Genomic DNA, 55,111 nt, shown 5'->3' on the forward strand with positions numbered 1-55,111 from the left:
GGCCTGGCCAACCGCGGCTATGTGATGGACTCGGGCAAGATCACCTTGAGCGGGGACGCGAAGGACCTGCTCAACGATCCCAAGGTGCGAGCCGCTTACTTGGGTGAATGAACGGAAGCCTTCCAACCCAAGCGCTTGAGCGTTGCCATGGCCGCGTGCGGCGCGCGCTCCTTGGCGCCGTTGATGTAGAAAACGAACACCTCTCGCGCTTTCTTGGCAGGGGGCTTGGCCTCCTCGACAGAAGGCAAACCGGCGGGCTGTGAGCCTGCGGCCCAGGTCTGCACTGCGGCCGTCCAATCATCAAGCACCTCGTCGGTGTAGCCCAGGGGCTGATCCGCAGCCGCATTCATCAGCCGCGCGTAGACAAAGTCGCCGGTCAGATTGGCGAAGGACGGGTAGTTCGGCGAATCGGTGAACACGGTGGCGGCACTGTGCTTGCGGGCCAGTGCCAGGTACTCGGCGCACATGAAGCTCTCATGTCGCACGTCCAGCACATGGCGCAGCGACAGGCCGTCCAGCTCGGTGGGCAGCAGATTCAAAAACCCCTCGAAATCCTCGGCGTCGAACTTCTTGGTGGTCGCGAACTGCCAGACGATGGGGCCCAGCTTGGCGCCGAGCTCGGTCAGGCCGCTGGTCAGGAACTTGTCCACCGACTCGCCGGCCTCGGCGAGCACCCGGCGGTTGGTGGCAAAGCGGTTCGCCTTGACCGCGAACACGAAGTCGTCAGGCGTTTCATCGCGCCACTTGGCAAAGCTGCTGGGCTTTTGCGTGCCGTGATAAGTGCTGTTGATCTCGATCGCATTGAGCTGGCGGCTCGCATAGGCCAACTCCCGGGTCTTGGCCAGGCCCTTGGGATAGAAGTTGTCGCGCCACTCGTCGAAGTTCCAGCCACCGATGCCGACCCTGATCGCTGCCATCTTTGCCATGAGAAACCCTTGAGGCTTGCTGTGCGGAGCGCAAGCTTGCCATCAAGCGCGGCGCTTGTCTAAACTGGCCGGCTATCAAGATCCGTAAGCGGAGCGACGAGCGTTGACTATGGCTCAGATCCAGGGGTTCGCCCTTTTCGACACCGCCCTGGGTTGGGCCGGCATTGCCTGGGGCGAGGCCGGCATCGCGCGCGTGCAACTGCCCGATGCCAGCGCCGCCGACACGCGTGCCCGGATGCAGCGTCTGTGCGTTGGCGTGCCTGAGCGGGAGCCACCGCCGGAGGTGCAGGCGGTTGTTGACGGAGTGACCCGTCTGTTGGCCGAGGGTAGCGGTGACCTGAGCCAGGTGCGCCTGGACTGGAGCGAGGTGCCGGACTTTCATCGCCGCGTCTATGAGATCGCGCTGGCCATTCCACCGGGCTGCACGCTCAGTTACGGCGATATCGCCATGCGGCTGGGCGACGTGGCCCTGTCCCGGGCGGTGGGTCAGGCGCTGGGCCGCAACCCCTTTGCGCCGGTCGTGCCCTGCCACCGAGTGCTGGGCGCGGGCGGCAAGATGACCGGCTTCTCGGCCAGCGGCGGGGTGACAACCAAGCAGCGCATGCTGCTGATCGAGAACGCCCGCCTGGGCTGCGAGCCGGATCTGTTCGATCTTTGACGCAGCAGCAAAGCAAAACAGGCGGCCAGGCCGCCTGTTTCATTCACTTGATGCGCCAGGGAGGGCTTATTGGCCCGAACCCGAGTCAGCGGTTTGTGCGGTGGCCGTGATCACGTCCAGCGTGTTCACATTGCTGTTCAGGCGGGCGTATTCGCCATTGGCCTGGGCCTTCTTCAGCTCGGCCAGCACCTGGGCGCGGGTCACGGTGTAGGTCGAGGCCTGGCGCAGGTCGAAGCTGCCGTCTTCGCTGTTCAGGCGGGCGAATTCGCCGGAGGCGCGGGCCTTTGCCAGTTCGGCCAGCACCTGGGCGCGGGTCGTGTTCGAGGCAAGTGCGGCCTTGCTGTTCAGGAACAGGGCCGTGTCTTCGCTGTTGAATTGCGCCAGTTCGCCGCTGTTGCGGGCCTGCACCAGCTCATTCAGCACTTGTTGGCGGGTGATGCCGGAGTCGGCCATGGCCATGCCGGCGGTCAGCAGGGCGGCAGCAAAAACAGTCAGCTTCTTCATGATCAGATCCTTTAGGTTCAGCCCTCGGGGCTGGGTTGCGGACTTCGCTTCTGCGCTGTCCATGGCCTGAACTTTAGGATCTTTGACCTAGGGTAAACACTAGGCAAATTTCAACTCACCGTTGCGATTTGTGAAATGAAGATGACTTTGAAATGACAAAGGCCGGCCCCACATGGTGCTGGCTTTCGGTTGGCCGCAGCCCGCTGAGGCGTCAGCTCAGCCATTCAATCAGCCCTTCAGTCTGAACGCCGCGATCGCGCCGGCCAGGCGCTTGGCCTGGTCCTGCAGGCTGGAGGCCGCGGCCGCCGATTCTTCGACCAGGGCGGCATTCTGCTGGGTCATCTGGTCGAGCTGGGACACGGCGACATTGACCTGGCCAATGCCCTGGCTCTGTTCGGTTGCGGCCTGGCTGATCTCGCTGATGATGTCGCTGACCCGCTGCACGCTGCCGACGATTTCATCCATCGTGCCGCCGGCATCCTTCACCAGGGTCGCCCCCGACTCCACCTTCTCGACGCTTTCGCTGATCAGGCGCTTGATCTCCTTGGCCGCTTCGGCCGAGCGGCCGGCCAGCGAACGCACCTCGCTGGCGACGACGGCAAAGCCGCGCCCTTGCTCGCCGGCCCGTGCCGCCTCTACGGCCGCGTTCAGGGCCAGGATATTGGTCTGGAAGGCGATGCCGTCGATCACGCCGATGATGTCGGAGATGCGCTTGGAGCTGGTGTTGATGTCGTCCATGGTCTTGACGACCTGGGCGATCACGCGGCCGCCGCGCTGGGCCACTTCGGCGGCCGCCGACGCCAGCTTGTTGGCCTGACCGGCGGAGTCGGCGCTGTTGCGCACGGTGCTGGTCAGTTCCTCCATCGAGCTGGCCGTTTCCTGCAGGCTGCTGGCGGTCTGCTCGGTGCGGGCGCTGAGGTCGTGGTTGCCCACGGCGATCTGGGCGCTGGCGGTGGAGATGCTGTCAACGACACCACGCACCTCGTGCAGAGAGACCTGCAGCGCATCGCGCATGGTGTCGATGGCACGCAGCAGGCGGCCGGTTTCGTCATTGCCCTGATGCTGGCTGGCCGCGCCGGTCAGGTTCAGTTCGGCGATGGCCTGCGCAGCGATCTCGGCGTCGGCCAGCGGCTGGGTGATGCTGCGTGTCAGGCGCCAGGCCAGGAAGCTGCCCAGCAGCACCGACAGCACGCTGACGATGATGAGCAGATTGCTGGTCTGAGCGCGCATGTCCAGTATGCGTTGGGCGGCGTCGTCGAACTGCTTGCGCTGTAGCTCGACCATCTGCTGCACCGAGCCGGTGTAGTCACGGGCGGTCGGTTCGAAGCGCTCGCTGAACAACTTGCCTGCCGCCTCAGCGTCGCCGGCCTTTTTCAGCTTGCCGATTTCGTCGCGGGTGGCCAGATAGGTCTTGCGGAGCTCGCCGACCTTGTCGAACAGAGCGCGCTCGGCCGGCGTGTCGATATGGGTCTCTATCATCTTCTGCAGCTCGTTCGTTTCCTTGACGGCCGCGGCGGTGAAGGGCGCAAAGTACTCGATCAGGGCCGTGTCACTGCTCTTGGCAATGGCGGATGCCCGCTGCACGCCTGAGGTGGTGTGGCGCAACCAGTCGGTGGCGGCGCGCTCGACCTTCAGATTGTCCCCAACCATGGTGTCGAGCTCGCTGCCCAGCGAGCGCAGCTTGACGATGGCGTAGAGGCTGCTGATCAGGCTAAGGGCCAGAATGGCACCCAACACCAGGGTCAGGCGCTTGCCAATAGAGAAACCGGTCAGAAACATGTTGATTGCTCCAAAGAAAGAATCCTCAGCCGCGCCGGGGGCCGGGCAGGAGTTCTGTATGCTGTCAATATATAAGTGTGGACTGATCGCATCTGTTCTGCATCTGAAAGTAGCGGACATACGCCCGCTTTTTGCCGGCTTGTTGCCCGAAATAGCTGCGCCCCTTGGCTTGACGGCCCTGTTCCTGGGGCTGACGCCCCTTCCCGCAGATGCGCTCAACTCGGTTCGCGAACAGGAGATTGCCGAGTGTCGGGTCGGCGAGATTTCGACCTGGGGCGATGGCCGCGACCGGCCGGCCCTGGCCTCGCCCTTGGTCTTCGTCTATCAGCACCGCGGCGCGCCTGCCTGGTTCAGTGAGGCCGAGGTGCTGGCCCGGGTGAAACAGGCGGCAGTCGCCTGGTCGCAATGCGGTGTGCCCAGCCAGGTGCTGGGTGGCGATTCGGTGGCACCCGCTGGTGCGGTGCATGTGCAGTGGAGCGATCAGGGCAGCGTCGGCAACTTCGGCCTGGCCAATCTGGGTCAGCGCAGCCTGTCGCTGGGGCCGGCGGCGTTTGCGCTGCTGCACCAGCGCAACCCGGCCCATGACGCCCGCCAGACCCTGCAGATGGTGATCTCGCATGAGATGGGCCATCTCTACGGGTTGATGGCCCACTCACGCCGCTGCGTCGATGTGACCTCCTACTACCACGATGGCAAGGGGCAGCAGTGCCATGTGCGCGACGAGCGTGCGCGCAAGACCGTGCTCGAGTACCGGGCGACCCTGCCCACCGCCTGCGACATCCAGCGCTGCCGCCTGGCCAATGGCCTGCTCAAGTGAGCGGTGAGGCCAACGCCTGCGTCAGCTCGGCCATCGAGTTCAGCACCCGCCCTGCACCCGCGGCGCGCAGTGCCTCCGCGCCGGCGAGCGGCGCATAGCCGAACACCCGCGCCCCGGCAGCCACGCCGGCCCTCACGCCGGTGACCGAGTCCTCGACCACCGCGCAGCGTTCCGGCGCGACACCCAGGCCCTCGGCCGCAGCCAGATAGACATCGGGCCACGGCTTGTTGCGGGCCACCTCGTGGCCGCTGAAGATGCGGCCGGCGAAGAAGGGTGCCAGGCCGGTGCGGGCCAGTTGCAGTTCGATCTTCACACGGTCGGCGCCCGAGGCGCAGGCCATGCGCAGGCCTCCGGACTGCAGGGCGATCAGGGCCTCGTGGATGTGGGGCACGGCACGCACATGGCGGTCCAGCTGCACATCGCGCAGCGCCCGGAACTCGACCATCCAGGCCTCGTCAACGACATCGCCGGTGCGTTCGGCGATCAGCGGGGCCAGATCCTTCAAGGCCTTGCCGTGGAGAAGGCTCAGGCAGTCTTCCTGGGTCATCTCCCAGCCGCGAATGGACAGTAAGTCGCGCATCACCGCGGCCGAAATGGCCTCGCTGTCCACCAGCACGCCATCGCAGTCGAACAGCACGGCGTCAAACTTCTGCATCGGGCCTCCACGGCACGCCTTTGAGGCGCTAAGATTCAGGAAACTTACTGAAACTGGTTTCAGTTCAAGCCCTCAACTGTAGCGGATACCTGTCCTCACGCCCCATGCCCAGACGCTCTGCCGAAACCCCCGATGCGACGCCAGGCGCCGCGGCCAGCCGCAGCACCATCGCCGACGTGGCGCGCGTGGCGGGGGTGTCCAAGGCCACCGTGTCGCGCTTCCTGAACCGCCGGGACGAACTGCTGACGCGTGACATCGCCGCGCGTGTCGAGGCGGCGATTGCCGAGCTGGGCTACAGCCCCAGCCCGATGGCGCAGGCGCTGAAGCGGGGCCGCACGCGGCTGATCGGCCTGGTCGTCGCCGACGTGACGAACCCCTTCTCGGTGGCCGTGCTGCGCGGCGCCGAGCAGGCCTGCCAGGAGGCCGGCTATCTGGTCATGCTGTTCAATCTGGGCAACCAGGCGGCGCGCGAGCTGGAGGCCATCGAGGCCTTGTCGTCCTACCAGGTCGAGGGTTTCATCCTGAACACGCTGGGCAGCGATCCGGCGGCGCTGGCCGCAGCCACGCGGTTGGGCAAGCCGGTGGTGCTGGTGGACCGGCGCCATGCCGGCATGCAGTCCGACTTCGTCTCGCTGGACAATGCCGGCGCGGTGCTGCTGGCGGCCGGCCATCTGGCCGAGCAGGGTCATGGCGAACTGCTGTTCATCTCGGAGCCGACCGCCGGGGTCAGTTCTCGCCAGGAGCGGGCCCAGGCCTTCCAGGCCTTTCTGGCCACCCATGACGGGCATAGCGGGCATAGCGGGCAGCTGCAGGGCAGCCTGTTCGAGTGCGATGAGCAGCATCCGCAGGCGCTCGATGCAGCCCTGCTGGCGGCGCGCCAGCGTGCCGGCAGCAGGCGCCTGGGCGTGCTGGCCAGCAATGCGGTTGTGACGCTGAGAGTGGCCGCCGCGCTGGCCCGGCTGGGCTGGCATTTTGGCGAGGAGCTGGGTTTCGTCGGCTTCGACGAGACCGAATGGGCGCCCCATGTGGGCCCGGGCCTGAGTGCCATCGCCCAGCCCACCGGCGACCTCGGCCGTATCGCCGCGCGCTGCCTGCTGGAGCGTCTGCAGGGCCATCAATTGCCGCCTCGCCAGACGCTGTTGCCTGGCCGGCTGATCGTCCGCGGCTCATCCCGCAAGGTCTGAAAATTTCCTTGAAAACTACGTGTAATCCCTGATTTCGAACTGAAACCGGTTTCATAAACTGTGATCATGGTGGTGCAAAGCCTGCATGCCACCTCAAAGCGGAACGCTGCCTCGCAGCTATCCCGCGCAGAACAGAGACAAGCGTGAACTACGACTTTCAGTTCGGTGCCGTCTTCGCCGCCTGGCCCCTGCTGCTTCAGGGCACCTGGACGACGATAGAGCTGTCCTTCCTGGCCATGGTGCTGGGCTTGGGGGTGGCGATCGCCTGCGCCTGGGGCAAGACGGCCGGGCCGGCGCCGCTGCGCTTCGTCATCAATGCCTACATCGAGCTGATACGCAACACACCCTTTCTGGTGCAACTGTTCTTCTTCTTTTTCGCGCTGCCGGCGCTGGGCCTGCGCTGGAGCGCGCACACGGCGGCGCTGACCGCGATGGTGGTGAATCTGGGCGCCTATGCGACCGAGATCATCCGCGCCGGCATCGAATCGATCCCCAAGGGGCAGATCGAGGCCGGCCTGGCGCTGAGCCTGAAGCGCCACGAGATCTTCCGCTTCGTGATCCTGAAGCCGGCGCTGAAGGCCATCTACCCGGCGCTGACCAGCCAGTTCATCCTGCTGATGCTGAGCTCCAGCGTGGTCTCGGTGATCTCGGCCGATGACCTGACCTCGGTGGCGGCCAATCTGCAGTCGCAGACCTTCCGCAGCTTCGAGATCTACATCGTCGTGGCGGTCATCTACCTGGCCTTGGCGATGGGCTTCTCGGCGCTGTTTCGCCAGATCTACCGCCGCGCGCTCAACTACCCGGATCGCCGCTGATCATGCGTACCTTCGGATTTGCCGAGTTCTGGTTCATCGTCGAGGCCGCACGCTGGACCATCGCGCTGTCGCTGATCGCCTTTGCCGGCGGCGCCATCGGCGGCCTGCTGGTGGCGCTGGGTCGTACCGCGCAAAGCCTGTGGGCGCAGCGCGCGGCGGGGGCCTTCATCCAGATCTTCCAGGGCACACCGCTGCTGCTGCAGCTGTTCCTGATCTTCTTCGGCGCGCCGGTCATCGGCCTGGACATCAACCCCTGGGTGGCGGCCGGTGCGGCCCTGGTACTCAACAGCAGCGCTTTCCTGGGCGAGATCTGGCGCGGCTGCATACAGGCGATACCGCGCGGCCAGTGGGAGGCGGCCGAGGCGCTGAGCCTCAGCTATGTGGCGCGCATGCGCGACGTGATCCTGCCCCAGGCCTTCAAGATCGCCCTGCCGCCCACCGTCGGCTATATGGTGCAGATCATCAAGGGCACCTCGCTGGCCGCCATCATCGGCTTCACCGAGGTCACCCGCGCCGGCCAGATCATCAACAACGCCACCTTTCAGCCGCTGCTGGTCTTCAGCGTCGTGGCGGCCATCTACTTTGTGCTGTGCTGGCCGCTGTCGCTGCTGGCCGCGCGCATGGAGCGACGCCAGGCCCGAGCGCTGGCGCGCTGAGATTCACCTTTCCTTTTCGCCCTATGCAAACCGGAGACAAACCCATGAGCACATCCCAACCCCGCCGCCTGCTGATCGCCACCCTGGCCGCCCTGAGCCTGGGTGCCGTCGCCTTGCAGGCCACCGCGCAATCGGTGGCCGACATCAAGAAAAAGGGCGAACTGACCGTGGGCATGCTGGTGGACTTTCCACCCTACGGCACGCTCAATAGCGCCAATCAGCCTGACGGTTATGACGCCGACGTGGCCAAGCTGCTGGCCAAGGAACTGGGCGTCAAGGTCAACATCGTGCCGGTCACCGGCCCGAACCGCATCCCCTTCCTGCTGACCAACAAGGTCGATCTGCTGGTGGCCTCGCTGGCCGTCACGCCCGAGCGTGCCAAGCAGGTGCAGTTCTCCAAGCCCTATGCCGCGGCCACCATCGTCGTCTACGGCAGCACCAAGGCGGCGATCAAGTCGGCCGCCGACTTGAAGGCCTTCCGCATCGGCGTGGCCCGTGCCAGCACGCAGGACATCTCGCTGACCGCCGCCGCCCCGGCCGGCACCGAGATCCGCCGCTTCGACGATGACGCCTCGGCGATGCAGGCGCTGATGTCGGGCCAGGTCGATGCGATCGGCTGCTCCACCACGGTGGCGGCCCAGATCGCCCAGCGCGCCGGCAACGCCTTCGAGAACAAGTTCGTGCTGCGTCAGCAGCAGATGGCCGTGGCCATGCGCCCGGGCCAGGAGGAACTGCTGAAGACGGTGGATGCCTTCATCGACAAGAACCGTGGCGGCGAACTGAACACGCTCTACAAGAAGTGGCTGGGCACCGACTTCCCGGTGATGACGGCCAACTGAGCAAGAAGCAACCATGAGCACCGAGCCCATCATCCGCATCGAGAACGTCAACAAGTGGTACGGCCAGTTCCAGGTGTTGACCGACATCAATCTGGACGTCGCCCCGGGTGAGCGCATCGTCGTCTGCGGGCCCTCGGGCTCGGGCAAGTCCACCTTGATACGCTGCATCAACCGGCTGGAGGTGGTGCAGCAGGGCCGCATCACCGTCGATGGCATTGCGCTGACCGACGGCGGCAAGGCCGGAGCCAAGCAGGTGGACGCCGTGCGCCAAGAAGTGGGCATGGTGTTCCAGCAGTTCAATCTGTTCCCGCACATGACGGTGCTGCAGAACTGCACCTTGGCGCCTATGCGCTCGCGCGGCCTCTCGCAGGCGGAAGCCGACGAGATCGCGATGAAGTACCTGAAGCGCGTGCGCATTCCCGAGCAGGCGCTGAAGTACCCCAGCCAGCTCAGCGGCGGCCAGCAGCAGCGCGTGGCGATTGCCCGCGCGCTGTGCATGACGCCCAAGATCATGCTGTTCGACGAGCCCACCTCGGCGCTGGACCCCGAGATGGTCAAGGAGGTGCTGGATACCATGATCACCCTGGCCGAGGACGGCATGACGATGCTGTGCGTGACCCACGAGATGGGCTTTGCCCGCAGCGTCGCCGATCGCGTGATCTTCATGGCCGACGGCCGCATCATCGAACAGGCGCCGCCGCAGGATTTCTTCGCGGCACCCAAGCATGAGAAGACGCGCCAGTTCCTGGGCCAGATCCTCAGCTCGGCTCACGCATGATGAGCGTGGGGCAAGCGCCGCTGCTGATCTCGCTGTCGTCATTCGGCGCCAGCGAGGTCCTGATGCGCGGCCAGTTGCACTACACGCGGCTGGCGCAGGCGGCCGGTGCCGACGGCGTCGAGGTGCGCGGCGAGTTGCTGGTCGATGCGGCGGCCGAACTGCCGGCGCTGGCCGAGACGGGCCTGGTGGCCGTCTATTCCAGCCCCGACGGCCTGTGGGCCGCCGACGGCGGGCTGGATGTCGAGGCTCTGGAGCTTGGCCTGCGTCGCGCCACGGCGCTGCGCGCGCCGCGGCTGAAGATGGCCATCGGCGGCTTCGGGCGCGGCGCGCTGGGCGGCCTGGCCGCGCTGCGCGAGCGTTTGGCTCAAAGCCCAGTCGAGCTGGTGATCGAGAATGACCAGACGCCGGCTGCCGGCACGCTGACGGCGTTGCAACGCTTCTTCACGGCCGCCGATGCCGCAGGCCTTAGCCTGGGCATGACCTTCGATATGGGCAACTGGCACTGGATGGGCGAGTGCGCCCGGCAGGCCGCCGAGACTCTTGCCCCGCGCGTGCGCTATGTGCATTGCAAGGGCGTGCAGCGTCAGCGCGAGCGCTGGATTGCCGTGCCCATCGCCGACTCGGTCGCACCCTGGCGTGCCGTGCTGCGCGCCATGCCCGCCGGTCTGCCCTGGGCGATCGAGTACCCGCTGCAGGGCGATGACCTGGTGGCGACCACCCACAACGAACTGGCCCTGCTGAGGGCCGCGAGAGAACTGGCATGAGTCTGGATGTCGTGACCTTCGGCGAGGCGATGATGATGCTGGTGGCCGATCGGCCCGGGCCGCTGGAGCTGGCCGAGGCCTTTCACAAGCGCACCGCTGGCGCCGAGACCAATGTGGCCATAGGCCTGGCACGCCTGGGCCTGAGGGTGGGCTGGGCCAGCCGCCTGGGTGCCGATTCGATGGCGCGCTATCTGCTGAACGCGATGCAGGGCGAGGGCATCGATTGCTCGCATGTGGTCTGCGACCCGGCCCAGCGTACCGGCTTCCTGATCAAGGGCCGTGTCACCGACGGCAGCGACCCCCCCATCGAATACCACCGCAAGGGCTCGGCCGCCAGCCAGCTGGGGCCGGACGACATCGACGCGGCCTGGCTCACCGCTGCCCGCCATCTGCATGCCACCGGCGTGTTCCCGGCGCTGAATGCCAATACCTATGCCGCGGCCGAACGCACCTTGCAGCTGATGCGCGCCGCCGGCCGGACGATCTCGTTCGACCCGAATCTGCGGCCAACGCTGTGGCCCAGCACCGAACGGATGCGCGAGGGCATCAACGCGCTGGCAGCCCAGGCCGACTGGGTGCTGCCCGGCATCGAGGAAGGCAAGCTGCTGACCGGCCATGACACGCCCGAGGCGGTGGCCCGTTTCTACCGCGGCCTGGGGGCCAAGCTGGTGGTCGTCAAACTCGGCCCCGACGGCGCCTACTACGACAGCGATCTGGCCGGCACCGGTCATGTGGCCGGCTTCCCGGTGGCGCAGGTGATTGACACCGTGGGCGCTGGAGATGGCTTTGCCGTCGGCGTGATCAGCGCGCTACTGGCCGGCCGCAGCGTGGCCGAAGCTGTCAAACGGGGGGCCTGGATAGGCGCACGCGCCGTCCAGGTGCTGGGCGATACCGAGGGCCTGCCGACGCGGGCCGAGCTGGAAGCTGCAGGGTTATGAGCAGGGTCCTTGTGTATCGCGAGTTGCCGCCAGATCAGCTGGCACGTTTGCAGGCCGTTCACGAGGTCACCGTCGCCGACCCGCGCCAGCCCGATCAGCGCGCCGCCTTCGATGCGGCCCTGCCGCTGGTCGAGGGCCTGATCGGCTCCAGCTTCAAGATCGATATTGCCGGCGCATCGCGGCTGAAGGTGATCTCCAGCATTTCGGTTGGCGTCGACAACTACGACCTGGCCGACCTGAAGGCGCGCGGTATCACACTGTGCCACACACCCGGCGTGCTGACCGAGACCACGGCCGACACCATCTTCGCGCTGATCATGGCCAGCAGCCGCCGCCTGGTGGACCTGGCCCTGCATGTGCGCGAGGGCCGCTGGACGCGCAACCTCGGCGACGAGCTGTTCGGCTGGGACGTGCATGGCAAGACGCTGGGCATCCTGGGCTTCGGCCGCATCGGCCAGGCCGTGGCACGCCGCGCCGCCCTGGGCTTCGGCATGCCGGTGCGCTACTACAGCCGCCGGCTCGTCGAGGTGCCGGGCCTGCAGGGCCTGGCCACGCACGGCAGCCTGGACGAGGTGCTGGCCGGCTCGGACATCATTGCCGTGACCCTGCCGCTGTCGGACGAGACGCGAGGCCTGATCGGCGCACGTGAGTTCGCGCTGATGAAGCCGGGCGCCGTCTTCGTCAACGGCGCCCGCGGCGCCATCGTGCAGGAGGACGCCCTGCTGCAGGCACTGGACGGCGGCCATCTGCGCGCCGCCGGCCTCGATGTGTTCGCCACCGAGCCCTTGCCGCAGGACTCGCCGCTGCGCACGCACCCCTTGGTCACGCCACTGCCCCACATCGGCTCGGCCACGCATGAGACGCGCCACCGGATGGCAGTGCTGGCCACCGACAATCTGCTGGCGGCATTGGCCGGCGGGGTGCCGCCGGCCGTCTATCCGCTTTAGTCGAGCTCAGTCGAGCTTCGCGCCCGAGGCCTTGACCACTTTCTCGTACTTGCCCAGCTCGGCCTTGACGAAGGCGGCGAACTGCTCCGGCGTGTCGCCGGCCGGCTCGGCCATCAGCACCGCCATGCGCGTGCGCACCTCCGGGCTGGCCAGCGCGTCGGTGAAGGCCTTGTTGAGCTTGCGCGTCACATCGGCGGGCAGCTTGGCCGGGCCGAACAGGCCGAACCAGGTGTTGACGTCGAAGCTGGCGAGGCCCAGCGCCTTGCCGCCCTCGGCGATGGTGGGCAGGTCGGGCAGGGCTGTTGCGCGGGCGGCCGTGGTCACGGCCAGGGCCTTGAGCTTGCCGGCCTTGATATTGGCCGAGGCACTGGCCAGATTGTCGAAGTTCAGGTCCACCTGACCGGAAACCAGGGCCAACTGGGCCGGATTGCCGCCTGCATAGGGAATGTGGACCATGAACACACCGGCCTGGGCCTTGAACATCTCGCCGGCCAGATGGCCCGCGCTGCCATTGCCGCCCGAGCCGTAGTTCAGCTTGCCCGGGTTCTTCTTGGCGTAGGCGATCAGGTCGGCGACGGTGTTGATGCTCAGCTTGCTCGCTGTCTCGGCATGCATCACCAGCACATTGGGCACCTTGGCGACCAGGGTGATGGGTGTGAAGTCGCGGATCGGGTCGTAGGGAATCTTGCTGTAGAGCCAGGGGTTGATCGCATGGGTGGCGACCGCGCCCATGACGATGGTGTGGCCATCGGGAGCGGCCTTGGCCACTGCATCGGCGCCGAGATTGCCGCCGGCGCCGGCCTTGTTCTCGACGATCACCGTGCCCAGGCTGTCTTTGACGCGCTCGGCCAGCGAGCGGGCAATGATGTCCAGTGGGCCGCCAGGGGCATAGGGCACGATCAGGCGGAGGGGCCTGGCTTGGGATTGGGCCTGGGCGACACCGCAGAGCGTCAGGGAAGTCAGCGAGGCCATCGCAAGGGCGACGGCGCGGCGGGAGAGCGAGAAGGTTGGCTTGTTCATGCCCTCAAGCGTAGCAGCCCATGGGGGACCATGGGCTGCGGGCATCAAGCACTTCGCGCTGTACGCGCAGGTCTGGGATCAGACGGCAGGGCGGACCAGCTTGGAACGCGCCCAGGCATCGGCCACACGGGCCGGCGTGCCGCCGGTACTCAGCGCCACGCGCTCCAGCAGTTCGGCCACCCGTTCGGCGATCTTCGTCACCTCGACCATCACGGCCGTCTCTTCGCCCTCGTTGCGGTACTCGCGGGCCACGCTGATGATGCCGCCGGCGTTGACCAGGTAGTCGGGCAGGTACATCACGCCGCGGGCATGCAGCGCGTCGCCGTCCTGCACCGTGGCGAGCTGGTTGTTGGCGGCACCGGCGATCAGGCGGGCACGCACCTGGGGCACGGTCTGGGCGTTGAGCACGGCGCCCAGTGCGCAGGGGGCCAGCACATCGACATCGGCCGACAGGATCTCGTGGATGCCCACGGCCACTGCGCCGAACTTCTCTTGCGCGCGGGCCACCTTGGCGGCATCGACATCGGCGACGACCAGCTTGGCGCCGGCCATGTGCAGGAACTCGGCCAGATGCCAGCCCACCGCACCGAGGCCCTGCAGGGCCACGCGCACGCCGGCCAGCGACTCGCGCTTCAGATGCAGCTTGACGCCCGCCTCGATGCTGACGAACACGCCCCAGGCGGTCTTGGGCGAGGGGTCGCCACCAAAGGCCCCGTCGCGCGGGATGCCGCTGACGAAGGGGGTGTTTTGCTGCACCACGCGCATGTCGGCGGTGGTCGTGCCCACGTCTTCGGCGGTGATGTAGGCGCCGTTCAGCGATTGCACGGCGCGGCCGAAGGCGGTGAACAGCGCGGCGCGGTCAAAGTCACCGGCGGGCTTCAGTATCACGGCCTTGCCGCCGCCGAAGGGCAGGTCGGCCAGGGCGTTCTTCAGGCTCATGCCCTGGGCCAGGCGCAGCGCGTCGGTCAGCGCGGCCTGGTCGTCGCCGTAGGTCCAGAAACGGCAGCCGCCGAAGGCCGGGCCACGGGCGGTGCTGTGCACGGCCAAAATGGTCTTCAGGCCGGTGGCCTCGTCGCTGGCCAGCAGCACGCGCTCGTGGGCGGGCTGGTCGGGCAGGCCGAAAAGGGAAGAAGAGGAGAGTTCAGCGGGGGCGTCCTGGAGGGCCCGGGCCAGATCGGTGATGGCGTTCATGGTGCTCGCACTTGTGATGGGAGTAGTTGGGGCACTGCGGGTGCAGATGCCGGCGGTGCGGGGCTTTTGGCCCCGGCGCGCAAGTGTAAGTGCGGGTGCTGCGGCTCAGGCCTGCCGCTGCGGCATGAGCCCATGCCGTTCGCGTATTGCTGCACGGCATCCGTAGCCCGGATGAAATCCGGGACCCCGGATTGCATCCAGGCTACGGCCCCTGAAATCCCTCGGCGCGCAGGGTCACGACCAGCGTGTCGCGATAGCCATGCTCAGCGGCCGGCTGTATCGGCGTGGTCTCGTGGATCACGCGTTCGTCGTCCAGCAGCAGCAGGGTCCAGGGCCGGCTCATCGTGAAGCGTTGACCGTTGGGCCCCTGGGCTTCGAACACGCGCGACTCGCCACCCTTGATGCCTTGGCGGGCGACCATGAAGACCGCCACCAGGTCCACACCATCGCGATGCGCGCCCTCGGGCGTGGGCCGGCCGATGCCGTCGGTGGTGTCGATGCGGAACTGGTGCGCCTCGATGAACCAGGGCCGTGCGCCCTTCAGCTTCGAGGCCATGCCGGCCAGGCCCAGCATCAGCTGCGTCCAGGCTGGCTGCGCCACGGCGGCGGCATCCATCGGTTCGAACCAGCGCTCGATGCCACCATGCAGCGCGTTGTAGTCCAGCGGCTGCCAGTGCGCGCGGTGGGGCATCAAGGTCAGGCTGGCGGCGTCAGCGACAAAGCAGCTGTGGCGGCGAAAGCGGTAGCGGCCGCCGTCACGCAGATAGCCATCGGGCGGCAGGTCGTTCCAGAACGGCGCCAGAGCATCCAGCTCGGCCGCCGTGCAACCGAACACCTGCTGCACCGTCTCGGGTGCGATCACCGTGTGGCCCAGCCCGCGCAGCTGGACGTCGAACTGGTCGGCGGCGACAAAGGGCGGCTCGAACATCATGTTGAGGCCCCCTACTCGTCGCCGTGCTTGTCTGCTTCCGAGGTGAACGAGTCAGCGTAGAACTCGTCCTCGGGCAGACCGGCCTTGGCAATGAAGTCGCGCTGCGCCGACTCGACCATGATGGGTGCGCCGCAGGCATAGACCTGGTGGCCGGACAGATCGGGGAAATCGGCCAGCACGGCCTGGTGGACAAAGCCGGTGCGGCCGGTCCACCCATCTTCCGGCTTGGGCTCGGACAGCACCGGCTCGTAGCGCAGATTCGGCATGGCGGCCGCGGCCTGCAGCGCCCAGTCGTGCATGTACAGATCGGCCTTGCTGCGGCAGCCCCAGTACAGCACCGCCGGGCGCGTCATGCCCAGATGCTGCATGCGTTCGACCAGGGCCTTGATCGGCGCAAAGCCGGTGCCGCTGGCCAGCAGAATCATCGGCTTGTCGCTGTCCTCGCGCAGGAAGAAGCTGCCATAAGGGCCCTCCATGCGCATGATGTCCTTCTCCTTGAGCGCGCCGAACACATGGTCGGTGAACTTGCCGCCGGGCATGTGGCGGATGTGCAGCTCGATCGCCGCCGGGTTGCCCAGCAGGTGCGGCGCATTGGCCATGCTGTAGCTGCGGCGGCTGCCGTCGCGCAGGATGAACTCGACATACTGGCCCGCGTGGTACTGGAAGTTCTGTGTCGCCGGCAGCTGCATCTTGATCACGGCCACATCGGGGGCCGGGCGCTCGATGGTCATCACTCGGCTGGGCAGCTTGAGGATGGCGAACTCACCGGCCCCGGGCACCGAGCGGGCCTCGACCACGCAGTCGGTCTGCGGCGTGGCGCAGCAGGGCAGGATCATGCCGGCGGCCTCCTCGGCCTCGGACAGTGCCTTGTGCTGATGGGCGCCATGGATCACACGGCCTTCCAGCAGCTTGCTCTTGCAGGTACCACAGGCGCCGTCCTTGCAGCCATAGGGCATGCCGATGCTGGCGCGGATGGCGGCGCTGAGCATGGTCTCGTCGCGCTCGACGGCGAAGCTTCGATTGGCGGGCTGGACGGTGACGTTGAGATTCATGGTGGACGGGTTGGGTGCGCGAGATAAGACAAGGCCCTGTGCTCGCGCAAGCACGGGGCCGTAAACTGAGGCGCTATTTTGCCTGAGGTGCTTGCTTGTCGATGTCACGCATATCCCCACCGCCCGGTCGTCTGCGGCGACCGACCCTGTTGATCATCGGCTGCGGCGATGTGGGCCTGCGCGTGCTGAAACTGCTGAGCGGCCGCTGGCGCGTGCTGGCGCTGACCTCGAATGCCTCGCGCGTGAACGAGCTGCGCAGTGCCGGCGCGGTGCCCTTGCTGGGCAATCTTGACGAGCCACTCAGCCTGGGCCGCCTGGCCGGTCTGGCCGATCATGTGCTGCACCTGGCCCCGCCGCAGGGCGAGGGCGATCAGGACCTGCGCACGCTGGCCCTGCTGCGTGCGCTGGCGCGCAAGGGCCGCGTGCGGCGCCTGGTCTATGCCAGCACGACCGGGGTCTATGGCAATTGCGATGGTGCGCAGTTCGACGAGACGCGCACGGTGGCGCCGGCCACGGCACGCGCCAGACGTCGCGTCGATGCCGAGGCAAGGCTGCGTTGGTACGGCGCAAAGTTCGATGTCAAGGTCAGCCTGCTGCGCATTCCGGGCATCTATGCCGGTGATCGTGTCGGTGGCCATCCGCGTGAGCGGCTGCAGCGCGGTGCGCCGGTGCTGCGCCGCGAGGACGATGTCTACACCAACCACATCCATGCCGATGACCTGGCGCGGGCCTGCGTCGCGGCGCTGAGCCGGGGCCTGCCGCAGCGGGTCGTCCATGTCTGCGACGACAGCCAGCTGCTGATGGGCGACTATTTCGATCTGGCCGCCGATCTGTGCGGCCTGCCTCGGCCGCCGCGCATCAGCCGGGCCGAGGCACAGCAGCTGATGTCACCGATGCAGCTGAGCTTCATGGGCGAGTCACGGCGATTGATGAACGGGCGATTGAAGCGCGAGCTGCGACTGAAGCTGCGCTATCCGCTTGCCGAGCAGGGCCTGCTGGCCTGAAGAGGATTCAGCGCCGGCGCGTGCGCCCGCCGCTGCGCCAGTAGCGTATCAGCAGATAGGCGCCCAGCATGCCGCCCAAATGGGCGAAGTGGGCAATACCGGTGCTGCCGAAGATGCCCATCAGCAGCTCCAGCCCACCGAAGATGGCCACAAAGTATTTGGCCTTCATCGGAATCGGCGGGAACAGCGGCATGATGATGCGGTCCGGGAACAGCATGCCGAAGGACAGCAGCAGGCCGAACAGCGCGCCCGAGGCACCCACGGTCGGTGCGCCCGAACCAATCAGAAAGGTGAACACCAGCTGGACAAGGGCCGCCGACAGGATGCTGGCACCCAGCATCTGCAGATAGCGCTTCTGGCCCCACAGCCGCTCCAGCTCCGAGCCGAACATCCACAGGCCCAGCATATTGAAGAACAGGTGCCAGGTGTCGCCATGCAGGAAGGCATAGGTGAACAGCTGCCAGGGGAAGAAGTTGCCGGTCATCAGCGGCCACAGCTCGAACCAGCCGGCGAGACCGAAGGGCAGCAGCTTGAACAGGCAGAACAGGCCGACGCAGATCAGCATCAAGGCCTTGGTCACAGGGGGCAAATGGGGCATGGATCTCGACTCGGTTGGGGCCGCTTCGGGCCACCGAGCAGCGAACGCTGAGTGTATGCGGTGAATTGATGGCGACGAGAACTCGTCGGCCGGGTCACGCAGCAGCAGGCTTGCATCGCGCTGTCTGGTGCCCGGGGCCGGACTCGAACCGGCACACCTTGCGGCGGGGGATTTTGAGTCCCCTGCGTCTACCGATTTCGCCACCCGGGCCAGGGCGCGAAGCAGTGCGCTACGTGAGCCGCGGATTATGCCATGCAAAAAGCCCTGCGCCGGCCGCGCCTTGCCATGGGCCGGCGGCAAGGCGCCAGCGAGGCTGCGACAATGCGGCGCAGGAGACCCGCATGACCGCTACAAAGTACCTCACGCTCGAGGATGTGATCGGCAACACGCCGCTGGTGCAACTGATGCGCACGCCCGGTGCCGACAATGCCCGCCGCGGCAATGTGATCCTGGCCAAGCTGGAGGGCAACAACCCGGCCGGCTCGGTCAAGGACAGGCCGGCCATCAGCATGATCCGCCGCGCCGAGGAGCGGGGCGACATCAAGCCGGGTGACACCCTGATCGAGGCGACCTCGGGCAACACCGGCATCGCCCTGGCCATGGCTGCCGCGATCCGTGGCTACCGCATGGTGCTGATCATGCCGGAGGACCTGTCGATCGAGCGGGCCCAGACGATGAAGGCCTTCGGTGCCGAGCTGATACTGACGCCGCGTTCGGGTGGCATGGAATACGCCCGCGACCTGGCCGAGAAGATGCAGAACGACGGCAAGGGCAGGGTGCTGGACCAGTTCGCCAATGCCGACAACCCGCGCATCCACTACGAGACCACCGGCCCGGAGATCTGGCGCGACACCGGCGGTCGCATCACCCACTTCGTCAGCGCCATGGGCACCACCGGCACCATCACCGGTACCTCGCAGTTCCTGAAGGAGCAGAACCCCGGCGTGCGCATCATCGGCGCGCAGCCGATGGAAGGCTCGCGCATTCCCGGCATACGCAAATGGCCCGAGGCCTATCTGCCCAAGATCTACAAGCCCTCTGCCGTCGATGAAATGGTCTATGTCAGCCAGACCGATGCCGAGGACATGGCGCGCCGCCTCGCCCGCGAGGAGGGGCTGTTCGGCGGCATCTCGGCCGCAGGCGCCTGCTGGGTGGCATTGCAGATTGCCCGCCATGTCGAGAACGCGACCATTGTGTTCGTCGTCTGCGACCGGGGTGACCGGTACCTTTCGACGGGCGTGTTTCCGGCATGAGTGGCTTCAAATTCTGCCCGCAGTGCGCCACCGAGCTGGCGCTGGTCACGCTGATTGAGGACGGCGGGCCGACCGAGCGGCTGCGCTGTACCGCCTGCGACTTCACCCACTGGAACAACCCGACGCCGGTGCTGGCCGCCATCGTCCAGTGCATGGATAGAGAGGGCCAGGTCTTGCTGGCGCGCAACGCCGCCTGGCCGGGCCGCAACTTCGCGCTGATCACCGGCTTCATGGAGGCCGGCGAGACGCCCGAGCAGGGCATTGCCCGAGAGGTCAAGGAAGAGACTTCGCTGGATGCAGGCGCGATCACGCTGATCGGCGTCTATGACTTCCAGCGCATGAACCAGGTCATCATTGCCTACCACGTCGAGGCCACTGGCGAGATTGCGCTGTCGCCCGAACTGGCCGAGTACAAGCTGTTCACGCCGGACAAGGTCTTGTGCTGGCCCAGCAGCACCGGGCTGGCGCTGGCCAAGTGGGTGACGTCGCTGGGGCATGAGCCGCAGTGGCGCGAATTGGCCAAGCTTTAGAATCGCCGCAAGCTACTTGAGACCCCATGGACGCCAACAAAGAACTCGACACCCGCGGACTGAACTGCCCGCTGCCCATACTGAAGGCCAAGAAGGCCCTGGCCGAGATGGAGTCGGGCCAGTTGCTGAGGGTCGTAGCCACCGATCCCGGCTCTATGCGCGACTTCCAGGCCTTTGCCCGCCAGACCGGCAATGAGCTGGTCGAGCAGAAGGCCCAGGCCGACGAATTCATCCATGTGCTGCGCCGTCGCTGAAGCACGCTGAACCATGAAAAAGGCCGTGCACTGCACGGCCTTTTCGCTGGGCTTTGAATTCCTAGATTTCCACGCCCCGCAGATACTCACGAAAACCCGCACCCAGCTCCGGATGGGCCAGGGCCAGTTCGACATTGGCCTCCAGAAAGCCTTCCTTGCTGCCGCAGTCGTAGCGCTTGCCCTCGTAGCTGTAGGCAAACACCTTCTCGCGGCGCAGCAGGCCGGCAATGCCGTCGGTCAGCTGGATCTCACCGCCGACGCCTCGCGGCTGGTTGGCGATCTCATGGAAAACCCCGGGCGTCAGGATGTAGCGGCCGGCCACACCCAGCCGTGAGGGAGCCACGGCGGGATCGGGCTTCTCGACAATCCGGCTGACGTCCATCAATCTTTCGTTGATGGGCGTGCCGGCGACGATGCCGTAGCGGCGCGTGTGCTCGGCCGGCACTTCCTGCACCGCCAGTATCGACACCCGCCATTCCGCGAATTGCTCGACCATCTGCTGTAGCACCGGCGGGTTGCCGACCATCAGGTCATCGGCCAGCAGCACGGCAAAGGGCTCCTTGCCGACCAGGCGCTCGGCGCAGAGCACCGCATGTCCGAGGCCCAGCGCGCGGGGCTGGCGCACATAGACGCACTCCATGTCATCGGGCTTGACGCCGCGCACCACTTCGAGCAGCGCCTCCTTACCCGCCTGTTCGAGGGCTAGCTCCAGCTCGAAGGTCGTGTCAAAGTGGTCTTCAATCGGTCGCTTGTGGCGGCCGGTGACGAAAATCATTTCGCGGATGCCGGCCGCATAGGCCTCCTCGACCGCGTACTGGATCAAGGGTTTGTCCACCACCGGCAGCATTTCCTTGGGCTGGGCCTTGGTGGCCGGGAGGAAACGGGTGCCAAGTCCGGCAACAGGAAAAATGGCTTTGGTCACAATCATGTCGGTGAGCGCTCCTGAGGGTATGGGCGCATTGTTGCATGGCGCCGTGACTGTTCAAATGATTGAAAAGTACCCGCCATGAGCGTGCTGATCGTAGAACCGATGGAAGTGGAGGTCATGCAATGGCTTGCAGACCGCCATGCGGTTCAGTACGCCCCGGAATTGGTACGTCAGCCGCTGGCCTTGCGCGAGGAGCTTCACCATGCCCGGGCGCTGATACTGCCGGCCTCGGTGGCGGTCGATGCGGCCCTGCTGCGTGCGGCGCCGCGTCTGCGCGTGCTGGGCCGCATGAGCGCCGGCATCGAGAACATAGACACCAAGGCCTGCGAAATGGCCCATGTGCAGGTGGTGCGCAGCACCTCGGCCTCCGCTGCGGCCGAGGCCGAGTTCGTGGTTGGCGCGCTGCTGGCGATGCTGCGCCGCGTGCCGGTGGTCGGCTCGGACGGTCTGATGGTCGGTCGCGAGCTGGGTTGCGCGACCATAGGTCTGGTCGGCATGACGCCGGCGGCCCGCCTGCTGGCCCAGCTGCTGCCGGTGTTCGGCACCCAGGTGGTGGGCTATGACCCGGCCCTGCACATCAGCGATCCGCTGTGGGCCCGCTGGGGCATTGCACCCCTGCCGCTGCGCGCCTTGATGGAGCAGGCCGATGGCGTCAGCGTGCAGCTGGCCTACTTTCTGCGCTACCGAGGGCTGATGGGGGACCGGGTGCTGAGCTTTTGCAAGCCCAGCCAGGTGCTGGTCAGCATCTCCCACTCGGCGCTGTTCGATGACATTGCCCTGGCCCAGGCGCTGAACAGCGGCCGCATGGCCGCCGTGTGGCTGGACAGCCTGGAGCCCGGCCTGCTGGACCCGGGCCGGCCGCTGTACGGCGTGAGTTCGCTGCAGATCACGCCCCGGGTGGCCAGCACCACCCGCGAGGCGCGCACCCGCGCCGCCTGGGCGGTGGCGCGGCGCATCGACGACCTGCTCAACACGCCGGCCGAGCCCAGCGAGGACTTCAGGGCGACGTTTCCAGACGAGCTGCCTGATCCTTCAGTCTAGCCACCGTCGCGCTGAACTCGGCCATGCGGGCCCGCTCCTGCTCGACGACGGCCGCCGGCGCGCGGGCCACAAAGCTCTCGTTGGCGAGCTTGGCCGTGGTCTTGACGATCTCGCCCTCGAGGCGGCTGATCTCCTTGCCCAGGCGGGCCAGCTCCGCCGCGATGTCGATCTGCACATGCAGGGCCAGTCGTGCCTCACCCTCGACGATCACCGGGGAATGGCCGGTGGCGGCCGCAAATGAGGCGTCATCGGCGAACTGCTGCACCTCGCTGAGCTTGGCCAGGGCCTTCAGCAGCGGGGCGGCCTGCTCGATGAAGGTGGCGTCTCCCGCGGTCAGCAGCGGCACGCGCTCGGCTGGTGACAGGCTCATCTCGCTGCGCAGGCTGCGGCAGCTGCCGACCATGGCCTTCAGGCGAGCCACCCAGGCATCGGCAGCCGGATCGATCTTCTCCAGCTGGGCCTTGGGGTAGGGCGCGGTGACAATGCAGGCATCCGAGCCGGCGGCCTTGCGGCCGGCGACCACGGCCACTGTCTGCCACAGCTCTTCGGTGATGAAGGGGGTGACCGGGTGCAGCAGACGCAGCGTGGTTTCCAGCACGCGTATCAGCGTGCGGCGGGTGGCGCGTTGCTGCGCCTCCGTGCCGTTCTGGATCTGCACCTTGGCGATTTCGAGATACCAGTCGCAGTATTCGTCCCAGACGAACTGATAGATGGCGCTGGCCACATTGTCGAGCCGGTACTCATCGAAGCCCTGGGCCACGGCCGCCTCGACGCGTTGCAGCTCACCGCTGATCCAGCGGTCGGCAGGGCTGAAGCTGAGGTAGCCATGGAACTCGGCACCCGGGGCGCACTGCTCCTTGGTGTGCTCCTCCAGCCCGCAGTCCTTGCCCTCGCAGTTCATCAGCACGAAGCGGGTGGCGTTCCACAGCTTGTTGCAGAAATTGCGATAGCCCTCGCAGCGCTTGCTGTCGAAGTTGACGCTGCGGCCCAGTGTGGCCATGGCCGCAAAGGTGAAGCGCAGCGCGTCGGCACCGTAGCCGGGAATGCCCTCGGGGAACTCCTTCTCGGTGGCCTTGCGCACCTTGGGTGCGTTCTCGGGCTTGCGCAGGCCCTGGCTGCGCTTGTCCAAAAGAGGGGCCAGCTCGATGCCGTCGATCAGGTCCACCGGGTCCAGCACATTGCCTTCGCTCTTGCTCATCTTCTTGCCCTGCGCATCGAGCACCAGGCCGTGGATGTAGACATGCTTGAACGGCACCTTGCCGGTGAAATGCTTGGTCATCATGATCATCCGGGCAACCCAGAAGAAGATGATGTCGTAGCCGGTCACCAGCACGGAGGAGGGCAGGAACAGGTCCTGCTCGACCGTCTTCTCGGGCCAGCCCAGCGTCGAGAAGGGCACCATGGCGGACGAGAACCAGGTGTCCAGCACGTCCTCGTCGCGGGTCAGTGTCTTGCCCGGGGCCTTGGCCTGTGCTTCTGCCTCGGTCCTGGCGACATAGACCTTGCCATCTTCGTCGTACCAGGCCGGGATCTGATGGCCCCACCAGAGCTGGCGCGAGATGCACCAGTCCTGGATGTTCTTCATCCACTGGTTGTAGGTGTTGACCCAGTTCTCGGGCACGAACTTGACCTCGCCCGAGGCGACGACCTCGATCGCCTCTTCGGCAATCGACTTGCCATTGGCACCGGCCTTGGACACGGCGACAAACCACTGGTCGGTCAGCATCGGCTCTATCACCTGGCCGGTGCGGGCGCAGCGCGGCACCATCAGCTTGTGCTTCTTGACCTCGACCAGCAGGCCTTCCTCTTCCAGCTGCGCAACGATCTTCTTGCGCGCGACGAAGCGGTCCAGGCCGCGATAGGCCTCGGGTGCCTCGTCATTGACCTTGGCTTCCAGGGTGAAGATGGTCAGCATCGGCAGGCTGTGGCGCAGACCGACCTGATAGTCGTTCTGGTCGTGCGCCGGCGTGACCTTGACCACGCCGGTGCCGAAGGCCTTGTCCACATAGTCGTCGGCGATCACCGGCACCAGGCGGCCGGTGATGGGCAGGCGAACCTGCTTGCCGATCAGGTGGGTGTAGCGCTCGTCTTCCGGGTGGACCATCACCGCCGTGTCGCCCAGCATGGTCTCGGGGCGGGTGGTGGCCACGACCAGCGATTCCGTGCCCTCGGCCATCGGATAGCGGATATGCCAGAGCGACCCGTCTTCCTCCTCGCTCTCGACCTCGAGGTCGGACACAGCGGACTTCAGGATGGGGTCCCAGCTCACCAGGCGCTTGCCGCGGTAGATCAGGCCTTCGTCGAAGAGCTTGACGAAGGTGTCGGTGACCACGGACGAGAGCTTGTCGTCCATGGTGAAGTACTCATGCTCCCAGCTCACCGAATCGCCCATGCGGCGCATCTGGCCGGTGATGGTGTTGCCGCTCTGCTGCTTCCATTCCCAGACGCGGGCAACAAAATTCTTGCGGCCCAGCTCGTGGCGGTTCTGCCCCTGCTCCTGCAGCTGGCGCTCGACGACGATCTGGGTGGCAATACCCGCATGGTCGGTGCCCGGCACCCACAGCGTGTTGTCGCCCAGCATCCGGTGATAGCGCGTCAGCGAGTCCATGATGGTCTGGTTGAACGCATGGCCCATGTGCAAGGTGCCCGTCACATTGGGCGGCGGCAGCTGGATGCAGAACGAGGGCTTGGCCGCGTCCAGCGTCGGCTTGTACAGACCACGCTGCTCCCATAGCGGGCCCCAATGGGCTTCCAGGGCGGCGGGCTCAAAGGATTTGGCGAGTTCGGTCATAAGAAGCAGTGGCAGAGGGGGCTGGACAGCACCCTTGGAGCAAACGGGGACTCGATTGTAGGTGGTGCCTGCCGATGGATGACGCAGCCAAGGATCCGCGGCGCAGCACCCTGCCAGCCGGTGCCGATACAAAACGAAACCCGGCGATACCGCGGCGAGATGCTTCGCGGGCGGCTCGCTTCCATCATCGAGTCCTCCACAAACCAATGAGGATTTTCATGATGTTCTTCCACCGTTTCGGCCGTCACCACCACGATCACGGCCGCCACCACCATGCCCACCATGGATTCTCCAAGGGCTGGGGCGGCGACTTTGTGGTGGACCGGCTGATGGCCAAGGCCAGCCGTCGTCTGGATCTGAATCCGGCCCAGCAGTTGGCACTGCGCCAGCTGCTGGAGTTGCTGCAGCAGCAGCGCGAGGCGCTGAAGGGCGGTTCGGCGCGCCAGGAGCTGGCCGATCTGCTGAGCGGGGCCAGCTTCGACCGCGCAGCCGCGCAAAGCTTGTGGGATGACCGCCTGCAGACGCTGCGCGATGGCGGCCCGGCGCTGATCGCGGCCGTCGCCGACTTCTTCGACGCACTCGATGCCGACCAGCAGCAGCTGCTGCGCTTCATGATCAGGCCGCGGCGTTTCGGCATGTGCTGATGGTCAGGGCAGAATCAGAACCACCATGCCACGACTGCTGATGATTGACGACGACGAAGCGCTGGCCGGGCCGCTGACCCAGTACCTGGCCCGCTTCGATTTCGAGCTGCATGCCGCGCCCCGGCCCAGCCTGGGCCTGCAGCGCCTGGCCGCCGAACCGTTCGACGCCTTGATACTGGACGGCATGCTGCCCGAGATCGATGGCTTCGAGCTGTGCAAGCAGATACGCGCCGGCGCTGAAGGCACGCGCCACCTGCCCATCCTGATGCTCACAGCGCGTGGCGACCTGACCGACCGCGTGGTCGGCCTCGAGCTGGGGGCCGACGACTATCTGGCCAAACCGTTCGAGCCCCGCGAGCTGGCCGCGCGGCTGCAAAGCCTGCTGCGGCGCGCCCGCATGGCGCCCGGCCTGGCGGCGCCGGAGATGCGCTTCGACGGCCTGCGCATCGACACCGCGCGGCGCGAGGTCTGGGGCTGCGGCGGCAGCCTGCTGGAGCTGACCAGCACGGAGTACGAGCTGCTGGTGATTTTGGCCCGCGAACCGCGCCGGGTGTTCCACCGCGACGAGATCCTGAACCGTCTGCGCGGCCACGAGGCCTATCTGTACACCCGGGCGGTGGACATCCTGGTCAGCCGGCTGCGCAAGAAGCTGGCACCGCTGGATGCCCTGAAGACCCTGCGCAATGCCGGCTACTGCTTTGCACTGGCGGCGCAGCCGTGAAGAACAGTAGGCCCTGTGAGGGACCCGATGTTGTCAAGCATGGCAAACACGAGGCCTTGAACCACTGGCGTGCCCACCACCGCAGCCGCTGGCGCATGCGCCAACGGATGCACCAGCGCTGGCATGAGCAGCACCGCCACTGGCGCCATCGCTTCAAGCATCTGGGAGCCCGCCTGGTGGCGGTTTTCCTCGTGCTGGCGCTGGCCAGCAGCGTGATCCTGTTCTCCGCCACCCACCAGCCCTATGGCTGGCTGTGGGGTGCTCCACTGCTGCTGATCGTCACCGGCTTGGCCTTCGGCACGATACGGCACATGATCCGGCCGCTGCGTGCGCTGGCCGTCGGCGCCGAGGCCTTTGCGCGCGGGGATCTGTCGCATCGCATCCGGCTGCGGCCGCACAGCGAGCTGGGCGAACTGGCCGAGCTGTTCAACCGCATGGCGGCCGACATCCAGGCCATGCTGGACGGCAAGCGCGCGCTGCTGCTGGCCATCAGCCACGAGCTGCGCAGCCCGCTGACGCGGGCGCGGCTGAATGCCGAACTGGTGGAGGAGGGGGCACCGCGACAGGCGCTGCTGCAGGACCTGGCCCTGATGCGCGATCTGATCACCGGCATCCTGGAAAGCGAACGCCTGGGCGCCGGCCACAGCGCGCTGGCGCTGCAAAGCTGCAGCCTGAACGCGCTGATCGCCGAGCTGGTGCAAAACCAGTTCAACGACGGAGATATCGAGCTGAACCTGGCGTCCGAACTGCCGGTAATGCAGCTGGATCGCCTGCGCATGCAGCTGCTGCTGCGCAACTTGATAGACAACGCGCTGCGCCACAACGATGCGGCTAGAGGGAAGGTGCGCATCAGCACGGCGATGGCGGAGCAGGGCGTTCGCCTCGCCGTTCGCGACTTCGGCCCGGGCGTGCCGGCCGAGGTGCTGCCCAAGCTGGGCGAGCCCTTCTACCGGCCCGACGAGGCCCGCACCCGCAGCAGCGGCGGCGTCGGCCTGGGGCTGAGCCTGTGCAAGCTGATTGCCAGCGCGCACGGGGCGACGCTGGTGTTGCGCAACGCCGACCCCGGCCTGGAGGCGGCAGTGACGCTACCAGCGACCATCACATGATCAGGTGCTCGCCCGCGTTTTGGCTGCGCCGAAACGCGGGCAACGCGAACAGGCGCTACATGAACAAATGTTCGCCCGCGTTTTCACCGCCAAGCACCACATAGTTGACCTTGCGCAGGTCCACCAGCCTGGTGCCACCGGAGTAGGAGATCGAGCTCTGCACGTCTTCCTGCATCTCGCGCAGGGTGTCGGCCAGCTTCCCCTTCACCGGTTCGAGAATACGCTTGCCCTCGACGTGCTTGTACTCGCCCTTGTTGAAGTCGCTGGCCGAGCCGTAGTACTCCTTGTACAGCTTGCCATCGACCTCGACCGTCTGACCCGGTGACTCCTCATGGCCGGCGAACAGCGAGCCGACCATCACCATCGCCGCGCCGAAGCGCACGCTCTTGGCAATGTCACCATGGTGGCGTATGCCCCCGTCGGCAATGATGGGCTTGGTGGCCACGCGGGCGCACCACTTCAGCGCCGAGAGCTGCCAGCCGCCAGTGCCGAAGCCGGTCTTCAGCCGCGTGATGCAGACCTTGCCCGGGCCGATACCGACCTTGGTCGCGTCGGCGCCCCAGGTCTCCAGATCGATCACACCCTCGGGCGTGCCGACATTGCCGGCGATGACAAAGGCCTTGGGCAATTTCTGCTTGATGTGGGCAATCATCTGCTGCACGCTGTCGGCATGGCCGTGGGCGATGTCGATGGTGATGTAGTCGGCGCCCACGCCCTCGGCAGCCAAGCGGTCGATGATGGCGTAGTCGGCCTGTTTGACGCCCGAGCTGACCGAGACGATCAGCCCCTTGTCGCGCATGCTCTTGGCATAGGCGACGGTGTCCAGGTCGAAGCGGTGCATCACATAGAAGTAGCCGTTGGCGGCGAGGAACTCGGTGATGCTCTCATCCACCACCGTTTTCATGTTGGCCGGCACCACCGGCAGCTTGAAGCGGTGGCCGCCGAACTCGACCGAGGCGTCGCACTCGGCACGGCTTTCCACGCGGCATTTGCGCGGCAGCAGGAGGATGTTGTCGTAGTCGAAGATTTCCATGATTCACGTCGCAAGAATAGGAATGCGTTGATGCAGTGCATGTCCGAGGCTGCGAGCGCTTGACTTGGAGATCCGGTCTGTCCGTGAGGCCGTCAGCGGGGACGGTACGGACCACCGGACGCCAAAATTTGGGCCCGGTGATTGATTCTACGCGGATCGGTTCAGGCCACCCAAAAGAGGGTGATCCCACCAAGGAGGGATGCCGCCGCATCACGTCTGTGGCGGGCTACTCTGCGTGCACTCCAACCCGACGGGGGCACCATGACACCGAACACGCCTGACCAGCCTCGCCGACTTTTCTGCCACCGATTGCTGGCCGCGCTTGGACTGGCGGCCGGAGTCTGGGCACCGTCTGTTGCGGAGCAGCCGGCCGTGCTGCTGGCCAAGGACTGGAGCACCGGCCGCGATCCGAGCCGCTACCTGATCAGCGAGAAACTCGACGGCGTGCGCGCGCTGTGGGATGGCAAGACGCTGCGCTTTCGCAGTGGCCGCGTCGTCGCGGCGCCGGCCTGGTTTCTGGCCCGGCTGCCGGCCGAACCGCTGGACGGCGAGCTGTGGCTGGCGCGCGGCCAGTTCGAGAGGTTGTCGGGCATGGTGCGCAAATCACAGGCCGTGGAAGCCGACTGGCGCGAGATCCAGTACCGCGTGTTCGAGCTGCCCGGCGCTGGCGGCACCTTTGCCCAGCGGGCGCAGCAACTGCAGGCCCTCGCCACGCGCCTGGCCTGGCCGCAGCTGCAGGCGGTGGCGCAGGTCCGGGTGGCCTCGGCCGCGGCCTTGCAGGAGCGGCTGCAGGCCGTGCTGAAGGCTGGCGGCGAGGGCCTGATGCTGCACCACGAGGATGCACCGGTGCAGGGCGGTCGCAGCGACGCGCTGCTGAAATTGAAGGCGCGGGATGACGCCGAGGCCAGGGTCATCGCGCACGAGCCGGGCAAGGGCAAGTACGCCGGTCAGCTGGGCGGCCTGAAGGTGCAGACGCCCGAGGGCCGGCAGTTCGTCATCGGCACCGGTTTCAGCGATGCCGAGCGCCTGAACCCGCCGCCGGTGGGCAGCGCGGTGACGTACACCTATCAGGGCCTGACGCGGACTGGATTGCCGCGCTTTGCGAGCTTTCTACGGGTTCGGAACGAGCCCTAGGCGGGCACGGCCACTTCGCTGCGCAGGTGCCGGGTGACCACGCTGAGCAGGTCCTCCATCTCGAAGGGCTTGACCAGATAGTCGTTCATGCCGGACTTGAGGCACAGGTCGCGGTCGCCGTTCACGGCGCTGGCAGTCAGCGCGACGATGGGCACCGGCGAGCGGCCTTCGCTGCTCTCGACGTTGCGCCAGCGGCGGGTGGCCTCGAAGCCATCCATCTCGGGCATCTGGCAGTCCATCAACACCAGACCATAGTCCTGCACCGACAGTCGCTCCAAAGCCAGCGCGCCGTTCTCAGCCTGATCCACATCGAGGCCGAAGCGCTCGAGCATGCTGCTGGCCACCAGCGCGTTGACGGTGCTGTCGTCCACGAGCAAGACCCGACCCTGCAACTGGGGCAGGGGCATGGGTTGGGTATTGGGTGCCATAGGCGCACTGCTGACCTTCAGCGGCAAGGTGAACTCGAAACAGGAGCCCATGCCCGGCGAGGAACTGCAGCGCAGGTCGCCGCCCATGGTTCGGGCCAGCTCGCGCGAGATTGTCAGGCCCAGGCCGGTGCCGTCGGTGCGCTGCGTCTTGTGGTTCTCGGCCTGCTCGAAGGGGTTGAAGATGCGCTCCAGCTGATCGGGCGCAATGCCCTCGCCGGAGTCGCGCACCTGGAAGCGCAAGAGGGTGCCCAGATTGGCGTCCTGCACGGTGTTGATCTCGACATCGACGCTGCCACGCTCGGTGAACTTGATCGCATTGCCGACCAGGTTGTGCAGCACCTGCTTGATGCGCGAAGCATCGCCCAGGATGCAGCGGGGCAGTATCGGCGCCATGCGCAGGTCGAAGGCCAGGCCCTTGTCGCGGGCGGTCGCGGCCAGCAGCAGGCAGACGTCCTCGGCCGCCTCGGCCAGTATCACCGGCTTGGACTGCACCTCCAGCTTGCCCGACTCGATGCGCGACAGGTCCAGGATGTCGTTGACCAAGGTCATCAGATGGCGTCCGGAGCGGCGCACGATGTCCACCTGCTCGGTCTGGCGCTCGTCCAGCGCCGAGCGTTCGAGCAGCTGTGTCATGCCCAGGATGCCGTTCAGCGGTGTGCGGATCTCGTGGCTCATCACCGCAAGGAAACGGCTCTTGGTCAGATTCGACTGCTCGGCCAGCTCCAGCGCCTGTTGGCGCTGCTCGGCGATCCGCGCGTTCTCGAAGCGCAGGCGCAGCAGCTCGATGGTGCGGGCCTCGATGCGGCGCGACTCGAACAGCAGCATGCCCATGAAGCCCAGCACGCCGGCGGCGCAGAACAGCGCCTCGGCATTGCCAAGGCTGACGTAGTAGCCGATCAGCGGCACGAACAGCAGCACCGAGAAAATCAGATTGGCGGTGAAGATGCTGCCCAGCGTGAACAGCGCGATCGCGCCGACGCCGACCATGGAGGCCAGCAGCAGGCCATCGACATAGGGCAGCTCCGGGGTGTGGAACAGCCAGCCCATCGCGCCCCAGGACAGTGCCTCCAGCGCCAGCAGCACGAAATAGCGTTTGCGCCAGTGACCGATCTGACTGGCGTCGGGCTTGGCGCGGCGGAACTGCCAGACGTCCATCAGGCGCAGCGCGGACACCAGGCAGCGATAGCCCAGCCAGCCGAGCAGCAAGCCATGGGGCAGATGCGGCCACAGCAGCACCAGCGGAAAAAACGTGAACAGCACCGCAGCCAGCAGCGTGGGCAGCGTCAATTCATACAGCGATGCAACCCGCTCCGACTCCACCAGTGCGGTGACATCGGCGTGGCTTGGCACGGCGGCACTCCCCCTCTTGGGATTCTTGATCATGTATCGGTACGGCCCGGATCTGCGCCACCGCTCTATTTGTATGCGGCTTGTTGCGCTCGGCCGGGCAAAAAAGCATTCCCTTGAACGACGCTTTGGTTTCTACACCGAGACCATGACAAATTGTCTAGGGCGAACCCCTGGGCGTGGCATCAAAGCCGCACAGTTGCGGCCCCTGTGGGCGCACCTTAATCAAATGCTAATAGAGCACTTCCGGGCCGGGCAGGAAGCGCCATTGCCCCGGTGCCAGGTCTGAAGGCAAGACCAAGGCCCCGAAGGCGCTGCGATGCAGGCCCTCGACGCGGTTGCCGACGGCCGCGACCATGCGTTTGACCTGATGGTACTTTCCCTCGGTCAGGGTCAGCCGCAGGCCGTGGGTGTCGAAACGCTCGGCACCCTCGGCGCGAACCTGCTCGGGTCTGTGGTGCGGTTTCGCATCGGGTTCGCGCAACTCCACACCGGCCAGCAACGCCGCCACCTGCTCGTCGGTGACCGGGTGCTTGCACAGCGCCTCATAGACCTTGGGCACATGGTGCTTGGGGCTGGTCAGCTTGTGGATCAGCTTGCCGTCGTCGGTGAACAGCAGGAGGCCGGTGGTGTCTTCGTCGAGCCGGCCGATCGGCTGCATGTCGCGCTCGCGCAGCGGCGGCGGCAGCAGGGCCATCACGCTGGGGTGGTGCTTGGGTTTTTGCGAGCACTCGTAGCCGGTGGGCTTGTTCAGCAACACCAGGGCCTTCTCGAAATAGGGCCAGTCCTTGCCGCTGACGCGGAAGATCAGGCCCTTGGGCTCGACCTCATAGTGCGGGTCGTCGATGGCCACACCGTCGATGGCCACCTCGCCATGCTGGATCAGCCCGGCGCAGATGCGGCGGGTGCCGAAGCCTTGGGTGAACAGGATCTGGGCGAGGTTCATGAGGTGGCTTTCAAGTGCGGCGGCCGCCCGCAGGCGGCCGTCGAGGAGTCGTTGGCGCAGTTTATCTGGTCACAAGAAAGAGAAGGGCCGTCCCGAGCTTTCTTGCTCCCCCCTGGGGGACGGGCGCCGCAAGGCGGCGGCCTAGGGGCTCACAGATCGCAGGCCGCGGGCACCGCGGGCAGGCCGGCCTGGTTCAAGCCTACCGCCGCGCGTACCGCCCGCAGCACCGCCTGGGCCGTGACCTCGGCGGCCAGCACGCCCAGCAGATTCAGATTGCCCGGCAGGCCGGAGGCGCCTGTGGCCAGCGCGAACATCACATCGCCGTCGGTCAGGGTGTGGACCGGGTTGATGCTGCGAGCCAGGCCGTCATGCGACATCTGGGCCATCTTGGTGGCGGCCACCTTGTCGAGCACGGCATCGGTGGCGACGATGCCTATCGTGGTGGCCATGCCCGTGAGATGCCGGGCGGGCAGGGCGCCGCGCAGCATCGCCTGGGCGATGCCGATGCGGCTGCGGCCGTCCTCGCTGCGGGCGCCGGCCACGACCTGGCCGGTAGCCGGATCGATCACGTCGCCGATCGCGTTCACCGCCACCATGGCCGCCACCGTCACCCCGCCAACCTTGACCGAGGCGCAGCCGATGCCGCCCTTCATCGCCCGCTCAATGCCGAAGATCTTGCCAACCGTTGCTCCCGCACCAGCGCCGACGCAGCCCTCGGCCGGTGGTTCGCCGCTGGCCGCCTCGCAGGCAGCGTAGCCGGCCGCGGCATCGGGGCGTATGGATGGGTCGCCCAGCCACAGGTCGAACAGCACCGCGGCCGGCACGATGGGCACCCGCGCCGGGCCGACCTTGAAGCCGTGGCCGCGCTCATCCAGCCAGCGCATCACGCCGCTGGCGGCGTCCAGGCCGAAGGCGCTGCCACCGGACAGCAGCAGCGCATGGACCTGCTGCACGCTGTTGACCGGGTTCAGCAGATCGGTCTCTCGGGTGCCGGGGGCGGCGCCGCGCACATCGACGCCGGCCACCGCGCCCTGCTCGCACAGCAGCACGGTGCAGCCGGTCGGGCGGCGTGCATCAGTGAAATGGCCGACCCTGAGGCCGGCCACGTCCGTGATGCTGTCCTGTGTGAAACTCACTGACCCATCGGCTTGAGCGTGCCGCAATCGCTGCCCAGGAAGCGGCCCTCGCCGTTCATGTGCATGGTTTCCATCTTGCCGTTGCGCTGGGTGGTGACGCGGGTCTTGGTGGTGTAGGCATCGCCACCCATCACCTTGACCTCGCTCTCGCCCTCGGAGACCGGATTGGTGCAGCTGAAGCGCATATTCGTCGTGCTGCCGCTGCGCGTCACGTCATGCTTGCAATTGCCCTTGTCGCTGACCGGCGGCGCATTCTTGGCTGCCTGCTCGGGGCTGACGCAGACCTTGATGCTGATGCCGCCATCGGCCAGACTCATGCTCATGCCGCGCTGGGCCATCATCTGCTCCATCATCTTGCGCTGCTCGGGCGGCAGATTGGCCATCTGCTTCTGCGCCTCTTCCATCTGCGCCTGCTGCTTGCCTTCGAGCTGCGGTTTCTGCTTGATCTCCCACAGGCCGGGTTTCATGTTCTGGGCGCTGGCGGGCAGGGCGGCGCAGACCAGCAGGGCGGTGAGCAGGTGCAGCTTCATGGATCAACTCCAGTGGGGTGATGGGGGAGCCAATAAAAAAGCCCGCCGACCTGGTGCCAAGTCAGCGGGCCTTGGGCCAGTTTAGCGCCGGGGAACTTAGGCGAACACCCCGGCCGTATTCTGCATCCGCGCCGACACCTCACCCAGGTGGTGCAGGCTGTCGCCGAACTGCAACTCCATCGCGGTGAGGCGCTTGAAGTAGTGGCTGCTGATGTATTCGTCGGTGACGCCGATGCCTCCATGCAGTTGCGTGCATTGCTGGCCGACGTAGCGGGTGGACTGCCCCAGCTGGTACTTGGCCTGGCTCAGCGCGCGGCGGCGCTGGGCCGGTGCCTCGCCCAGCTTCAGCGTGGCGTAGTAGCTCATCGAGCGGGCCAGCTCCAGCTGCATCTTCACGTCGGCCATGCGATGGCGCAGCGCCTGGAAGCTGCTGATGACAACGCCGAACTGCTTGCGCGTGTTCAGGTACTCGGCGGTGATGGCGACCAGCCTGTCCATCGCCCCGACGGCCTCGGCGCACATGGCGGCAATGCCCACATCCACGGCCAGCTCCAGCAACGCGTGGCCGTCCAGGCTGATCAGCTGGGCCGGGCTGTTGGCGAACTTCACCTCGGCGGCCCGCGAGCCGTCCTGCGTCAGATAGCCCTGCGTCGTCACGCCCGCGGCGCTGCGTTCGACCAAGAACAAGGCAATGCCGTTCGCGTCATCGGCCGCGCCGGAGACTCGTGCCGGCGCGATGAACGCATCGGCCCGGTCGCCGCAGGGCACGACGCTCTTGGCGCCGCTGATCATCCAGCCGGTAGCACCCGAGACGGCGGTGGTGGTGACGTGGTTCAGCCGATAGCGCGCGGCCCGTTCCTGATGCGCCAGCACGACCAAGGCCTCGCCGCCGGCGATCTTCGGCAGCCAGGCGGCCTGCAAGGCCTCGGGCGCTGCCTGCAAGGCGCTGCAGGCCATCAGCGCGACCTGGGCATAGGGCTCCAGTACCAGGCCGCGGCCAAGTTCTTCCATCACCACCATCGCGTCGACCGCGCCAAAGCCCATGCCGCCATGGGCCTCGGGCACGGCCAGGCCCATCAGCCCAAGGCCGGCCAGCGCCTGCCAGTCCTCGGACGACTGGCCGCCTGCGCGCACCACCTCGCGTCGATGCTCGAAGCCATAGTCCTTGTCAACCCAGCGGCGCACTGCGTCGCGCAGCGATTCCTGGTCGTCGGTGAAATCAAAGTCCATGTTCTTGTCTCCTGCTTAACCGAGTACGACCTGCGAAACGATGTTGCGCTGCACCTCGTTGGAGCCGCCGTAAATCGTCGTCTTGCGCAGATTGAAATAGGTGCTGGCCAGCGGCGGGCAGTGGGCTGCACCGACATAGTCACCCTGCCAACCCGCCTCCATCGCCTCCTGGATGAAGGGCAGGCTGTAGGGGCCGGCGGCCAGCATCATCAGCTCGCTGTAGCGCTGCTGGATCTCGCTGCCGCGTATCTTCAAGAGGCCCGCCACGTCCAGGCTCTGCTTGCCGCTCTTTTCGGCCGATAGCACGCGCAGCACCATCATCTCGAGTGCCACGATGTCCACCTCCAGCTTGGCGATCTCGTCGCGGAAGCGGGTGTCGTCGTACACGTTTTCCGCCTTGGCGATGCGCTTGACGCGCTCCAGCTCACGCTTGGCACGGTTCACGTCGGCGATATTCGTGCGCTCATGGGCCAACAGGTACTTGGCATAGGTCCAGCCCTTGTTCTCCTCACCGACGAGGTTCTCGGCCGGCACCTCGACGTTGTCGAAGAAGACCTCGTTCACCTCGTGTTCGCCGTCGAGCATGATGATGGGCCGCACGGTCACACCGGGCGACTTCATGTCGATCAAGAGGAAGCTGATGCCGGTCTGCGGCTTGCCGCTGGAGTCGGTGCGCACCAGGCAGAAGATCCAGTCGCCGTACTGGCCCAGGGTCGTCCAGGTCTTCTGGCCGTTGACGAGGTATTTGTCGCCCACACGCTCTGCACGGCACTTGACCGAGGCCAGGTCCGAGCCCGAGCCCGGTTCGCTATAGCCCTGGCTCCACCAGACCTCGCCACTCATGATGCCGGGCAGATGGCGGGCCTGCTGCTCGGGCGAGCCGAAGGCCATGATCACCGGCGCCACCATCACCGGGCCGAAGGGCACGACGCGGGGCGCGCCGGCCAGCGCGCACTCCTCTTCGAACAGATGGCGCTGGATCGCATTCCAGCCCGGGCCGCCGAACTGCTTGGGCCAGGCCCAGCCATGCCAGCCCTTCTTGCCCAGGATCTTGGCCCAACGCTGCAGATCGTCCTTGGACAGGCGCAGCGCGTTGTGCACCTTGTGGCTGATGTCCTTGGGCAGGTTCTCGGCCACCCATTGCCGGATCTCGGCACGGAAGGCGAGTTCGTCGGGGGTGAAATTCAGGTCCACGGTTGTCTCCTGGCGGGCATGCGTTGCGGCTTGGCCGGTGTTTTAGCACGATCGTTCGCTTCCCGGCTGTCTCGGCTGGGACAAGCGATGGTCGTTCAGGGTTTTCACTGCAGGCGCTGGCCTGCGTACAGTCGGCCTGGAGCAGCTCTTAGAGGAACGCGGATGGACAAGCAAGCTAAACCCGGCCCGGTGCTGGCAATTCATGGTGGCGCGGGCACCCTGCTGCGCAGCAGCATGTCGGCCGAAAAGGAGGCCGAGTACCTGCAGGCGCTGCGGCGCATCCTCGGCGCCGGCCAGGCGCAGCTGGGACTGGGCGCCGCCGCGCTGGACGTGGTTGTCGAAGCGGTGCGCCAGCTCGAGGAGTGCGAGCTGTTCAACGCCGGCAAGGGTGCCGTCTACACCGCCGCCGCCACCCATGAGCTGGACGCGAGCGTGATGGAGGGCCGCACGCTCAAGGCGGGCGCTGTGGCCGGCCTGCGCCGCACCCGCAATCCGGTGCTTGCGGCGCGCGCGGTGATGGAGCACAGCGGACACCTGATGTTCATAGGCGAGGCGGCCGACGCGTTTGCGGCCCGTCAGGGCCTGGAGCAGGTCGCGCCCGAGTGGTTCGGCACGCCGGCGCGCCTGGAGCAGCTGCAGCGCGCCCAGGCCGCCCAGGCAGGCGTACTGCTGGACCATGATGGACAGAGCGGCACCCAGAGCGGACCGATTGCCGAAGGCAGCAAGTTCGGCACCGTCGGCGCCGTGGCGCTGGACGCCGCAGGCCATCTGGCCGCCGCCACCTCGACCGGCGGCATGACCAACAAGCCGGCCGGCCGCGTCGGTGACTCGCCGGTGCTAGGCGCCGGCTGCTACGCCAATGACGCCACCGTGGCCGTGTCCTGCACGGGCACCGGCGAGGCCTTCATGCGGTCACTGGCGGCCTACGATGTGTCCGCGCAGATGGAGTATCTGGGCGTCGATGCGGGCACCGCTGCTGGCCGCGTCGTGCACGAGAGACTGCCCCGGCTGAACGGCCGCGGCGGCTTGATCGCAGTGGCCGCCAATGGCGAGGTCAGCATGCCTTTCAACACCGAGGGCATGTATCGCGGCTATGCCCGCGTCGGCGAGGCGGTGGTGGTGGCGATATACGGCGACGCCACATGAACAACCGTAGCCCGGATGGAATCCGGGGTCCCGGATTCCATCCGGGCTACAACAGACTCAATACCTCAACTCCAGCAACAGCACATCGTTCTCCCGCTTCATCTGGAAGCGGGTCAGGAAGCTGTTGCCCAAGAGCACATGGGTCATCTGGCCGGGGATGACGATGGCCTCGATATTGCGCACCTCGACATCGCCGACGCGCACCGAGGCGAGCTGCACCAGATGGGCGGGCACGGCGCCGTTGGCGGTTTGCGTCATCACGCGGCGGCCGTCGCGGTAGCGCAGGTTCATTCTGTCGGCCTCGCCCTGGCCGATGGCGACGCTGGTCGCGCCGGTGTCGACCAGGAACTGGGTGGTCTGGCCGTTGATGCTGCCGGTGCTGGTGAAGTGGCCACCGGCCCCGGCGCTGAGCATGATCTGCCTGCCTGCACCGGGGGCGGCCGTGGCATCGCCAATGCTGCCGGGCGAGGCGCCGTAGATCAGCAGCTGGCGCTTGCCGCCGAATTCGACCTGGGCCTGGTCATCCGCCATGCTGACCAGGCGTACACCCTTGACGGTCTGGCCCACGGCCAGGGTGCGCGGCTCGCCATCGATCACCAGCAGGGCCTTGTCGGCGCCGAGGCTGCCATTGAAGCTGACGCGCGGACCCGCCGGCTGAGCCTGGCAGGCCAGGCCGGCCATCAGAAGGGCGGCGGTGAGCAGCGTGGCGCGCAGTTTCATGAAGGAGTTCAGTCGCGGAAGTTGTTGTAGCTCAGGGGCACGTCGGCGATCTCTTTCTTGAGCATCGCGATCGCGCCCTGCAGATCGTCGCGGTTCTTGCCGGTGATGCGCACCGCATCGCCCTGGATCGAGGCCTGCACCTTGAGCTTGCTGTTCTTGACAGCGGTGACGATCTTCTTGGCCAGATCGGACTCGATGCCTTCCTTGACCTTGAAGATCTTCTTGACCTTGTCGCCGCCCAGCTTCTCGACCTTGCCGCTGCGGTCCAGATAGGTCAGCTCGACCTTGCGCTTGGTCAGCTTGTCGATCAGCACGGCGTCGATCTGGTCGAGCTGGAAGTCGCTGTCGCCGTAAAGAATGATCTCTTTTTCCTTCTCCTTGAACTCGATGCGCGCGCCAGTGCCCTTGAAGTCAAAACGGGTGCTGACCTCCTTGGCGGTGTTGTCAACGCCGTTGCGGATTTCAACCATATTGGGTTCGAGGACGGTGTCAAAGCTGGGCATGGTCTGGGAGATTCCTGGAGTAGGTCTTATTGAGGGAAAATTGTGCGCTTACAGGCGAGAGAAGTGAATCCCCCGAATGAGCGCGCAGGTGATGAGTATCGAGCAGGATGTGAACCTGAAGCCTTTCAATAGCTTCGGTTTGAGCACTTTTGCCAAACGTCTGGTGCGTATTCGCAGCGAGGCCGATGTGCGGCGCGTGCTCGACCACCCCGATCTGGGGCTGAGTCCCAAGTTCATTCTCGGCGGCGGCAGCAATATCGTGCTGACCCGTGACATTGACGATGTGGTCTTGAAGCTTGAGGTGCTGGGCATGCGCCTGGTCGAGGCGCGGCATGACGCCTGGATCGTCGAGGCCGGTGCCGGCGAGGCCTGGCATGCATTGGTGGCCTGGACGCTGGAGCAGGGCTATCCGGGCCTGGAGAATCTGGCCCTGATACCGGGCACGGTGGGCGCTTCGCCGGTGCAGAACATCGGTGCCTATGGCGTCGAGCTCAAGGATCGCTTCGACAGCCTGGACGCGGTCGATCTGGTGACCGGCCGCACGGTGACCCTGACTGCCTCGCAATGCCGCTTCGGCTACCGCGACAGCGTGTTCAAGCAGGGCGGTTTTGCCGGCCTGGCCGGCAAGAGCATCATCACCCGGGTGCGCTTTCGGTTGCCGCGGCCCTGGCAGCCGGCGCTGGAGTATCTGGAGCTGCAGCGCAAGATGGTCGAGACCGGCATCACCGCGCCCGATGCGCGACAGATCTTCGACTGGGTCTGCGCCGTGCGCCGCGCCAAGCTGCCCGACCCGGCGGTGATCGGCAACGCCGGCAGCTTCTTCAAGAACCCGGTGGTGACCGAGGAGCAGTGCCGCGACATCATCGGCCGCGACCCCGGCATCGTCCACTACCCCATGCCCGACGGCACGATCAAGCTTGCCGCCGGCTGGCTGATCGACGCCTGCGGCTGGAAGGGCAAGAGCATAGGCGGCGCCGGTGTCTATGAGAAGCAGGCCCTGGTGCTGGTCAACCGGGGCAATGCCAGCGGCGCCGAGGTGGTGACCTTGGCGCGGGCGATTCAGGAGAGCGTCTACGGGCGTTTCGGCATCCGCTTGGAGCCTGAACCTGTCGTGGTGTGAGGTAGCCCGGATGGCAATCCGGGGGCCCCGGATTGACATCCGGGCTACGAAATCAAACCCATCTCCTGGCACACCTGCCGGGCTTGGCCGAGCGCCACCCGCAGCTCCCGTATCGCATGCTCGGCCGCGGCCGGCGAGGCATCGGCGGGTAGCTGCTCCAGCACCATGGCCGGCCGAGACACCACCAGCAGCCCAAGGCTCAGTGCCGCGCCCTTGACGCTGTGGGCGGTTTGGCGCAAATCACTGCGTGACTGCTCGCGCAAGGCCCGCTCCAGGTTCGGCAGGCTTTGCGCCTCGTCGCGCAAAAAGGCCTGCAGCAGCTGCTTGAAAGTCTCCGGCGGCAGCGCGCTGCGCACCTGGTTCAAGGTCTGCTGATCGACGGCGGGCAGCGGTTCGGCCTGCGGGGTCGGCGCCCGCTCGGCGGCCGGTGCCGGGCCATGGCGCAACAGCATGGCCTGCAGGTCGGCGATGTGCACCGGCTTGCCCAGGAAGTCGTCCATGCCGGCGGCCAGCGCGCGCTGGCGTGACTCCTCGAAGGCATCGGCGGTCAGGGCGACGATCTTGATGTGGCGCTTCGGTGCGGGCAGGGCGCGCATCGCCTCGGTGGCGGTCAGGCCGTCCATCACCGGCGTGTGCAGGTCCATCAGCACGATGTCGAAGTCCTCGCGCATCAGCGCCTGCAGCGCCTCCTTGCCGTTGTGGCAGAAGCGGGCGCTGTGGCCCAGGCGCTGCAGCACCGCCTCAAGGTATTTGCGGTTGATCTCGTGATCTTCCGAGACCAGGATGCGCAGGCTGCGTGCCGGCTGGTTTGAGGCCTGCACCACCACCGGCGCGACGCCGGGCTCGCAGGCCGGCAGCGGCAACTCGACGATGAAGGTGCTGCCCAGGTTCAGTGCGCTGTTGACGCGGATGTCACCGCCCATGCGGCGCGCCAGATTGCGTGAAATCTCCAGCCCCAGGCCGGTGCCACCGAAGCGCCGCGAGGTCGAGGCATCGCCCTGGCTGAAGCGCTCGAACAGGCGGTTCTGTGTGGCGTCGTCCATGCCGATGCCGGTGTCGATGACGGTGAAGCGCAGCATGGCCGCCGAGGCCGTACCGCTGTCAGCCGGCAGGTCTTCATCATGGCGCAGCGTGACGTCAAGCGACACCGCCCCGGCCTCGCAGAACTTGATCGCATTGCTGAGCAGGTTCAAGAGGATCTGGCGCAGCCGGGTCACGTCGGCGCGCACCCAGCGCGGCACATCGGGGCCAAGAGTCAGCTGCAGAGCCAACTGCTTGGCCTGGGCCTGGGGCAGCATCAAGGCCTCCAGCTCGGCCAGCAGGCGGGGCAGCTCCACCGGCTCCGGGCTCATCTGCAGGCTGCCCGATTCCAGCTTGGACATGTCCAGGATGTCGTTCAGTATCACCAGCAGATGGCGCGCGCTCTCGCCGGCCGTGGCCACCTGCTCCTGCTGCACCTCGTTCAGCGGCGAGTCCTTCAGCAGCGACAGCATGCCCAGCAGGCCGTGCAGCGGCGTGCGCACCTCGTGGCTCATATTGGCCAGGAACACGCTCTTCGCGCGATTCGCGGCCTCGGCCTCGGTGCGTGCCTCGGAGAGGTTCTGCGCCAGCGTCTCCAGGGCCTTGCGGCGCGCATCGAGGCGGCGGAACTGCTGCAAGGCCAGCAAGGCAAAGCCCAGGGTCAGCACGCACTGGAACAGGGTCAGGCCTATGCTGTACTTGCTCTGGTCGCGTATCAGCGCGATGCGCTGCGTGGCCTGGGCGGCCAGATGCTGGGACAGGCGCAGCGACAGATCGCGCACCGGCGTGTACAGCTCGGCCATGCGCTGCTGGGTGTTGTGCAGCAGCGTCTCGTCGAAGGCGCCGCCATTGCTGCGCGAGGCCTGGGCATCGAACCACAGCACGAAGCCTCGCACCTGGGCCAGGGCCTGCTGGTAGGCGAGGTCGTCCTGCATCATGTTCGAGGCCTGGTCGCCGGCTATCACGCCGAGCCGGCTGACGAAGATCTCATAGCGCGTCTTCAATGATTCGAGGCTGGCGACGCCGGGCTTGTCGATCGCATGCTGCAGCTCGCCCTGCAACTTCAGGTATTCGACCTCCAGCTGGAACATGCTCCAGACCAGCGAGTCGTGCTCGGTGCGCACGCTGGCCTGCAGCATATTGACCTGGCGGCCCTCAAGGTAGAACACCGCGCCGAAAGCCAGCGCCAGGGCTGCGGCCATCAAGGTCAGCAGGGTGCGGCGCTTGCGCTGCACGGGGTCGCTCAGCATCACTGGACCTCCAATCCGCGCAACTGCCAGATGCAGCGGCTGAAATACAGCGCGCTGCGCAGCGCGGGCTGCTGGTCGAAGGGATACATGATCAGCAGCGGGCCCTTGTCGCGCAGGGCCATGGGCTGGCCGTTGGTGAGGCGCACGACGATCACGTCGTGCTTTTGCGCGTCTTCCATCGGTATTGTCACCCGGTAGTCGTTGACCGCGGTGGCCAGCAGGGTGTGGCCGCTGGCGCCGGTGGCGGCCAGGATGTCGCGCAGCAGCGGGCCGGTGAACTTGGTCGGGCCCTTGTGCCAGGGTGTCTTGGTCTCGAAGCTGTGCTGGGGCAGCTTTTCCAGCATCTCCATGTCGAACTGGGCCAGCCGCCCGGCGTTGGTCAGCTTGACGTTGCCTGAGACGGTGAGCAGGGGGCTGCCGATGGCGGGCTCCAGGGCCAGGGCGGACAGGGGCCAATGCAGCAGCCCCGCCAACCCAATCAGCAGGCAGGCGCGCCGTGTTGCAAAAACGTGCGGATTCATTGCGTTCACCTCTTCCCAATCAGTGCAGGCCGGCGACCCAAAAGGCGCCAGCGCGTGGGAACTCGGAGCCAAGCTCACGTTCGGTTCGTCGCTGGATTCTATGAGGGCTTCAGCGTGCCATGCCTGGTGGCAGAGGCAGCCCGCGCGCGGCCATGGCGGCGCGCACGCGGTCCGGGCGGTCGCTGATGATGCCGTCCACGCCCAGGTCCAGCATCTGCTCGATCTGCGCCGGCTCGTTGACCGTCCACACCACGACCGACAGGCCCAGGGCCTTGGCCTCCTTCAGCGCCTCGGCTGTCAGATCGCCGAAGTAGGGCGACCAGGTGGCGCCGCCCGCGGCCTTGACCATCTGCGGCAGCGAGTTGCCGTGCTCGGCCAGTGTGCGGCCATCGGTCCAGCGCGGATCGGCAATATTGTTCAGCCAGTTGCGCTGGGCGCTCAGGTAGACGGTGGGTATCCTGGGCTCGAGCTTCTGCGCGATGCGCAGCGTGCGCCAGTCAAAGCTCTGCAGCGTGACGCGCTCGGTCATGCCATGGGCCTTGATGACCGCCAGCGCGGCCTTCACGAAGGCCTCGGGCTCCGGCGTCAGCGCTGGCTCCAGCGGCGAGAGCTTGGTCTCGATATTGAAGCGCACCGTGGTGTTGCCCAGGGCCTTCACGCGCTCGAACAACTGGGCCAGGCTGGGGATGCGGGTGCCGTCCACCGGCTGCTGGTCCGGAAAGCCGGCGGCGTACTTGCTGCCCGGCTTGAGGCGGCCGACGTCGAAGGTCTGCAGCGCGGTCCAGGCCAGGCGGTACATCGGCGGCGGGGTGTCCGGAATCCAGTTGCCCATCGCGTCGCGGGTGAAGTTGGGGTTCAGCCGCGGGTCATGGGCGATCAGCACCATGCCGTCCATGCTCTGGCCCAGGTCCAGCTCCAGGGTGTTGACGCCCAGCTTCAAGGCGTTCTCGAAGGCCGGCAAGGTGTTCTCGGGCATCAGGCCACGACCGCCGCGGTGGGCTTGCAGGTCGAAGGCGCTGGCGGTGGCGGCCAGGCCCAAGCTCAGGGCCAGGGCCAGTGAGGCGGAGTGAAGGATTTTCATGGGCATAACGCTATCACGAACCAGGCCTGTCTCCTGGGAGACAAGGGCTCCAGCGGGCTGAGCGGAAGATGTTGGCCTTTGGTGAACACCCCCCGCCGTTGAGGATTTGTGCCCATGTCGAACAGCGTTGACCGCCCCCACTTCGCCCACTGGCCCAAGCGCCTGCCCCGGAGCCTGAGCATCCCCGAGACCAGCCTGTGGTTCAACCTGGAGGTCGCGGCGCGGCGCTTCCCGAACAAGCCGGCCTATGTTTTCTTCGGCCGCGAGCTTTGCTACGCCGAACTGCATGCCCAGGCCCAGGCCCTGGCCGGCTGGCTGCAGAGCGTGGGTGTGCAAAAAGGCGACCGCGTCGCGTTGTTCATGCAGAACTGCCCGCAGTATGTGGCGGCCTTTTATGCCGTGAACCGTGCCGACGCGGTGGTGGTGCCGGTCAATCCGATGAACCGGAGCGAAGAATTCAAGCACTACATCACCGACCCGCAGACCAAGGTCGTGATCTGCGGCGCCGAGCTGGCTGCCGTCGTCCATGAGGCCAATATGGCGCTGCCGCCCGAGGCTCGGGTGCAACAGATGCTGGTCAGCCGCTATGTCGATGCCTTGCCCGAGGATGCGGCGGCAGAGCTGATGCCTCCCGAGGCGATGTGGGCCTGGCTCAATCAGCCCCATCCGCTGCCGCAGGGCGCGACTGCCTGGAACGATGCGCTGGCCGCCTGCCATGCACCGGGCCCGCACACCGCTCAGGCCGATGATTTGGCCCTGCTGCCCTACACCTCGGGCACCACCGGCCTGCCCAAGGGCTGCATGCACACGCATCGCACGCTGATGGCCAATGCGGTGGCCGGCGTGTTCTCGAATGCCGGGCCGGAGACCGTCAGTCTGGCCGTGGTGCCGATGTTCCACATCACCGGCATGCTCTACGGCGTGATCTCGCCTATGTATGCGGGCAGCACCCAGGTGATCATGCCGCGCTGGGATCGCGAACTCGCCGGGCGGCTGATCTCGCGCCACCGGGTCTCGCACTGGGTCTGCATTCCGACCATGATCATCGACCTGTTCGGCAGCCCGCACTACAAGAGCTTCGATCTGTCCAGCCTGCGCAATCTCAGCGGCGGCGGGGCGGCCATGCCGCTGGCGGTGGCCGAGCGGCTGCAGCAGGAGTTCGGCCTGACCTTCTGCGAGGGCTATGGCCTAACCGAGACCGCCGCCCCCTCGCATGGCAATCCGCCCGAGCGAGCCAAGCTGCAGTGCCTGGGCATGCCGATCTTCGGCGTCGATTCGCGCGTGGTGGACCCGCTCACCCTGCAGGAGATGCCCGTCGGCGAGGTGGGCGAAATCATCACCCGCGGGCCGATGGTGTTCAAGGGCTATTGGCGCAACCCGCAGGCCACGGCGGCGGCCTTTGTCGAGTTCGAGGGCCAGCCCTTTTTCCGCACCGGCGATCTGGGCCGCATGGACGAGGAGGGCTACTTCTTCATCACCGACCGGCTCAAGCGCATGATCAATGCCAGTGGCTACAAGGTCTGGCCTTCCGAGGTCGAGATGCTCCTGTACAAGCACCCGGCGGTGCAGGAGGCCTGCATCATCGCCACCAAGGACGCCTATCGCGGCGAGAGCGTCAAGGCGATCGTGGTCTTGCGCGCCGAGGCTGTGGGCAAGACCACCGAGCAGGACATCATCAGCTGGGCCCACGAGCATATGGCCGCCTACAAGGCGCCGCGCGTGGTCCAGTTCGTCGCCAGCCTGCCCAAGTCGGGCTCGGGCAAGGTGATGTGGCGGCTGCTGCAGGAGGAGGAAAGCGGCAAGGTGGCGTAGGCCGAACCCCGGATTGCATCCGGGCTAGCGGTGGTGCTGGCCCCGGATTGCATCCGGGCTACAAATCCCCCGTAGCCCGGATGCAATCCGGGGCCGACCAAGCCTAAAACCCCGACCCCGGCTCCGCCAGATAGGCCAGCTCCGCCACCGTCGAGTCGCGCCCCAGCATCGCGTTGCGGTGCGGGAAGCGGCCGAAGCGCTGTATCACTTCCTGGTGGCGCTTCGCATAGTCAAGCGCACCGGCCAGCCTGGCATCGCTGGCGGCCAGGCGCTCGAACAGGGCCACCGAGCGCGCCTGCGTGGCCAGGCTTTCGTCATGCTCGAAGGGCAGGTAGACGAACCAGCGCTGCAGCGGGTCAAGGGTCATGTCTTGCCCTGCATCGACCAGGGCCGCGGCCGTCTTCAAGGCCTGCGCATCGCCGGCAAAGGCCTGCTTGCTGCCGCGGAAGATATTGCGGGTGAACTGGTCCAGCAGCAGGATCTTGGCCAGCGCCGTGGTCGGTGCCAGGGCCCAGTCGCTCAACTCGCCGTGCAGGCCGCGGCGCACCAGCGTGCCGAAGCGCTCGGCGATCTCGGCATCGAAGGCTGGGTCCTTCTTGAACCAGGCACCGCGTAGCTGGCCGGCATCACCGCTGCCGGGCGCGCCGAACCAGAAATCCAGCACCTGCTGCGCCTCGGTCGTGGTGCCGCTCGACAGCCGGGCGTCGCGGGCCAGGGTCAGCTCCTGAAACTCCGGATGGCGTTGCAGATAGACCCGTACGTAGCTGCAGGCCGGCACCACCTGCAGGTGCTCGGCCTGCGCCCATTCCAGCGCTCTCTTGACCAGCGCGGCGGCAATGCCGCGCCCCTCCAGCCGCGAGGGCACACCAGTGTGGGTGAAGACCACGCGCGGGCCGTCCAACTGGTACTCGGCCTCGCATTCCAGGCCGTCGACCACGGTGACGAAGCGGCCACGCGCGGCCTGGTGCTCGATCGACAAAGGCGCTGCGGGCTGCATCTCAATCCACCTTGGCGCCGGAGCGCTTGACGGCCTCGGCCCAGCGCGGCATCTCGCGGGCCAGCTGGGCGCCGAACTGCTCGGAGTTCAGATAGGCCGGGTCGGCGCCCTGCTGGATCATCTTGTTGCGGATGTCCGGCGTCTCCAGCGTCTGGCGGAAGGCATCGGACAGCTTGGCGACCACGTCCTTGGGCGTGCCGGCCGGGGCCAGCAGGCCGTAGAAGCCGACCACCTCGAAGTCGCGCACGCCCGCCTCGGCCATCGTCGGCGTGTCGGGCAGGGCCGGGTTGCGCACGCGGCTGGTCACGGCGAGTGCGCGCACGCGACCCTGCTTGACGTACTGGGCGGCCTGAGGAATCGACTCGGCCATGAACTGCACCTGGCCGGCGATCAGGTCGGTGAAGGCGGGCGCCGAGCCGCGGTAGGGGATGTGCACCAGGAAGATGCCGGTGGCCTGCTTGAGCATCTCGGGCACCAGGTGGGAGATGCCGCCATTGCCCGCCGAGCCGTAGTTGAGCTGGCCCGGCTTGCTTCGGGCCAGTGCGAGGAACTCGCCCAGTGTCTGCGCCGGCACTGTCGGGTTGACCAGCAGTGCCAGCGGCTGCTGCGCGGTGCGTGCGACCGGGACGAAGTCGCGCAGCGTGTTGTAGCCGAGCTTGGAGTAGACGGCCGGGTTGATCACCATGGTCCCGGTATTGGCCAGCAGCAGGGTGTAGCCGTCGGCGGGCGACTTGGCCACATGCTCGGCGCCGACACTGCCGCCGGCACCGGCCTTGTAGTCCACCAGTACGGTCTGGCCCAGCAGGGCCTGCAGCCTGTCTGTCATCAGCCGCGCATGGGCGTCCAGCGGACCCCCGGCCGGAAAGCCCACGACGATTCTGACGGGCTTGTCCGGAAAGGCCGCATACGCTTGACAAAAAGCAAGCGAGGCACAGGCAGCAAGGGCTCGCAGCAAGGACTTCATCAGGTCTCCTGACATTTTTATCAAATATTGCGGGATTGTTCACGGCACGGCGGGCTGTGCCAAGAGGAGCTCGGCTAGCATGCCACACCCTACCTGGATCATTTGGCCTCGAATTGCTCAAACGCTTTGTTCCGGACACCCTGGCGCGTCAGCTGGCCCTGGCCATTGGCGGCCTGATCCTGCTCATGTTGCTGGTCCTGGCGGGCATCGCCTATGGGTCGGTGGGCCTGCTGCTGTCCGACGCCTTGCCAGGTGTGATGCTGCGCAATGTCGAACTGCGTGCTGCCGGCCAGGGCCAGCTGCTGGCACAGGCCCAGGGCAGCGTCACCCGCCTGCATGCCGAGTGGCAGCGGCGTGCCGCCGAGCTGGACCCGGCCCTGGCCGCGAAGCAGTTCGACCGGCTGTTCATGCGCTCACCCGACGGCGTCTGGCGGCTGCGGCCCGAACTGCTCAATACCGAGACGCGCCCGAGCTTCTATCTGCAGCATGGTGTGCGCGGCCCCAGCGCCTCGGCACGCCAGCGCGCCGTGCTCAGCTATGAGCTGCTGCGCGAGCAGGGGCCGGCCCTGGTGCCGCCGTACTTCTCGGCCTATGTGGACTTCGTCGAGAAGGGCCTGATGGTGTTCTCGCGCGGCATCGACTGGGGCCAGGGCGCCACCCCGACGACCGACAATTTCGACTATCCGACCATGAAGGGCTCGGACCCCCGCGCGAACCCGGGCCGCGCGCTGTTCTGGACCCCGGTCTACTACGACGGCGAGGCCAAGGTCTGGATGGTGTCGGTGATACAGCCGCTGGACTGGCAGGGCAGCTGGGTCGGCACGGTGGGTCACGACATTGCCATCGATGCCTTGCTGAGCGGCATTGCCGATGGCTTGCAGCCCGGCGCCAGCGCGATGATTCTGAACGAGGCCGGCGATCTGATCGCCCACCCGCGCTTACGCGAGCGCATCCAGCAGGCGCAGGGCCAGCTCTCGCAAAGCGCCATCGCCGATCCGCTGATAGGCGCCATTCACCAGCTGATCCTGCGTGCCGGCAGTGGCGGCGGGAGCGCCCTGGTGGCCCCTTCGCCCGATGGCACACATCTGCTTGCCGTGGCGCGGATTCCCGGCCCCGGCTGGTGGTCGGTGCTGGTGCTGCCACGCTCGCTGCTGGAAGCGCGGCTGCGCCCGGCGATTGGCGTGATCCTGGCCGTCGGCATTGTGTGTCTGGTGATCACCCTGCTGGTGCTGCGCAGCTTGATCCACCGGCTGGTGCGGCGACCATTGGGCCGCCTGACCCAGGCCATGGATAGCCTGCGCGACGGGCGCGACCTGGCGCCGGTGGCGTTGCAGGGCCGTGGCGAGCTGGTCAATCTGGCCAATGGCTTTGACAGCATGGCCGGCGAACTGGCCAAGCAGCGCCGGGCGCAAGAGCGGCATGCGGCCGAGCTGGAAGAACAGATCAGCGTTCGCCGACGGGCCGAGGCCGTGGCGCAGGCGCTCAATCACACCTTGGAGGCCCGCGTCGCCGAACGCACCGAGGCCTTGCAGCGCGCCCGCGACGAGCTGGTGCAGAAGGAGACGCTGGCCGGTCTGGGCTCGCTGGTGGCTGGCATCTCGCACGAGCTGAACACGCCGATAGGCAATGCGCTGATGGCCTCGGGCACGATGCTGGCGACGATGCGCCAGCTCGACGCCACCGTGCAGACGGGCGCGATCCGGCGCAGCGAGATGCACGAGCAGATCGGGCGGGCCATTCAGGCCGCCGAGCTGGCGCTGGGCAATCTGCAGCGCTCGGCCGAGCTGGTGGGCGACTTCAAGCAGGTGGCCATGGACCGCTCGCACCTGGTCAAGCGCCGCTTCGGCCTGCGCCAGGTCACCGAAGAGACCCTGAGCCTGCTGCGCCAGTCATTCAAGCAACAGCACTGCCGGCTGGAGATCGACATACCGCCCGAGCTGGAGCTGGACAGCTATGCCGGCCCCTTCGGTCAGGTGCTGACCAATCTGGCGCAGAACGCCTTGCTGCACGGGCTGGCCGGCCGGCGCGACGGATGCCTCAGCATTCGCGCGGAATGGCATGACGCACGCCAGGTGCGGCTGGTCATCGGCGACAACGGCCATGGCATTGCGGCCGAGCACCAGGCCAAGATCTTCCAGCCCTTCTTCACCACCAAGCTCGGCCAGGGCGGCAGTGGCCTGGGCCTGCACATCGTCTACACCATCGTTACCGGCGTGCTGGGTGGCCGTATCGAGCTGCGCAGCCAGGCCGACGCCGAGGGCTGCTGCTTTGTGATCGAGCTGCCGAAGGACTGTCCGGTCAGCGCCCCAACTGCTGCCATAGATAGCTGAACTCCAGCGCCTGCAGGGTGGCGCGCTGCTCATTGTCCGCGGCGCCGCCATGGCCGCCCTCGATGTTCTCGTAGTACAGCAGATCGTGGCCCTGCTCCATCATCCTGGCCGCCATCTTGCGCGCATGGCCGGGGTGAACGCGGTCATCGCGGGTCGATGTGGTGAACAGCACCTTGGGGTACTTCACACCGGCCTTGACGTTCTGGTACGGGCTGTACTTGGAGATGAAGGCCCATTCGGCCGCGTCATCCGGGTTGCCGTACTCGGCCATCCAGGAAGCGCCGGCCAGCAGCGTGTGGTAGCGGCGCATGTCCAGCAGAGGCACCTGGCAGACCACGGCGTTGAACAGGTCGGGGCGCTGCACAAAGGTTGCGCCAACCAGCAGGCCGCCATTGCTGCCGCCCATGATGCCCAGATGGCGCGGGCTGGTGATCTTGCGCTTGATCAGGTCCTCGGCCACGGCGATGTAGTCGTCATAGCTCTTCTGCTTGTTGGCCTTGATCGCCGCCTGGTGCCAGTTCGGACCGTACTCGCCACCGCCGCGCAGATTGGCGACCACCAGCACGCCGCCGCGGCCATACCAGGCTTTGCCGAAGCCGCCCGAGTACCAGGGCTGCAGGGAGACCTGGAAGCCGCCATAGCCGTAGAGCAGGGTCGGGTTTGAACCGTCGGCATCCGTTCCCTTCTTGGCTCCCTTGGGCCAGACCACGAAGTAGGGCACCTGCGTGCCGTCCTTGCTGGTGGCGAACAGCTGCTCGGCCTTCATGCCTTCGGCATTGAACTGGGCCGGGCGGGCCTTCAGCAGCTCGCGCGTGTCGCTGCCGGCCTGTCCCAGGAACAGGCTGTCCGGGGTCAGGAAGTCGGCATAGTTCATCAGATAGGCATCCCCCATCGCGTCCTTGGCCAGCATCGGATCATGCAGGCTGGTGACGTTCAGATGGCCGGGCGAGGGCGCGTTGACGACGCGGTGGCTGAGCTTGGCGCCATCAAACTTCCACTCCTCCAGCTTGCTGGTCACATGCTCGTTGATGGTCAAGAGCAGATGGCTGTGCGTGTGGGTGTAGCCGTCCAGCGAGCGGCTGGCGGTGGGCGTGAACAGGGACCGGAACTTGCGCTCGCCCTTCAGATAGGCGGTCGCATCGGCCAGCAGCAGCGAGCCGCTGGCATGGGTCTGGCCGGGCAGCTTCCAGTCGCTCTTCAGTTCGATCAACAGCTTGTCGCGCCAGAACGTGGCGTTGGCATCGCTGGGCAGGTCCAGCTCGATCTGCTTGCCATCGGCGGCGAGCAGGAACTGCTTGCTGTTGTAGAAGTCCAGCGCCCGTATCAGCACGGTGCGCTCGAAGCCCGGCGTGCGGTCGACGCTGACCTGCACCGCCACATCCTTGGCCACACCCTCGAACACCTGGGTAGCACTGGCCAGCGGCGTGCCGCGCTTCCAGCGCTTGATGATGCGGGCATAGCCGGAGTCGGTCATCGAGCCGGGGCCGAAATCGGTGGCGACGAAGATGTTGTCGGCGTCTATCCAGTCCACCTGCAGCTTGGCCTCGGCCAGGTTGAAACCGTCGGTGATGAAGGTCTTGGCTGTCAGATCGAACTCGCGCACCACCTTGGCGTCGGCGCCGCCGCGCGACATCATCAGCAGGCAGCGGCGGTATTCCGGCGCCAGGCAGACCGAGCCGCCCCAGACCCAGTTCTCGCCTTCCTTGGTGGCCAGCGCGTCCAGGTCGAGCACCGTCTCCCAGGCCGGGGCGGCCTTGCGGTACTCGGCCAGCGAGGTGCGGCGCAGCAGGCCGCGCTTGTTGTTGGCGTCCTGCCAGAAGTTGTAGAGCCAGTCGCCGCGGCGCACGATGCCCGGGATGCGGTCCTTGGCGTTGAGCACCGACAGGATGTCGGCCCGCACCGGCGCGTATTCGGCGCGGGCCTGCAGCACTTTTTGCGTGCCGGCATTGCGCTCGCGCACCCAGTTCAGCGCGCGCTCGCCCTGAACGTCTTCGAGCCATTGGTAGGGATCGGCGGGCGCGGGGGTGTTCTGTGCCATGGCGTGCGGGGTGATCAGAAGGGCTGACAGGAGCAGCTGGGCGCTGCTTTTGATGAGTGTCTTCAACGCTTGTCTCCGGGCTGCTGCGGGCGGATTATTCCTGCTCGTCGGATTCGACCTGGCCCGCGGGGCGGGGCTTGCGAATCCCGTGCTTGGCCAGGATCTCGACATAGAACTGCGTGTCGGCCGCCTGAACCACCGCGTTGATGCGCTCGGTGATGGCTTCCAGGTGCACGACCTCGGCCACCTCTTCGCTGGTGCCGAACCGGCAATCGAAGTCCCAGTAGTCCACGCCGGCCGGCAGCGCCCTGCGGCGCTCGCGGGCGATGTACTTGCGGATCTCGTGCTTGATGGCTTCGAGCAGGCGATCGGGGTGCTTGCCTTCAACTTGCAGTTGGAATGTCTTTTTCATTGGAAATACCTGGTTAGCTCGGGAGCTTCAACGCCTTCGGCGTGATCTCCACACTGCCCTTTTCGGTGGACAGATAGACCGTGCCGTCCTGCACGCTGACCTGCAGCTGCATGCTGCGTTCGGCCAGCGCGGCCAGGGCCTGGCTTTGCTCGGCCTCGATCTGCCAGATGGCCAGGCGCGGTGCGCGGGTCAGCTTGCTTTCGATGCCGCTCCACCAGATCGGCGTGCTGCTGTTGGCGCTGTAGACGCTGACGCGGTCGGCCCGGCCATGGGCCTTCATCAGCCGGCGGTCGTCGGGCTGGCCGACGTCGATCCAGTGCAGCAGCTGGCCTGTGAGGTCGAGCTGCCAGAGGTCGGGTTCGTCGGTGTCCCACAGGCTCTTGGCGAAATCCAGCTTGCCCTTGTGGTCGTCGGCCGGCACGTTCAGCGCGAAGGCCAGCACGCGCAGCATCATCCGTTCATCGTTCTCTGACGGGTGGCGGGCAATGGTGAGCGCGTGCTCGCCATAGACGCCGCGGTCCATATCGGACAGCTGCAGATTGGCTTTGAAAATGGTGGCCTTGAGTGCCATGGGAAGCCCGGTGCTGAGAAGGCGCACATTAGACCCTATTCGAGCTGGGTGGCCTTATCGAGGACAATCCAAGGTTTTCCGCACTCGAAAGGCCAGCCATGGCAACGAAGAAACAAGATCTCGTGCGTCAGCTCGAATCCAAGATCGAATCGCAGAAAAAGGGCCCCAACGTCGCCGGCCGTTTTGGCCAGGGCGCCGCCGCCCTGGTTGATCGCAAGGAGCAGCGCCGCCTCGACGCCGCCGCCGGCCTGGTTCCTTTCGCCTGCAAGCTGCCCTCCGAGCTGACCGAACAGCTGCGCCAGCGTGCCGACAAGCACGAGGGCGGCCTCAACGGCCTGATGGCCGAGCTGCTGAAGCGCGCGCTGGCCTAGGGCATCATCACGCTCCAGCACACCAGTTTCAGCCCGGATTCGACTCCGGGTTTCACCCCAGTCCCCCAGACGATTCGAGCTTTGCAATGAAACGACTTCTGCCCCTGATCACCGCCGCCCTGATGCTGCCCCTGGGCCTGCAGGCCCAGACCACGCCGTCCAAGCCCGCGCCCAAGCCGGCGGCCAAGGCACAGAAGGCCGCCGCACCCGAGGCCGCAGCACCGGCCAAGACGCCTTTGATGACGCGCGACGAACTGCGCGCCTGCATGAAGCAGGTCGAGGTCAATGACACCGAGGCCAAGGCCATCAATGCCGCCCAGGCCTTGCGCAACCAGGAGCGCGACGAGCTGCTGAAGTCCGAAGAGGCGTTGAAGCAGGTCATCAAGGAGCGCGCCGCTGCGCTGGCCGCGCTGAACCAGGAGCGTGCCGACATGCTCAAGGCCGGCGAGGACCTGAAGGTCAAGCTGCCCACGGTGAAGAAGGAAGAGGCCGAGGTCATGATCGCCGCCTACAACGCGCAGGCCGCCGCCTTTGACGTCAAGGCCGACACCTACAACAAGTCGGGTGGCGCCATCAAGGAGCAGACCGCGGCCCGCGAGGTGCGCGTCGACAAGTACAACCAGGGCAAGGACGCCCTGGTGGCCCGCGCCGAAGCCCACAACCGCAGCGTCGAGGCCTGGAAGACCAACTGCGCCGACCGCCGCTACGACGAAGCCGACGAGATTGCGATCAAGGCCGGCAAATAAGCCCATTGATTGACTGAACAAAGGCGCATGCATCGCTACCCGCGAGCCTGCGCCTTTTTTGATGATTGAAGCCTTTACCCAAGGACGGACCATGAGCAACGCCACCAACCCCCTGCTGCAGCCCTGGAACACGCCCTACGGCCTGCCGCCGTTCGGCGAGGTGCGGGCCGAGCAGTTCGAACCGGCCTTCAAACAGGCACTGAGCGAACAGCGAGCCGAGCTGGATGCCATCGCCGCCCAGGCGGCCCTGCCAAGCTTCGAGAACACGCTGGTCGCCTTCGACCGCAGCGGCCGCCTGCTGGCGCGGCTGGAAACGCTGTTCTACAACCTCACCGCCTCTGAAACCTCGCCCGAGCTGCAGACGGTGCAGCGCGAACTGGCCGCACCGCTGGCCGCGCACAACAACGCCGTCTATATGCATGCCGGCCTGTTCGCCCGCGTGGATGTGCTGTACCAGCAGCGCGAGAGCCTGGGTCTGACGCCGCAGCAGCTGCGCCTGCTGGAGCGGGTGCACCTGGACTTCGTCCGCGCCGGTGCCAAGCTGCAGGGCGCGGCCCAGACCCGCTATGCCCAGATCATGGAGCGCCTGGCCGAGCTGACGACGCAGTTTGCGCAGAACGTGCTGGCCGATGAGACCGGCTATCGCCTGGTGCTGCGCGGTGAAGCCGATCTGGCCGGCCTGCCCGACTTCGTGCGCGCTGCCAGCAAGCAGGCCGCCGCCGAGCGCGGTGTGATCGACGGCAACGTGATCACCCTGTCGCGCTCGCACATCGTGCCGTTCCTGACCTTCAGCGAGCGCCGCGATCTGCGCGAGCAGGCCTGGAAGGCCTGGGTCAGCCGTGGCGAGCATGCCGGCGAGCATGACAACCGCGCCGTGGCCCAGGAAATCCTGACCTTGCGCAACGAGCAGGCCCGCCTGCATGGCCATGCCTGCTACGCTGACTACGCGCTGGCCGACACCATGGCCGGCACGCGCGATGCGGTCAACGACCTGCTGCAGCGCGTCTGGGTGCCGGCAAAGGCCGCTGCCGAGCTGGAGCGCGAGGCGCTGGAGGCCTGTGTGCTGTCACGCGGCGAGTCGCTGACCCTGGAAGCCTGGGACTGGCGCTACTACTCGGAGAAGGTGCGCCAGGCCCGCTACGAGCTGGACGAGGCCCAGATCAAGCCCTATTTCCCGCTGACCCGCATGGTCGAGGCGGTGTTCGAT

55 protein-coding genes and 1 tRNA gene (1 of these 56 cut by a window edge) are annotated in these 55,111 nt (G+C 66.6%); 27 read left to right on the forward strand and 29 right to left on the reverse strand.

Going from position 1 to position 55,111, the window contains the following annotated elements; all coding sequences use genetic code 11:
- Positions 1–111 (forward strand): ABC transporter ATP-binding protein C-terminal domain-containing protein (locus DES47_RS15190; RefSeq protein WP_481884328.1); only part of this gene is annotated, 111 nt, incomplete at its 5' end.
- On the opposite strand, the gene DES47_RS15195 is transcribed toward DES47_RS15190, so the two are convergent.
- Positions 96–926, reverse strand: coding sequence for a DUF72 domain-containing protein (locus DES47_RS15195; protein ID WP_133701593.1), 831 nt, complete (start codon positions 924–926; stop codon positions 96–98). The genes DES47_RS15190 and DES47_RS15195 overlap by 16 nt on opposite strands.
- A 109-nt stretch (positions 927–1,035) precedes the next feature.
- Here DES47_RS15195 and DES47_RS15200 point away from each other — a divergent pair, with 109 nt between their 5' ends.
- Positions 1,036–1,584 (forward strand): methylated-DNA--[protein]-cysteine S-methyltransferase, encoded by a 549-nt coding sequence (locus tag DES47_RS15200; protein WP_133701594.1) that lies wholly within the window; start codon positions 1,036–1,038, stop codon positions 1,582–1,584.
- A gap of 66 nt (positions 1,585–1,650) precedes the next feature.
- On the opposite strand, the gene DES47_RS15205 is transcribed toward DES47_RS15200, so the two are convergent.
- Positions 1,651–2,088, reverse strand: coding sequence for a DUF4148 domain-containing protein (locus tag DES47_RS15205; RefSeq protein ID WP_166652019.1), 438 nt, complete (start codon positions 2,086–2,088; stop codon positions 1,651–1,653).
- Between the two features lie 228 nt (positions 2,089–2,316).
- Positions 2,317–3,867, reverse strand: coding sequence for a methyl-accepting chemotaxis protein (locus tag DES47_RS15210; RefSeq protein WP_133701596.1), 1,551 nt, complete (start codon positions 3,865–3,867; stop codon positions 2,317–2,319).
- Between the two features lie 169 nt (positions 3,868–4,036).
- On the opposite strand from DES47_RS15210, the gene DES47_RS15215 reads away from it, so the two are divergent.
- Positions 4,037–4,684, forward strand: coding sequence for a zinc metalloprotease (locus DES47_RS15215; protein WP_133701597.1), 648 nt, complete (start codon positions 4,037–4,039; stop codon positions 4,682–4,684).
- Here the strand turns inward: DES47_RS15215 and DES47_RS15220 are convergent.
- Positions 4,677–5,339: an HAD family hydrolase gene (locus DES47_RS15220; RefSeq protein WP_133701598.1), complete on the reverse strand. Its 663-nt coding sequence runs from the start codon at positions 5,337–5,339 to the stop codon at positions 4,677–4,679. The two genes, DES47_RS15215 and DES47_RS15220, sit on opposite strands and share 8 nt — an antisense overlap.
- Before the next feature lie 104 nt (positions 5,340–5,443).
- On the opposite strand from DES47_RS15220, the gene DES47_RS15225 reads away from it, so the two are divergent.
- From DES47_RS15225 to DES47_RS15260, 8 genes are all read left to right on the forward strand, one after another.
- Positions 5,444–6,523 carry a LacI family DNA-binding transcriptional regulator gene (locus tag DES47_RS15225; RefSeq protein ID WP_133701599.1) on the forward strand — a complete coding sequence of 360 codons (1,080 nt, stop codon included), beginning with the start codon at positions 5,444–5,446 and terminating at the stop codon, positions 6,521–6,523.
- Positions 6,524–6,666: 143 nt separating this feature from the next.
- Positions 6,667–7,338 carry an amino acid ABC transporter permease gene (locus tag DES47_RS15230; protein ID WP_133701600.1) on the forward strand — a complete coding sequence of 224 codons (672 nt, stop codon included), beginning with the start codon at positions 6,667–6,669 and terminating at the stop codon, positions 7,336–7,338.
- Positions 7,339–7,340: 2 nt separating this feature from the next.
- Positions 7,341–7,994, forward strand: a complete 654-nt coding sequence (locus DES47_RS15235) for an amino acid ABC transporter permease (RefSeq protein ID WP_133701601.1) — start codon at positions 7,341–7,343, stop codon at positions 7,992–7,994.
- A gap of 44 nt (positions 7,995–8,038) precedes the next feature.
- Positions 8,039–8,833, forward strand: coding sequence for a transporter substrate-binding domain-containing protein (locus DES47_RS15240; RefSeq protein WP_133701602.1), 795 nt, complete (start codon positions 8,039–8,041; stop codon positions 8,831–8,833).
- A 13-nt stretch (positions 8,834–8,846) separates the two neighbouring features.
- Complete coding sequence (locus DES47_RS15245; RefSeq protein WP_133701603.1) at positions 8,847–9,611, forward strand: amino acid ABC transporter ATP-binding protein; 765 nt, start codon at positions 8,847–8,849, stop codon at positions 9,609–9,611.
- Positions 9,611–10,375: a sugar phosphate isomerase/epimerase family protein gene (locus DES47_RS15250; RefSeq protein WP_133701604.1), complete on the forward strand. Its 765-nt coding sequence runs from the start codon at positions 9,611–9,613 to the stop codon at positions 10,373–10,375. The genes DES47_RS15245 and DES47_RS15250 overlap by 1 nt, the downstream gene beginning before the upstream one ends.
- On the forward strand, positions 10,372–11,313 hold the full coding sequence (locus DES47_RS15255) for a sugar kinase (RefSeq protein WP_133701605.1): 942 nt from the start codon (positions 10,372–10,374) through the stop codon (positions 11,311–11,313). The genes DES47_RS15250 and DES47_RS15255 overlap by 4 nt, the downstream gene beginning before the upstream one ends.
- The gene (locus DES47_RS15260; RefSeq protein ID WP_133701606.1) at positions 11,310–12,260 is read left to right on the forward strand and encodes a 2-hydroxyacid dehydrogenase; all 951 of its coding nucleotides are present in this window, start codon (positions 11,310–11,312) and stop codon (positions 12,258–12,260) included. Before DES47_RS15255 ends, DES47_RS15260 begins: the two co-directional genes overlap by 4 nt.
- Positions 12,261–12,266: 6 nt before the next feature.
- Here the strand turns inward: DES47_RS15260 and DES47_RS15265 are convergent, their stop codons facing one another.
- The 4 genes from DES47_RS15265 to DES47_RS15280 all read right to left on the reverse strand — a co-directional run bounded on the left by DES47_RS15265 (position 12,267) and on the right by DES47_RS15280 (position 16,454).
- Positions 12,267–13,280 (reverse strand): Bug family tripartite tricarboxylate transporter substrate binding protein, encoded by a 1,014-nt coding sequence (locus DES47_RS15265; RefSeq protein ID WP_133701607.1) that lies wholly within the window; start codon positions 13,278–13,280, stop codon positions 12,267–12,269.
- A gap of 78 nt (positions 13,281–13,358) precedes the next feature.
- Positions 13,359–14,471, reverse strand: a complete 1,113-nt coding sequence (locus DES47_RS15270; protein ID WP_133701608.1) for a Glu/Leu/Phe/Val family dehydrogenase — start codon at positions 14,469–14,471, stop codon at positions 13,359–13,361.
- 202 nt (positions 14,472–14,673) lie between these two features.
- Positions 14,674–15,402: a 2OG-Fe dioxygenase family protein gene (locus tag DES47_RS15275; protein ID WP_133701609.1), complete on the reverse strand. Its 729-nt coding sequence runs from the start codon at positions 15,400–15,402 to the stop codon at positions 14,674–14,676.
- Between the two features lie 11 nt (positions 15,403–15,413).
- The gene (locus DES47_RS15280) at positions 15,414–16,454 is read right to left on the reverse strand and encodes a CDP-6-deoxy-delta-3,4-glucoseen reductase (RefSeq protein WP_133701610.1); all 1,041 of its coding nucleotides are present in this window, start codon (positions 16,452–16,454) and stop codon (positions 15,414–15,416) included.
- A gap of 101 nt (positions 16,455–16,555) precedes the next feature.
- Here DES47_RS15280 and DES47_RS15285 point away from each other — a divergent pair, with 101 nt between their 5' ends.
- Positions 16,556–17,458 (forward strand): NAD-dependent epimerase/dehydratase family protein, encoded by a 903-nt coding sequence (locus DES47_RS15285; protein ID WP_133701611.1) that lies wholly within the window; start codon positions 16,556–16,558, stop codon positions 17,456–17,458.
- Between the two features lie 7 nt (positions 17,459–17,465).
- Here DES47_RS15285 and DES47_RS15290 read toward each other — a convergent pair whose 3' ends face one another.
- Positions 17,466–18,056 (reverse strand): rhomboid family intramembrane serine protease, encoded by a 591-nt coding sequence (locus DES47_RS15290; protein ID WP_133701612.1) that lies wholly within the window; start codon positions 18,054–18,056, stop codon positions 17,466–17,468.
- A gap of 125 nt (positions 18,057–18,181) precedes the next feature.
- Positions 18,182–18,266 (reverse strand) — tRNA-Leu (locus tag DES47_RS15295).
- 131 nt (positions 18,267–18,397) lie between these two features.
- Here DES47_RS15295 and cysM point away from each other — a divergent pair.
- Genes cysM through DES47_RS15310 form a run of 3 tightly spaced genes read left to right on the forward strand, consistent with a single transcriptional unit; the run spans position 18,398 to position 20,093 of the window.
- Positions 18,398–19,309 carry a cysteine synthase CysM gene (gene cysM, locus DES47_RS15300; RefSeq protein ID WP_133701613.1) on the forward strand — a complete coding sequence of 304 codons (912 nt, stop codon included), beginning with the start codon at positions 18,398–18,400 and terminating at the stop codon, positions 19,307–19,309.
- Positions 19,306–19,839 carry an NUDIX hydrolase gene (locus DES47_RS15305; RefSeq protein WP_133701614.1) on the forward strand — a complete coding sequence of 178 codons (534 nt, stop codon included), beginning with the start codon at positions 19,306–19,308 and terminating at the stop codon, positions 19,837–19,839. Before cysM ends, DES47_RS15305 begins: the two co-directional genes overlap by 4 nt.
- A gap of 26 nt (positions 19,840–19,865) precedes the next feature.
- On the forward strand, positions 19,866–20,093 hold the full coding sequence (locus DES47_RS15310) for a sulfurtransferase TusA family protein (RefSeq protein ID WP_133701615.1): 228 nt from the start codon (positions 19,866–19,868) through the stop codon (positions 20,091–20,093).
- Positions 20,094–20,154: 61 nt separating this feature from the next.
- Here DES47_RS15310 and galU read toward each other — a convergent pair whose 3' ends face one another.
- Positions 20,155–21,021, reverse strand: coding sequence for a UTP--glucose-1-phosphate uridylyltransferase GalU (gene galU / locus DES47_RS15315; protein ID WP_133701616.1), 867 nt, complete (start codon positions 21,019–21,021; stop codon positions 20,155–20,157).
- A gap of 78 nt (positions 21,022–21,099) precedes the next feature.
- On the opposite strand from galU, the gene DES47_RS15320 reads away from it, so the two are divergent.
- The gene (locus DES47_RS15320) at positions 21,100–22,062 is read left to right on the forward strand and encodes an NAD(P)-dependent oxidoreductase (protein WP_133701617.1); all 963 of its coding nucleotides are present in this window, start codon (positions 21,100–21,102) and stop codon (positions 22,060–22,062) included.
- On the opposite strand, the gene DES47_RS15325 is transcribed toward DES47_RS15320, so the two are convergent.
- Positions 22,019–24,853 (reverse strand): valine--tRNA ligase, encoded by a 2,835-nt coding sequence (locus DES47_RS15325; protein WP_133701618.1) that lies wholly within the window; start codon positions 24,851–24,853, stop codon positions 22,019–22,021. The genes DES47_RS15320 and DES47_RS15325 overlap by 44 nt on opposite strands.
- 218 nt (positions 24,854–25,071) lie before the next feature.
- On the opposite strand from DES47_RS15325, the gene DES47_RS15330 reads away from it, so the two are divergent.
- From DES47_RS15330 to DES47_RS15340, 3 genes are read left to right on the forward strand one after another with little or no spacing between them, the layout of a single operon-like run.
- Positions 25,072–25,497, forward strand: coding sequence for a hypothetical protein (locus tag DES47_RS15330; RefSeq protein ID WP_133701619.1), 426 nt, complete (start codon positions 25,072–25,074; stop codon positions 25,495–25,497).
- Between the two features lie 25 nt (positions 25,498–25,522).
- A complete protein-coding gene (locus DES47_RS15335) occupies positions 25,523–26,218 on the forward strand; it encodes a response regulator transcription factor (protein WP_133701620.1) in 696 nt (231 codons plus the stop codon).
- 56 nt (positions 26,219–26,274) lie between these two features.
- Positions 26,275–27,324: an ATP-binding protein gene (locus tag DES47_RS15340; protein ID WP_133701621.1), complete on the forward strand. Its 1,050-nt coding sequence runs from the start codon at positions 26,275–26,277 to the stop codon at positions 27,322–27,324.
- Between the two features lie 55 nt (positions 27,325–27,379).
- Here the strand turns inward: DES47_RS15340 and DES47_RS15345 are convergent, their stop codons facing one another.
- Positions 27,380–28,357: a GMP reductase gene (locus DES47_RS15345; protein ID WP_133701622.1), complete on the reverse strand. Its 978-nt coding sequence runs from the start codon at positions 28,355–28,357 to the stop codon at positions 27,380–27,382.
- A 261-nt stretch (positions 28,358–28,618) separates the two neighbouring features.
- Here DES47_RS15345 and DES47_RS15350 point away from each other — a divergent pair, with 261 nt between their 5' ends.
- Positions 28,619–29,491, forward strand: a complete 873-nt coding sequence (locus DES47_RS15350) for a DNA ligase (RefSeq protein ID WP_133701623.1) — start codon at positions 28,619–28,621, stop codon at positions 29,489–29,491.
- Here DES47_RS15350 and DES47_RS15355 read toward each other — a convergent pair.
- From DES47_RS15355 to DES47_RS15380, 6 genes are all read right to left on the reverse strand, one after another.
- On the reverse strand, positions 29,488–31,269 hold the full coding sequence (locus DES47_RS15355; protein ID WP_166652020.1) for an ATP-binding protein: 1,782 nt from the start codon (positions 31,267–31,269) through the stop codon (positions 29,488–29,490). The two genes, DES47_RS15350 and DES47_RS15355, sit on opposite strands and share 4 nt — an antisense overlap.
- A gap of 229 nt (positions 31,270–31,498) precedes the next feature.
- On the reverse strand, positions 31,499–32,212 hold the full coding sequence (locus DES47_RS15360) for a pseudouridine synthase (RefSeq protein WP_133701625.1): 714 nt from the start codon (positions 32,210–32,212) through the stop codon (positions 31,499–31,501).
- A 149-nt stretch (positions 32,213–32,361) separates the two neighbouring features.
- The gene (locus DES47_RS15365; protein WP_243748324.1) at positions 32,362–33,348 is read right to left on the reverse strand and encodes a P1 family peptidase; all 987 of its coding nucleotides are present in this window, start codon (positions 33,346–33,348) and stop codon (positions 32,362–32,364) included.
- Entirely contained in the window at positions 33,345–33,878 is a 534-nt protein-coding gene (locus tag DES47_RS15370; RefSeq protein WP_133701627.1) for a DUF3617 domain-containing protein, read from the reverse strand. The genes DES47_RS15365 and DES47_RS15370 overlap by 4 nt, the downstream gene beginning before the upstream one ends.
- A 96-nt stretch (positions 33,879–33,974) precedes the next feature.
- On the reverse strand, positions 33,975–35,108 hold the full coding sequence (locus DES47_RS15375; RefSeq protein WP_133701628.1) for an acyl-CoA dehydrogenase family protein: 1,134 nt from the start codon (positions 35,106–35,108) through the stop codon (positions 33,975–33,977).
- Positions 35,109–35,123: 15 nt separating this feature from the next.
- The gene (locus DES47_RS15380; RefSeq protein WP_133701629.1) at positions 35,124–36,302 is read right to left on the reverse strand and encodes an acyl-CoA dehydrogenase family protein; all 1,179 of its coding nucleotides are present in this window, start codon (positions 36,300–36,302) and stop codon (positions 35,124–35,126) included.
- Between the two features lie 162 nt (positions 36,303–36,464).
- On the opposite strand from DES47_RS15380, the gene DES47_RS15385 reads away from it, so the two are divergent.
- Entirely contained in the window at positions 36,465–37,448 is a 984-nt protein-coding gene (locus tag DES47_RS15385) for an isoaspartyl peptidase/L-asparaginase family protein (RefSeq protein ID WP_133701630.1), read from the forward strand.
- 57 nt (positions 37,449–37,505) lie between these two features.
- Here DES47_RS15385 and DES47_RS15390 read toward each other — a convergent pair whose 3' ends face one another.
- Both DES47_RS15390 and DES47_RS15395 read right to left on the reverse strand, forming a co-directional pair.
- A complete protein-coding gene (locus tag DES47_RS15390) occupies positions 37,506–38,168 on the reverse strand; it encodes a retropepsin-like aspartic protease family protein (RefSeq protein ID WP_243748325.1) in 663 nt (220 codons plus the stop codon).
- An 8-nt stretch (positions 38,169–38,176) separates the two neighbouring features.
- Positions 38,177–38,671: a YajQ family cyclic di-GMP-binding protein gene (locus DES47_RS15395; RefSeq protein WP_133701631.1), complete on the reverse strand. Its 495-nt coding sequence runs from the start codon at positions 38,669–38,671 to the stop codon at positions 38,177–38,179.
- A 91-nt stretch (positions 38,672–38,762) separates the two neighbouring features.
- On the opposite strand from DES47_RS15395, the gene murB reads away from it, so the two are divergent.
- Positions 38,763–39,791 (forward strand): UDP-N-acetylmuramate dehydrogenase, encoded by a 1,029-nt coding sequence (murB, locus tag DES47_RS15400; RefSeq protein ID WP_133702153.1) that lies wholly within the window; start codon positions 38,763–38,765, stop codon positions 39,789–39,791.
- Between the two features lie 44 nt (positions 39,792–39,835).
- Here murB and DES47_RS15405 read toward each other — a convergent pair whose 3' ends face one another.
- The 3 genes from DES47_RS15405 to DES47_RS15415 form a co-directional block, all read right to left on the reverse strand.
- Positions 39,836–42,061, reverse strand: a complete 2,226-nt coding sequence (locus DES47_RS15405) for an ATP-binding protein (RefSeq protein ID WP_133701632.1) — start codon at positions 42,059–42,061, stop codon at positions 39,836–39,838.
- Positions 42,061–42,582: a putative pterin-binding protein gene (locus tag DES47_RS15410; protein ID WP_133701633.1), complete on the reverse strand. Its 522-nt coding sequence runs from the start codon at positions 42,580–42,582 to the stop codon at positions 42,061–42,063. The genes DES47_RS15405 and DES47_RS15410 overlap by 1 nt, the downstream gene beginning before the upstream one ends.
- A 109-nt stretch (positions 42,583–42,691) precedes the next feature.
- Entirely contained in the window at positions 42,692–43,663 is a 972-nt protein-coding gene (locus DES47_RS15415) for a glycerophosphodiester phosphodiesterase (RefSeq protein WP_208115024.1), read from the reverse strand.
- A gap of 114 nt (positions 43,664–43,777) precedes the next feature.
- On the opposite strand from DES47_RS15415, the gene DES47_RS15420 reads away from it, so the two are divergent.
- The gene (locus tag DES47_RS15420; protein ID WP_133701635.1) at positions 43,778–45,475 is read left to right on the forward strand and encodes a long-chain fatty acid--CoA ligase; all 1,698 of its coding nucleotides are present in this window, start codon (positions 43,778–43,780) and stop codon (positions 45,473–45,475) included.
- A gap of 103 nt (positions 45,476–45,578) precedes the next feature.
- On the opposite strand, the gene DES47_RS29680 is transcribed toward DES47_RS15420, so the two are convergent.
- Both DES47_RS29680 and DES47_RS15430 read right to left on the reverse strand, forming a co-directional pair.
- Positions 45,579–46,472: a DUF924 family protein gene (locus DES47_RS29680; RefSeq protein ID WP_133701636.1), complete on the reverse strand. Its 894-nt coding sequence runs from the start codon at positions 46,470–46,472 to the stop codon at positions 45,579–45,581.
- Position 46,473: 1 nt separating this feature from the next.
- On the reverse strand, positions 46,474–47,436 hold the full coding sequence (locus tag DES47_RS15430; RefSeq protein WP_133701637.1) for a Bug family tripartite tricarboxylate transporter substrate binding protein: 963 nt from the start codon (positions 47,434–47,436) through the stop codon (positions 46,474–46,476).
- Positions 47,437–47,549: 113 nt separating this feature from the next.
- Here DES47_RS15430 and DES47_RS15435 point away from each other — a divergent pair, with 113 nt between their 5' ends.
- On the forward strand, positions 47,550–49,766 hold the full coding sequence (locus tag DES47_RS15435; protein WP_133701638.1) for a sensor histidine kinase: 2,217 nt from the start codon (positions 47,550–47,552) through the stop codon (positions 49,764–49,766).
- Here the strand turns inward: DES47_RS15435 and DES47_RS15440 are convergent.
- Genes DES47_RS15440 through DES47_RS15450 form a run of 3 tightly spaced genes read right to left on the reverse strand, consistent with a single transcriptional unit; the run spans position 49,735 to position 52,787 of the window.
- Positions 49,735–51,870: a prolyl oligopeptidase family serine peptidase gene (locus DES47_RS15440; RefSeq protein ID WP_341800619.1), complete on the reverse strand. Its 2,136-nt coding sequence runs from the start codon at positions 51,868–51,870 to the stop codon at positions 49,735–49,737. The two genes, DES47_RS15435 and DES47_RS15440, sit on opposite strands and share 32 nt — an antisense overlap.
- A 28-nt stretch (positions 51,871–51,898) precedes the next feature.
- Positions 51,899–52,216: a DUF6172 family protein gene (locus DES47_RS15445; protein WP_133701639.1), complete on the reverse strand. Its 318-nt coding sequence runs from the start codon at positions 52,214–52,216 to the stop codon at positions 51,899–51,901.
- 13 nt (positions 52,217–52,229) lie between these two features.
- A complete protein-coding gene (locus DES47_RS15450) occupies positions 52,230–52,787 on the reverse strand; it encodes a YaeQ family protein (RefSeq protein ID WP_133701640.1) in 558 nt (185 codons plus the stop codon).
- A gap of 98 nt (positions 52,788–52,885) precedes the next feature.
- On the opposite strand from DES47_RS15450, the gene DES47_RS15455 reads away from it, so the two are divergent.
- The 3 genes from DES47_RS15455 to DES47_RS15465 form a co-directional block, all read left to right on the forward strand.
- The gene (locus tag DES47_RS15455) at positions 52,886–53,158 is read left to right on the forward strand and encodes a hypothetical protein (RefSeq protein WP_133701641.1); all 273 of its coding nucleotides are present in this window, start codon (positions 52,886–52,888) and stop codon (positions 53,156–53,158) included.
- 86 nt (positions 53,159–53,244) lie between these two features.
- Entirely contained in the window at positions 53,245–53,904 is a 660-nt protein-coding gene (locus tag DES47_RS15460) for a hypothetical protein (protein WP_133701642.1), read from the forward strand.
- 91 nt (positions 53,905–53,995) lie between these two features.
- A protein-coding gene (locus DES47_RS15465; RefSeq protein ID WP_133701643.1) for a M3 family metallopeptidase crosses the window boundary here: on the forward strand, positions 53,996–55,111 show its 5' portion. The gene runs 942 nt beyond the window's last position; only the first 1,116 of its 2,058 coding nucleotides appear in the window; it begins with the start codon at positions 53,996–53,998; the stop codon falls past the right edge of the window.

This window comes from Roseateles toxinivorans (assembly GCF_004362525.1).
Classification (GTDB): Bacteria; Pseudomonadota; Gammaproteobacteria; order Burkholderiales; family Burkholderiaceae_C; genus Paucibacter; species Paucibacter toxinivorans.

Excerpts from the sequence above, each read along its gene's own strand:
- DES47_RS15375 (WP_133701628.1), bottom strand. The coding sequence starts at position 35,108 with ATGGACTTTGATTTCACCGACGACCAGGAATCGCTGCGCGACGCAGTG.
- DES47_RS15320 (WP_133701617.1), top strand. The coding sequence starts at position 21,100 with ATGAGCGTGCTGATCGTAGAACCGATGGAAGTGGAGGTCATGCAATGG.
- DES47_RS15275 (WP_133701609.1), bottom strand. The coding sequence starts at position 15,402 with ATGATGTTCGAGCCGCCCTTTGTCGCCGCCGACCAGTTCGACGTCCAG.
- DES47_RS15405 (WP_133701632.1), bottom strand. The coding sequence starts at position 42,061 with ATGCTGAGCGACCCCGTGCAGCGCAAGCGCCGCACCCTGCTGACCTTG.
- DES47_RS15270 (WP_133701608.1), bottom strand. The coding sequence starts at position 14,471 with ATGAACGCCATCACCGATCTGGCCCGGGCCCTCCAGGACGCCCCCGCT.
- DES47_RS15305 (WP_133701614.1), top strand. The coding sequence starts at position 19,306 with ATGAGTGGCTTCAAATTCTGCCCGCAGTGCGCCACCGAGCTGGCGCTG.
- galU (WP_133701616.1), bottom strand. The coding sequence starts at position 21,021 with ATGATTGTGACCAAAGCCATTTTTCCTGTTGCCGGACTTGGCACCCGT.
- cysM (WP_133701613.1), top strand. The coding sequence starts at position 18,398 with ATGACCGCTACAAAGTACCTCACGCTCGAGGATGTGATCGGCAACACG.
- DES47_RS15240 (WP_133701602.1), top strand. The coding sequence starts at position 8,039 with ATGAGCACATCCCAACCCCGCCGCCTGCTGATCGCCACCCTGGCCGCC.
- murB (WP_133702153.1), top strand. The coding sequence starts at position 38,763 with ATGAGTATCGAGCAGGATGTGAACCTGAAGCCTTTCAATAGCTTCGGT.
- DES47_RS15445 (WP_133701639.1), bottom strand. The coding sequence starts at position 52,216 with ATGAAAAAGACATTCCAACTGCAAGTTGAAGGCAAGCACCCCGATCGC.
- DES47_RS15460 (WP_133701642.1), top strand. The coding sequence starts at position 53,245 with ATGAAACGACTTCTGCCCCTGATCACCGCCGCCCTGATGCTGCCCCTG.
- DES47_RS15260 (WP_133701606.1), top strand. The coding sequence starts at position 11,310 with ATGAGCAGGGTCCTTGTGTATCGCGAGTTGCCGCCAGATCAGCTGGCA.
- DES47_RS15205 (WP_166652019.1), bottom strand. The coding sequence starts at position 2,088 with ATGAAGAAGCTGACTGTTTTTGCTGCCGCCCTGCTGACCGCCGGCATG.
- DES47_RS15420 (WP_133701635.1), top strand. The coding sequence starts at position 43,778 with ATGTCGAACAGCGTTGACCGCCCCCACTTCGCCCACTGGCCCAAGCGC.
- DES47_RS15220 (WP_133701598.1), bottom strand. The coding sequence starts at position 5,339 with ATGCAGAAGTTTGACGCCGTGCTGTTCGACTGCGATGGCGTGCTGGTG.
- DES47_RS15450 (WP_133701640.1), bottom strand. The coding sequence starts at position 52,787 with ATGGCACTCAAGGCCACCATTTTCAAAGCCAATCTGCAGCTGTCCGAT.
- DES47_RS15225 (WP_133701599.1), top strand. The coding sequence starts at position 5,444 with ATGCCCAGACGCTCTGCCGAAACCCCCGATGCGACGCCAGGCGCCGCG.
- DES47_RS15250 (WP_133701604.1), top strand. The coding sequence starts at position 9,611 with ATGAGCGTGGGGCAAGCGCCGCTGCTGATCTCGCTGTCGTCATTCGGC.
- DES47_RS15235 (WP_133701601.1), top strand. The coding sequence starts at position 7,341 with ATGCGTACCTTCGGATTTGCCGAGTTCTGGTTCATCGTCGAGGCCGCA.
- DES47_RS15285 (WP_133701611.1), top strand. The coding sequence starts at position 16,556 with ATGTCACGCATATCCCCACCGCCCGGTCGTCTGCGGCGACCGACCCTG.
- DES47_RS15410 (WP_133701633.1), bottom strand. The coding sequence starts at position 42,582 with ATGAATCCGCACGTTTTTGCAACACGGCGCGCCTGCCTGCTGATTGGG.
- DES47_RS29680 (WP_133701636.1), bottom strand. The coding sequence starts at position 46,472 with ATGCAGCCCGCAGCGCCTTTGTCGATCGAGCACCAGGCCGCGCGTGGC.
- DES47_RS15395 (WP_133701631.1), bottom strand. The coding sequence starts at position 38,671 with ATGCCCAGCTTTGACACCGTCCTCGAACCCAATATGGTTGAAATCCGC.
- DES47_RS15390 (WP_243748325.1), bottom strand. The coding sequence starts at position 38,168 with ATGAAACTGCGCGCCACGCTGCTCACCGCCGCCCTTCTGATGGCCGGC.
- DES47_RS15455 (WP_133701641.1), top strand. The coding sequence starts at position 52,886 with ATGGCAACGAAGAAACAAGATCTCGTGCGTCAGCTCGAATCCAAGATC.
- DES47_RS15385 (WP_133701630.1), top strand. The coding sequence starts at position 36,465 with ATGGACAAGCAAGCTAAACCCGGCCCGGTGCTGGCAATTCATGGTGGC.
- DES47_RS15290 (WP_133701612.1), bottom strand. The coding sequence starts at position 18,056 with ATGCCCCATTTGCCCCCTGTGACCAAGGCCTTGATGCTGATCTGCGTC.
- DES47_RS15360 (WP_133701625.1), bottom strand. The coding sequence starts at position 32,212 with ATGAACCTCGCCCAGATCCTGTTCACCCAAGGCTTCGGCACCCGCCGC.
- DES47_RS15245 (WP_133701603.1), top strand. The coding sequence starts at position 8,847 with ATGAGCACCGAGCCCATCATCCGCATCGAGAACGTCAACAAGTGGTAC.
- DES47_RS15280 (WP_133701610.1), bottom strand. The coding sequence starts at position 16,454 with ATGAATCTCAACGTCACCGTCCAGCCCGCCAATCGAAGCTTCGCCGTC.
- DES47_RS15200 (WP_133701594.1), top strand. The coding sequence starts at position 1,036 with ATGGCTCAGATCCAGGGGTTCGCCCTTTTCGACACCGCCCTGGGTTGG.
- DES47_RS15345 (WP_133701622.1), bottom strand. The coding sequence starts at position 28,357 with ATGGAAATCTTCGACTACGACAACATCCTCCTGCTGCCGCGCAAATGC.
- DES47_RS15415 (WP_208115024.1), bottom strand. The coding sequence starts at position 43,663 with ATGAAAATCCTTCACTCCGCCTCACTGGCCCTGGCCCTGAGCTTGGGC.
- DES47_RS15370 (WP_133701627.1), bottom strand. The coding sequence starts at position 33,878 with ATGAAGCTGCACCTGCTCACCGCCCTGCTGGTCTGCGCCGCCCTGCCC.
- DES47_RS15265 (WP_133701607.1), bottom strand. The coding sequence starts at position 13,280 with ATGAACAAGCCAACCTTCTCGCTCTCCCGCCGCGCCGTCGCCCTTGCG.
- DES47_RS15330 (WP_133701619.1), top strand. The coding sequence starts at position 25,072 with ATGATGTTCTTCCACCGTTTCGGCCGTCACCACCACGATCACGGCCGC.
- DES47_RS15210 (WP_133701596.1), bottom strand. The coding sequence starts at position 3,867 with ATGTTTCTGACCGGTTTCTCTATTGGCAAGCGCCTGACCCTGGTGTTG.
- DES47_RS15335 (WP_133701620.1), top strand. The coding sequence starts at position 25,523 with ATGCCACGACTGCTGATGATTGACGACGACGAAGCGCTGGCCGGGCCG.
- DES47_RS15325 (WP_133701618.1), bottom strand. The coding sequence starts at position 24,853 with ATGACCGAACTCGCCAAATCCTTTGAGCCCGCCGCCCTGGAAGCCCAT.
- DES47_RS15430 (WP_133701637.1), bottom strand. The coding sequence starts at position 47,436 with ATGAAGTCCTTGCTGCGAGCCCTTGCTGCCTGTGCCTCGCTTGCTTTT.
- DES47_RS15310 (WP_133701615.1), top strand. The coding sequence starts at position 19,866 with ATGGACGCCAACAAAGAACTCGACACCCGCGGACTGAACTGCCCGCTG.
- DES47_RS15195 (WP_133701593.1), bottom strand. The coding sequence starts at position 926 with ATGGCAAAGATGGCAGCGATCAGGGTCGGCATCGGTGGCTGGAACTTC.
- DES47_RS15350 (WP_133701623.1), top strand. The coding sequence starts at position 28,619 with ATGACACCGAACACGCCTGACCAGCCTCGCCGACTTTTCTGCCACCGA.
- DES47_RS15255 (WP_133701605.1), top strand. The coding sequence starts at position 10,372 with ATGAGTCTGGATGTCGTGACCTTCGGCGAGGCGATGATGATGCTGGTG.